A 55897-nucleotide genomic window follows, 5' to 3' on the forward strand; every position below is an offset into this window, starting at 1 on the left:
GCACGCGTGGAGCTGACGAATACTAATCGGTCGAGGACTTATCCACACATGCCTGGCAAACATGCAGATCCAGTTTTGAAGGAATAAGAAAAAGCTGTATTCCCGATTACTTTTGCGAGTAATGGAGAATGCAGCTTTTTTGTATACCTAGGCAAAATCAACTCAGCAATTATCGAAAGAGAAACCTTGTGGGAGTGCAGAGTTTTTTTGCTGGATCTGTTTCATAATAACAGTGGGGTAGCTAGACATATGGTGCTCCAAAAAAAGCTCTACGAGGTAGCGTTCAGCAAGGCCGTGGGATAAGGCCAGCTCCCCCCACCATTCCGTTTCATATCGGCAAAGCATGCTGAGCAAATACAAAAGCAAGAAGTGGCTGGCCCACTCGGGAAGAGGCAGAGAATCAGGCGAGCCATTCCAAAAGAATAGGCGGCGCTTCTGCCAGCGAAACAAAGGATGCTGCTCCAATTGGGACAGGGCAGATGCAGGGAGAAGGAGGCGTTTGGAATTGGCTTCTGCCCTGCACAATGGCAAACCAGAGCCCTCTGGAGCGACTCTGTTGATGTATTGAAGGAAGGTTTCTGGTGAATACGCCAAAGGCCCGTCCATGGCTTCAGGAAAAGCAATCTGGACCCACGGTTGGCAGTCAGATGGAGCTTGTTCGACTGCGTGAATTTTGCTCCAGGGAACTTGCAGCCAGTGCTGCGGCTTTTCAGTCAAAGCCGCATAAACATTGCTGAATGCGGGGATGGAAGCAAACAAATCATGTATCGAATAGCGATCCTGCATAGGGGAAAGATGAAAGAGCTTGGCCAATAGAGCAAAAAAGCCCTCTTTTTGTGGACGGACCTCATCTTCTAGCAGCAGGTAGTTGTTCCTCTTCAGCTTTCGCGTAGTGACCCCGTGCTGGAGCACTCGGCTGTTTTGCGGATAGGATGGATCGCGGGTGAGCAGCAACCCTTTCAGCAGGTGGGAGCAACCATAAAAGAGCAGCAACGGCTGGATGGACAAGTCAGCTTCTGCTGCTGTCGTATAAAACTGTCTCGCTTGCTTCCATAAAAAAAGAAAGCGGGAACTTTGATGAAAGGCCAGGCGTTCAGCATGCTCCAATCCCAAGCTGTCATAGCAGGCAGTCAAATATTTACGGGCGGTAGGCTCCGTTTCGAAAAACCGGAACATTTTCCATGCAGAATTCATTGTAACCACCTTTCAGTAACTTTCGTGATCTGGTTGTTTTTTCTAGTGATTTTTTTGATTTATCTGTCTAATAAACTCCATAACCGAACATTTAACTCATTCCTTGACAGTAAATTATGCCGTTTGTTAAACTGTCTTAAAATATTTGCCGAGAGGGGCTTTCTACTGTGCGGGAAGATAAATTTGTCAAAGAAGGACTAACATTTGATGATGTGCTGCTCATCCCAGCAAAATCCGAAGTTTTGCCAAGGGATGTGGACGTTCGCGTAAAACTGAGCGAGACTGTCCGCTTGAACATCCCCCTGATTAGTGCCGGAATGGATACGGTAACTGAATCAGCCATGGCGATTGCTATGGCCCGTCAGGGTGGTATTGGGATCATCCATAAAAACATGTCGATCGAGCAGCAGGCGAGTGAAGTAGATCGCGTGAAGCGCTCGGAAAGCGGGGTCATTACCAACCCATTTTCTTTGACCCAGAATCACACCGTCGCAGAGGCGGATGCGCTGATGGGGAAATACCGCATTTCCGGTGTTCCGATCGTCGACGAAGAAAATCATCTCATTGGGATTTTAACCAACCGCGATTTGCGTTTTGTCCATGACTACTCGACACCAATCAAGGAAGTCATGACAAAAGAGAATCTGGTTACAGCTCCGGTTGGAACCACCCTGCAGCAAGCCGAAGCGATTCTCCAAAAGCACAAAATCGAAAAACTGCCGCTGGTCGATGAAAATAACATTTTGCGTGGTCTTATTACCATTAAGGATATTGAAAAAGCGATTCAATACCCGCAAGCAGCCAAGGACCCGCAAGGACGCTTGCTGTGTGGGGCGGCAGTAGGGGTTTCCGCAGATACGTTTGATCGTGCGGCGGCGCTCGTACAGGCAGGCGTAGACGTGCTTGTCGTCGATACAGCGCATGGGCATTCCAAAGGTGTTATCGAGACAGTAAAAGCGCTTCGCAAGGAATATCCAAACCTGACAATCGTGGCAGGAAACGTTGCAACAGGAGAAGCCACTCGCGACCTGATCGAAGCAGGGGCATCCGTTGTCAAAGTCGGGATCGGTCCAGGCTCCATTTGTACAACGCGTGTCGTAGCCGGTATCGGCGTGCCGCAAATCACTGCCATTTACGATTGCGCCCGAGTAGCGCGTGAGTACAATATTCCAATTATTGCCGACGGCGGCATTAAATACTCCGGTGATTTGCCAAAAGCAATCGGAGCAGGTGCTTCGGCGATCATGATCGGCAGCCTGTTTGCCGGAACAGAGGAAAGCCCGGGCGAGTTCGAGATTTTCCAAGGACGCCGCTTCAAGGTATACCGCGGAATGGGTTCGATTGGCGCGATGAAAGCGGGAAGCAAGGACCGTTACTTCCAGGAGAACGAGCAAAAGCTTGTTCCAGAAGGCATCGAGGGCCGTGTTCCTTACAAAGGTCCTTTGGCGGACGTGACTTATCAGTTGATCGGCGGTCTGCGCGCAGGTATGGGCTACTGCGGAGCCAAAACAATTGAAGACTTGATTCAAAACTCGCAGTTTATCCGTATCACAGGTGCCGGCTTGCGCGAAAGCCATCCGCACGATGTGCAAATCACGAAGGAATCGCCAAACTACTCGATTTCATAGGTTAAACAATCTGGGGGCTGTCTCAAAAGTCGTCATGTCGGCTTTGAGACGCCCCCTTTTGTATGTCAAAAACGATGATCTACCATCCAATCCATTACTTGCTAATGAGTCTATTTGGGCTTCAATGCGGTCGTAATGGTATGTTACACTTACACTTGGTGCCCAATTACCGTATAGACTTATGACAGAATTGGAGAGTGAGAAGAAACGATGAAGCGAACTACTTGGAAGACACGACTGACAGGTCTGATCCTTTCTGTCGCTATGTTTGCAACCGCAATGGGAGGAGCAGCGACGAAGGCCGATGCAGCACCTGCAGCAGATCTACAACTGGCCGCAAAATCTGCCATTCTAGTAGAGGCATCTACGGGAAAAGTTTTATATAGCATGAATCCAGACGTCCCACTGCCTCCTGCCAGCATGAGCAAGATGATGGCGGAATACCTTGTACTGGAAGCGGTCAAGCAGAAGAAAATCAGCTGGGACGAAAAGGTGCCTGTCAGTGAATATGCTTTCTATGTGGCAAGAATCTCTGATACGTCCGGAGTGTACCTGAATCTGGGGGAATCTTTTACAGTCAGAGAGCTGTACAATGCAATGGCTGTCGTTTCTGCCAACGATGCTACTGTTTTGCTTGCGGAAAAGATAGCGGGCAGTGAAGCGAACTTCGTGCAGATGATGAACAAAAAGGCTGCCGAGTTTGGGATGAAAAATACATCTTTCGTTACATCCAGCGGCTTGCCGGCGAATGAGCTGGGTCCATACTCCGTCCAGACCGATCAAGTGGAAAATCTGATGTCCGCGCGTGATTCTGCTATCCTCGCCAGAAACCTGATTCGTGATTTCCCGGAAGCGTTGGAAGTATCGAAGATCCCGCGTTTTACCTTCCGTCCCGGTTCTAAAAATGAATTGAAAATGGCGAACAACAACTGGATGTTGCCTGACCTCCCCAATTACTATCCGGGTGTAGACGGATTAAAAACAGGTTATACACAAGCAGCAGGTAATTGCTTTACTGGTACTGCAGTTCGTGATAACATGCGCTTGATTTCTGTTGTAATGGGAACAGACAGCAAAACAAAACGCTTCGTGGAAACAAAAAAGCTTTATGACTATGGATTCAGCAATTTCAAATTAACGAAGCAATTGGACAAAAATGTTTCTGTAAAAGGTTTTGAAACTGCACCTGTAACGAACGGAGTAGAACTCAACGTACCCGCAGTAACTGCCACCGAAGTAAACATGCTGACCAAAATCGGAGCAGAGACAAAATTCACGCCAACCGTTACGTATCAAGAGCTGACCGCACCAATCAAGCAAGGCCAGGTGGTCGGTAAGCTCGTCCTGAAAGAAGAAGGAGCGAAAGACACCGACTACCTGCAGCCGGAAGATGCAGCAAAAGCGGGCGCGGATTTGGTGGCAGGCCAGGAGGTCGAAGAGGCGAGCTGGATTCGTTTGTTCTTCCGCAGCATCATTCAATTTTTCAGCAATTTGTTCAGTAGTGGAACAGGAAATTAAATAACTATTGTATTCCCCCTCATCTATCGTTTACAATGACGGTAACGAAGAACCATAACAGAGCATAACAGTTACGGTTCTGACTTCATGATGTAGGGGGAATTTTCACATGGTACAAGTAGGAACGTCCCGCGTAAAAAAAGGTATGGCTGAGATGCAAAAAGGCGGCGTCATCATGGACGTTGTGAACGCCGAGCAGGCAAAAATTGCTGAAGCTGCCGGTGCTGTAGCTGTCATGGCATTGGAACGCGTACCTTCTGACATTCGTGCGGCTGGCGGAGTAGCTCGTATGGCTGATCTTGGCATTGTGGAGGAAGTGCTGAACGCTGTTTCGATCCCTGTTATGGCAAAAGCTCGTATCGGACATTTTGTAGAAGCGCGCGTACTGGAATCGATGGGTGTCGATTACATTGACGAGAGTGAAGTTTTGACCCCGGCCGATGATCTGTACCACATCAATAAAAAAGAATTCACTGTGCCGTTTGTATGTGGTGCGCGTGATCTGGGTGAAGCGCTTCGCCGTATCGGTGAAGGGGCGTCCATGATTCGGACAAAAGGTGAGCCAGGAACCGGAAACATCGTAGAAGCCGTTCGCCACATGCGCACGATGATGGCGCAAATCCGCAAAGTGCAAGCAATGTCTTACGATGAGCTGATGGCCGAAGCGAAAAATCTGGGTGCCCCATACGAACTGCTGGAACAAGTACACAAAACCGGCAAGCTGCCTGTAGTGAACTTCGCCGCTGGTGGCGTAGCGACTCCGGCAGATGCGGCTTTGATGATGCAGCTCGGGGCTGACGGCGTGTTTGTCGGCTCGGGTATTTTCAAATCGGAAAATCCGGAGAAATTCGCTCGCGCTATCGTTGAAGCGACTACGCACTACACAGACTACGAACTGATCGCTCGCGTATCCAAAGGTTTGGGAAGTCCAATGACCGGAATCGAGATTTCCAAAATTCGCGAGGCGGATCGCATGCAAGAGCGCGGCTGGTAAGGTGAGCAGAATGAAAATCGGTGTACTCGCTTTGCAAGGAGCTGTAGCAGAACACCTGCGCATGCTGGAAGAGGCTGGGGCGACAGCTGTTCCCGTCAAAAAGGTGGAAGAGCTGGACGAACTCGACGGACTGGTTCTTCCCGGCGGAGAAAGCACGACGATCAGCAAGCTGATGCACAAGTACGGATTCATGGACGCGCTCCGCGAGTTCGGAAAAGCAGGCAAGCCGATCTTCGGTACTTGCGCAGGCGCGATTCTTTTGGCCAAACAGATTGAGGGGCAAGATGACTGCCATCTCGGGTTGATGGATATTAAGGTGGAGCGAAATGCCTTTGGCCGCCAAAAGGAAAGCTTCGAGGTGACAATGCCTGTAGCTGGCGTCGGTGCAGATTACCCGGCAGTGTTCATCCGGGCACCATATATTATGGAAGTCGGAGAAAACGCAGAAGTGCTGGCCAAGTACGAAGAAAAGATCGTCGTAGCGCGAGAAGGGCATTACCTGGCGGCTGCCTTTCACCCGGAATTGACGGAAGATACAAGAATGCACAAATACTTCCTCGACATGGTGAAGGAATACCGAAACTGATTGAAGTGACGCTTGCATGAAAAGATCGGCATTGGCCAAATGCTGGTCTTTTCTTTTTGTTACAAGATGATGGCGGAGCGCCCTTTACATACGTATAGAACTTGTAGTACAGTTAACAATAGAAATATGTATGAATGAGAATGCGATGATGAGAACAAGTACTTCACATCAGCCTGGTGTAGAGAGTCGGTGGGTGGTGCGAACCGATCCGGTCTGTGAAGGAATCCATCTCGGAGTGGCAAAGGAATGAACTTTGTCCGGAACCGTCCCGTTACGACGGATGGAGTGGATAGATGCGCCAGGATGGGCATGTATCAACGAGGGTGGCAACGCGGGTACACAACACTCGTCCCTTATGAGGGGACGGGTGTTTTTTGCATTTTGATTATGGATTCGGAGGGATTCGAACATGTTGGACGTCAAAATACTGCGTCAGGATTTGGAAGGGGTAAAACGCCGTTTGGCGCATCGCAATGAAGATATTTCGGCTCTGGATCAGTTTGCAGAGGTCGATGAAAAGCGCCGTCAAGTGATTCAGGAAGCAGAGGCGCTGAAAAATAAACGGAATACCGTTTCCGAGCAGGTAGCGGTCATGAAGCGCAACAAAGAGAATGCCGACCACCTGATCGCGGAAATGAAGGAAGTAAACGAACACATCAAGAAGCTGGACGAAGAGCTGCGCAAGCTGGATGAGCAGCTGGAGCTCATTTTGCTGAGCCTGCCTAACCTGCCGCATGAGAGCACACCGATTGGTACATCGGAAGACGACAACGTAGTGGCATGGACGTGGGGCGAGCCGCGCAACTTTGGCTTTGAGGCAAAGCCGCACTGGGAGCTCGCCAGCCAGACAGGGATTCTCGATTTTGAGACGGCAGCAAAAGTAACAGGAAGCCGCTTTGTCTTTTACAAAGGACTGGGAGCCCGCCTGGAGCGCGCATTGATGAACTTCATGATGGACCTGCATGCCACTGAGCACGGTTACGAAGAGGTTATCCCGCCGTATATCGTAAACCGTGCAAGCATGACCGGAACCGGACAGTTGCCGAAGTTCGAGGAAGATGCTTTCAAGCTGGAGGGACCAGACTACTTCCTGATCCCGACGGCAGAGGTCCCAGTCACCAACATGCACCGGGATGAAATTCTGGATGGAGACGATCTGCCGCGGTACTATGCTGCTTTCAGCGCTTGTTTCCGTTCGGAAGCGGGATCGGCGGGCCGCGATACACGCGGGCTGATTCGCCAGCACCAATTCAACAAAGTAGAGCTGGTGAAATTCGTCAAACCGGAAGATTCGTATGACGAGCTGGAGAAGCTGGTGAAAAACGCCGAGAAGGTGCTGCAACTGCTTGGACTTCCGTACCGCGTCATGAGCATGTGTACAGGCGATCTCGGATTTACGGCAGCGAAGAAATACGACTTGGAGGTATGGATTCCAAGCTCGAACACGTACCGCGAAATCTCGTCCTGCTCGAACTTCGAAGACTTCCAGGCTCGTCGCGCCAATATTCGTTTCCGCCGCGACACCAAATCGAAGCCGGAGTTCGTGCATACACTGAACGGCTCGGGCCTCGCCATTGGCCGCACCGTAGCGGCGATTTTGGAAAACTACCAGGAGGAAGACGGAAGCATTACCATTCCGGAAGTGCTGCGTCCATACATGGGCGGAGTAGCCAAAATCGAGTCGAAATAAGCAGTGGGATAAGCACAGCAGCCTTTGATCTTTCTTTATTGGATCAGAGGCTGCTTTCTTTTTGGAGCGGGGAAAAGGCGAGAGAGCATGGGGGACAAGACAGCTCGGAAAATGTGTACTAGTACAGTTATAATTTTTAGAAAATTGTGTTGCACTGTACTAATCTCTGTTATATAATAAAAACAACTTAAAAGAATATTGTTTTAATACAGAAGTGGAGGGAATGGGAAATGAACTGCTATCGGTGTGAAGGAAACGGCGAACAGAATTGCCCACGATGTGGAGGCGTTGGTCATGATGACAACGGAGCGGCTTGCCATCATTGTTTGGGGGATGGACATGTGATCTGCAGTCATTGCAGTGGCAGCGGATACCAGGATTAAGCCATTTTTTTTGAACCTTCTGTACTATAATAATTTCTAAAAAATGATTCTGTACCATAATAATTTGAGTGCTATCAAGGGAAGGTGAACAGGTTTGACTACGATTCCAACCAATCCATATCCGCTGGAAATCCAGATTACCGGCGAGATGCGCTCCGGCTACGAGGATATTCTCACACCGGAGGCGATCCAGTTCGTCATCAAGCTGGAGCAAAAGTTCGGCGACAGAAGGCAGCAATTGCTTGCCGCACGTCAGGAACGCCAATTGAAAATAGATGCCGGGCAACTGCCCGACTTTTTGCCGGAAACAGCGGAGATTCGCAACGGAGATTGGACGGTAGCTCCGCTTCCACATGATCTGCTGGATCGCCGGGTGGAGATTACCGGGCCAGCGGGCGACCGCAAAATGGTTATCAACGCACTCAATTCGGGCGCACGCGTCTTCATGGCAGATTTTGAGGACGCAAACTCGCCTACCTGGGAGAATACGATTCAGGGCCAGATCAACATGAAGGACGCTGTCCGCCGCAACATCTCATACACCAGCCCGCAAGGCAAGCAATACACCCTCAATGAGAAAACAGCGGTATTGATCGTGCGGCCGCGTGGCTGGCATCTCGATGAAAAACATATCCTTCTCGATCAAAAGCCGATTTCCGGCAGCCTGCTCGACTTTGGGCTCTACTTTTACCACAACGTCGATGCCTTGATCGCGAACAAGACAGCTCCGTACTTCTACCTGCCGAAGCTGGAAAGCCACCTGGAAGCGCGTCTCTGGAACGATGTATTTGTGTTTGCCCAGGAGGAACTGAATATTCCGCGCGGGACGATTCGGGCGACGGTTCTGATCGAAACGATTCTTGCAGCCTTTGAGATGGATGAGATTTTGTATGAGCTGCGGGAGCATAGTGCGGGATTGAACTGCGGGCGTTGGGATTACATTTTCAGCTACATTAAAAAGCTGCGGAATCAGCCGGACTTCATTACCCCTGACCGGGCGCAAGTCACGATGACGGTTCCGTTTATGAGGGCCTACACCACTTTGGCGGTGAAAACGTGCCATAAACGCCAGGCTCCATGCATTGGCGGGATGGCTGCCCAGATTCCGGTGAAAAACGACCCGGTCAAAAACGAAGAAGCGCTCGCCAAAGTACGCGCTGACAAGGAGCGGGAAGCTTACGACGGGCACGATGGTACATGGGTAGCCCATCCCGCACTGGTGCCAGTGGCGATGGAGGTATTCAACCGTCTGATGCGCGAGCCGAACCAGATCTGGTACAAACGCGAGGATGTGCAGGTATCGGCAAGCGATCTGCTGGCTGTACCTGAGGGCGTCATCACGGAAGAAGGCGTACGTACAAACATAAGTGTAGGCTTGCAGTACATGGAAGCGTGGCTGCGCGGGCATGGCGCAGTGCCGATCTACAATCTGATGGAGGATGCGGCGACCGCGGAAATTTCCCGGACTCAGGTGTGGCACTGGATTCGCCATCCAAAAGGCGTGCTCCAGGATGGCCGAAAAATTACCGAGGCTCTGGTCAAGCAATGGCTTAGTGAGGAATTGCAGGCATTGAAACAAGCGATTGGCCAGGAACGTTATGAAAACAGCAAATTTCAGGCTGCCGGAGAGCTGTTCCTGAAGCTGGTGACAGAGAACGAATTCGAGGATTTTCTGACAGTACCGGGCTATCGCTATCTGTAATAGCCAAAATAAAAAAGAGTGGGGGAAAAGAACATGAGCAAACAAACCAAGCAGGAAGCCATTCAACAAATTGAGCAAAGCTGGAACACCGAGCGTTTTAAGGGAATTACCCGGCCGTATTCCGCTGAGGACGTATACCGTTTGCGCGGGTCTGTGCAAATCGAACATACGCTGGCGCGACTGGGTGCCGAGCGACTGTGGAATCTGTTGCATACCGAGCATCACATCAAAGCGTTGGGGGCTTTGACCGGGAATCAGGCCATCCAGCAAGTAAAAGCGGGGCTGAAGGCGATTTACTTGAGCGGCTGGCAAGTGGCGGCTGACGCGAACCTTTCCGGTCAAATGTATCCCGATCAAAGCCTCTACCCGGCCAACAGCGTTCCTCACGTCGTAAAAAGAATCAACCAGGCTCTGCAGCGTGCAGACCAGATCGACCAGGCCGAGGGCGGAACAGATACGTACTGGTTTGCTCCGATTGTCGCTGACGCGGAAGCGGGCTTTGGCGGGCCTCTGAACGTGTTTGAGCTGATGAAAAGCATGATTGAAGCGGGAGCGGCAGGTGTGCATTTTGAAGACCAGCTCGCTTCCGAGAAAAAATGCGGTCACATGGGCGGAAAAGTGCTGATCCCGACGCAGGCTGCTGTCCGCAACCTGATTTCGGCTCGCTTTGCTGCTGACGTCATGGGTGTTCCGACGATCATTGTCGCGCGTACAGACGCAAACGGCGCCTTCCTGATTACGAGCGACATCGATCCGGCTGACCAGCCGTTCCTCACTGGAGAACGGACGCCAGAAGGCTTTTTCCGCCTGCGCGGTGGTCTGGATGCAGCAATAGCCCGTGGACTCGCTTACGCTCCGTATGCCGACCTGATCTGGTGCGAGACTTCCGAGCCAAACCTGGAGGAAGCACGTCGCTTTGCAGAAGCAATCCATGCCAAATATCCAGGCAAACTGCTGGCGTACAACTGCTCCCCATCCTTCAACTGGAAGAAGAAACTCGACGAGGAAACAATCGCTCGCTTCCAAGAAGAGCTGGGAGAGATGGGCTACAAGTTCCAATTCGTCACGCTCGCAGGCTTCCATGCACTGAACCACAGCATGTTCGAGCTGGCGCGCGGCTACCGCGATCGCGGAATGGCTGCTTACTCCGAATTGCAGCAGGCTGAATTCGCGAGCGAGGTCCATGGCTATACAGCGACTCGCCATCAGCGTGAGGTTGGTACCGGCTATTTCGATGAAGTGGCACAAGTGATCGCTGGCGGAACTTCCTCGACCACAGCATTGACCGGATCGACAGAAGAAGAGCAGTTTGCTCATAACTAACTTTGCTCATAACCAATATAAAAAGTACGGAAAAACGAAGCTGAATGGGTGGGCGGAGGTTGTGATTTCCGGACGGCAAAAGAAGCCTGTTTGAAGCAGGAGTATTTTTGAGATGCAAAAAAGCCTTGGGATGATGCCAAGGCTTTTTTTGCGGGTGATGCTTGTTTTTCGGTTAGCAAAATTCCTGTGTGTCTTGTTGTTCAGGGGGATATTTGTCTGTTCCAAGGTGTTGTACTGGATTCACGGGATAAAATCGTCGCGATCCCTCGTATCGAATCCTTGATCGAGCGAACTGCATGGGCTGTGGTTGGGCGAGATTTTTTGCTTTTTCCTTTTCAACCTCCACTCGATTACGCCCCCAATCAGCAAGAGGCCCACGCAAATGATTGCGACGAGCAACCAGACGGGCATGGTTATCACCTCGATTTGCAGATGATGGCGGGTGAAGATGACCGCTGCATTTGCCAAAATGTGAGTCCCTGCATATAATAGTAAGGTAGGTGAGATTCCAGAAGAAGGATTTTGCCACTAACCATATATGTCCCCGTAGCTCAGCAGGATAGAGCAGCAGTTTCCTAAACTGCGTGTCGGAGGTTCGAGTCCTCTCGGGGACGCCATTGATGGAAGCCACTCCGTTGTTTGGGGTGGCTTTGTCTTTTTGCTGCCTCTCAAATACTCTTACTATGACAAAATGAATCTCCAATTGTTCCGGTAAGCTGAGCCTTCTGGCTGGTGAACTTCAACTTCATTCCCAACCTCCACAACGTAAAACCAACGGTATGTCTCTAGGATCATCAAAGATATACATGACGTTGACCCGAAGATCGTCCTTATTTCCTGACTACAGAAATTCACATTTCCCCCAATACCAAACCGTTTTACTCTCCCGCCTAGACGGTTGCATTTGAACCGCCAAAAATCATCAAAAAAGAGTTAACGGAAATAACAAATTGGTTGCTTTTCCTGGGTGAGCACATCAAGGGCAGGAAGATGCCAAAGAGGCCTTGGCAGGTTTGCAAAAAGATTTCTCCTATACTGTCCATAAGCGGTGACAGGTGTTAATCAAAATAACCTTTTTGGAAATGAAATACCTGTTTTTGGAAACGAAACGCCGCCGAATAACGTACTATCATTAGTGAAAAAACTTCGCGTCCTCTGGAATTGTATTGTTCATTGTTACCGCCGGAAAACAATTGACCCAGGTTCGCAGGAAAGAAAATAACCCCCCAGCGAATATATTCTCTTCGGTATTAAGGCCCAGGCTAATCTTTAGAGAAAGACACATGCTAAGGAGTGGGATAGTGATATCGTTAGCAGAAGGCAAGATTATTCGTGAAATTTCCTGTCTAACGGGGCATTCTTGCAATACACTTCGCTGATATCTCGGTGGTGAATTCACTCCTGAAAAGGGAACACGTAAATCTCTTGGTCCATAGCCAGTCTTCCATAACAACTGTAATCACTAGGTGAGGTTCTTTGTTACATGTATGTGAGAGACAGTTTAAGTGATCCGAACAGAAATGACAGACGAAATGCGGCAGCAAACTTATCGTATTTCCTGTTGACAAAAAAAGGAAATCTAAATATATTAATAAGTAAAAAGAGGTTATATTTACATAAAATGTATCAAATATTACGAAAAGGAGCATAGGATATGAATAAAAAAAGTGTATTTACTTTAGTCTTGCTAGGAGCTTTTACTTTATCCAACGTAGCGTATGCCGAATTAAGGAGGGGCGATGCGTTTTTTGATACTACTCCAACAGCAAATTATGTCAAGGATATTGATACCTATATCAATGCTTCTGTTGCAGATGAGAATCTACTAGGTGCAGTTACCGAAGCTATATCAGACTACGAAGGTATTTCTGGGGCTAATATTAATTATGATACTAATGCTTCTGCTTCTAGTTATGATTTGAGGGTTGCTGCGGGTCAACTAGGATTGGATTATGCAGGAGAAACTCGCGTATATTATTTGGACGACGATGATACTTACCAAAGACACTACGGGACAGAGGCATGGGATAGAGTGAAAATATATTTAAACCGTGAGTATATGGATTACTATAACTACAGTTCTGCAAACCGTAGAAAAACTACCATTCATGAATTTGGTCATGGACTTGGACTAGTTCATCAAACTTCGAATTCAATTATGCAGCAGGGAAAGTTGAGCCTCACAGATCCAACACAATTAGATAGAGATAATTTATCTTGGAAATACTAGGTGGAAGTGGGTGGAGTTATGAAAAAATCAATTACTGTTTCGATTGCTGCAATAGCTTTGTTAATAGGAGGGGCATTTTCTTATCAACAATTAAATGTTCCCCAAAAAGATTATCGAGTGGCTATAAGTCAAGCTGATTTTATTCAGTTTGAAAATATTGAAGAGGTTGAAAAATATTCAGGTTATATCGTGCAGGCCGAATTTACTGGAAAGAGATCATTAAAAGAATGGAATCTCGGGGAAGGCGAGGTAAAAACGGCTTCAAAGTCCGAAGTAAAAATCCAAAAGGTTTACAAGGGGAGTCTCGAAGAGGGAGATAAAATCTCTGTATATGAGCCAGCTTATTTTGATGGGGATGTTTTTGATACCATCGAAGGATATAATCTCATGAATGAAGAAGGCACTTACGTATTGTTTTTGAGGGATACAGGTGACAAAGAAGGGTATGCCATTATTGGAATGTATCAAGGTAAATATGATATTAGCGCAGGGATGCAGAACACAAAAGCGAAACAAGCACAACCTGATGATACTTACCGTAGTTTAGAGGAAAGAGAATATTTCGGTGAGAATGTTGAGCAGTTTAAGAAATTAAAAAAAGAAGTTCTGGAAAAGTATAATTAGCCGTTCATATGTAGTTGCCTCCGAACTGTTCGGGGGCTATTTTTAGTAAATAAAAAAAGGTTTTTTGTACCTCATTCAAAGTAACCTGTTTTTTGAAATGAGACAACACCGAACAACGTACTATTATTAAACAAAAATCACCGCGCAACTGATCTTAGATGTCAACTTTCTAAAGCTGCTCGCAAGTAACGAAATCAATGGCTTCGACATTGCAATCGGAATGAAAAAGGAAGAAGTTATCAAGCGGTACGGCGCGGTGGTCAAGCAAGACTTTTTGGATGGCGGGCAGTCGCCTGGGGACGGCTACACTGGAAACGAGTCAGCAGGGATGGGGTACGCCTGTAGATGAAGGGGAAAGCATGGCCAACGGAAAGTATCTGCTTCTGTACAAAGCGGGAGACAACTCGGTCTTTATCAGTGCGGAAAACAAGACTTCGCCGCCCGAAAAGATCAGGATCATCAACAAAAAAATGCTGGATGAGTTCCCGCAAAAATTTTAATGACTACCCGCTCGCATTCCATTGTAAAAAAGCCAGCGACGAAGGCAGAAACACCGCCTTTGCTCACTGGCTTTTTTGCGTGGGTCACGAGACGGTGCTACGCCTACGCCTTACTCAACCGCTCTTTTTCCAAACAAAATGGAATCGAGGCCGAACTTGGAGCTGCCGCTGATGCTGAGTGCGATCAGCATGGCCAACAGGGCAAGGTCGAACTCATAGCCAGCGCCGTTTTCCCCGCCCATGAAGCCGGCTGCCAGCTTTACTTTGACAATAGCGCCAATCATGATGACAGCCAGCGCTGCGGAAAAGACACGAGTGCCAAGTCCGACGATCAGGGCGACCCCGCCGACAACCTCCAGGAAAGCCACCAGGTAGGCGAGAAAAGCAGGGAGTCCCATTGTGCCAAAGAACCCGGCCACGTTCTCCAGTCCCATCTGAAACTTGTCGATGCCGTGGATGACAAATGTAAGGCCAATGACGACACGCAAAACAAGAGCGCTCCATTCAAAACGGTTTTCCATGTATTGAGACCTCCGTGTGAATTTATATCAGTAACAAAGTTACTTTTAGTTAGTAAGTATACAATAATTACTTTCCGTGTCAATACGTTACGGGAATTTGCATTAATTGGAAAGTGCGAATAATTAGGCATTCAATAATCATTCATTTTGATGGATTGGAGAAAGAGCGGTATACTGGAAGGAGAATGAGGTGATACGAATGAAACAGTCTTCCCTCTGTCCGAAGTTTGAAAAAGGCATGCAACTGCTGGGGAAACGGTGGACAGGGTTAATCTTGTACCAACTGCTTTCCGGACCACAGCGTTTCTGTGCTTTGGAAGGGGCCTTGCCGATAAGCGGAAGGCTACTTTCTGAACGGCTGAAGGATCTGGAGAAGGAAGGGCTTGTGCATAGGCAAGTGTTTACGGACTCGGCTCCTGTCCGGGTGGAGTATTCGTTGACGGAGATGGGGAAGGCTCTTGAGCCGGTCATCAAAGGGATTGAATCATGGGCTCAGAGCTGGATTGAGCTGGACTCGGCAAGTACAGAGGACAGCGCAAAATAAAACAGTGAAGCAAAGCTTCGCTGGCGCTGCTGTTGGCAAAGCTAAAAACCCCTGGCGTTCAGGGGCTTTCTTTTTTATTTGTAGACAACGGGAAGGCAATGATGAAGCATTTTAGGCTCGGAGAAAAGTTTTCGCGGTTCTCTAACTGTCTTCCTGCGGCACGTTCTGTTTTGATTTCCATTTGACAAATTCGATATGCCGCTTGATCTCAAGAAGTTCGTCTTCTGTTAACCCGTCAATGTCCAAAAAGGGAACAGGTGTTTCCCGGACAGAGGCCTGCCGCCAAAACGGCGTTGGGTTGTCTGTTCGGCCATGAAGGTAATCAGTCGATACGTCAAACAGGTCGGCGACTTTGGAAATCAGCTGGGAATCTACGCCTTTCTTTTCGCCGGATTCAATTCGGGACAAAACTGTGTTGTGAATGCCGAGCTTTTCAGCTAACTGGATTTGTGACCACCGCTTTTGTTCGCGCAGCCATTTTATCCTTTGACCGACTATGGACATCGTGAAACCACCTTTTTCGTTTTGGCAATACCATTCTAACAATTTTCCATAACGGAAAAAAACAGGATTGCTAAAACGACAAAAGAATGTATTGACTTTGCAGAAATTGAAACGCTATCATGTAACTATAAATATTTGCCATTTCTGCAAGGGAAGAGGGAACTAAATATGGAACGTCTAAACCTCCCATTTATCGCAAAACGTAGAAGTGAGTGCAAGCTCACGCTGCAGGAAATGGCGGAGTCACTCGGTTTTCGAAACGCTTCGACATATTTGAAATACGAGAAGGGAGAGTATGACTTCAAGGCAAACCATCTGCCTGTTTTGGCCAAGAAGCTGAAGTGTGGTCTGCATGAGCTTTTTATGAGTTGAATTTTGTTGTTTTAGCAAAGTTATCGAATAAGGAGTGGGCGCAATTGGAAGCATGGGAGGCGAACAAGAGACAGCTGGAATTATGGAAAAAAACATTATCCTACGAAATCGAGATGATGGCGCCATACAGTGAATCGGCATGCGCAGGATTTTTGGATCGGCTTATGCAGTTTGAAACGGAGCTGGAGCAAAAGGAGCTGTTCCCGTCAGAACGGGTGCTCGTTGGCTCCAATGCCCGGCATTTTTAGGGAAACGGCGTCATTTTCCGGGTTCACAAGGCAGGCAAGACAAGACCAGACATCTTATGCGAACGAGGGGACTCTATGCCATTACGAAAAAGCCCGGTAAGGCGGTTGCCAATACCGGGCATATTTATCGGGGAAAAAGCAGAAGCTACATCTTTTTGATCTCGTCCTTCAACAGCTCGGACTGTGTCCCGAAGACAACCTGGACGCTGCCCTGGCCGAGCTTCATGACGCCTGCCGCCCCGAGGTCTCTCAGTCCTTTTTCATTGACGACCTTGTCGTCCTTCAGCACGAGGCGCAGGCGGGTAATGCAGGCATCGACGCTGACGATGTTTTCTTTGCCGCCGATGAGGGCGAGCACTTTTTGCGCCTTCTCCTGTGTCGAATTGCCGCTGGCAGATGCTTTTTCGACTGCCTCGTCGTCTTCACGGCCTGGCGTTTTGATGTCGAATTTGACGATCAGGATGCGGAACAGGAAGTAGTAGACGAGGGCAAAGACCAAACCGATCGGGATAATCAACCATGCGTTTGTGGAGAGCGGGAAGTTCAGCCCGTAGTCGATCAGACCTGCGGAGAAGCCAAATCCGTGCTTGATTCCAAGCGCAGTCACGATATACCCGGAAACCCCGGTCAAAATCGCATGAAGTACATACAGCATCGGAGCCGCGAACATGAACGCGAATTCGAGCGGCTCGGTAATCCCCGTCAGGAAAGAAGCGAGCGCGGTACCGAGAAATACAGAAGCGATTGCTTTCCGTTTTTCCGGCTTGGCTGTATGGATAATGGCCAAGGCTGCTGCCGGCAGGGCGAACATCATGATCGGGAAGAAGCCGGTCATGAACATGCCCGCCGTTTTGTCGCCAGCGAAGAAGCGGTGCAGGTCGCCGTGTACGACTTTTCCGGCCTGATCGGTAAAGTCACCGATCTGGAACCAGGCAATCGCGTTGAGTACGTGGTGCAGACCGAATGGAATGAGCAAACGGTTAAAGAAGCCGAACAGACCAGCTCCAAGAGCGCCAAGGCTTACAATCCAGTTCCCCATATTGTTGAGCGCGTCCTGGATCGGGCCCCAGATGATTCCGAAAAAAAGACCGATTATGACCATGCCAAGCGAAGTGATGATCGGGACGAACCGTTTTCCGCCGAAAAAACCGAGCCATTCCGGCAGCTTGATGTTATGGTAGCGGTTGTAGCAGTAGGAAGCGACGCCGCCCGCCAAAATACCGCCAAGGACACCCATGTTCAGCTCGACCTCGTCGCCGATGAATGGCATGGCAGCGGGGACTTTGGAGAGCACCGTGGTCAACACCAGGTAAGCGATTACGGCAGCCAAAGCGGCAACGGCATCTCCGGCAAGACCGATTGCGACACCGACGGCGAAGATCAGCGGCAGGTTGTCAAAGATGGCCGATCCGCCTGCTAACAAAAAAGGCGCAATGTACTGATTCAAAAATCCTCCAACAGAGGCGCCGAGATGAAATTCGGTCTCGTAGTTGATGGCGCCAAAACGGAGCAACAGCGCCGCTGCCGGCAATGTGGCGACTGGAAGCATGAGTGCTTTCCCAATCCGTTGCAAAAAGGCAAGCATGAGTAAAACCTCCCTGGAATGAGATGTATATCAAAAAGCTGCTCTCCGGATGAGTACAAGGGATAAGGGCATAACGAACAGGCCGGAGAGAAACTGTTTTGATCGGAAAAGAGTGATGAAAACGCTTTCAATCAAGAAGAGATAAATGTTCACCAATGTTCGTAGCCGCCTTTTTTCGCCGCCAATTAGCGATGAAAAGACTGTTCAAACAGTTGCTGAAGGGACAAAGCGGCTTTTTCCTCGTCTTCCCCCTCCACTGATATGAGCAGCTTGTCGCCCTGGGTCACGCCCAAGGTCATGATCCCCAAAATGCTGCGGCCGTCCACCTGCTTATCTCCTTTGGTCAAGGTGATTTTCGATTGGGACTGTGCCGAGTGATTTGCCAAAAGAGCGGCCGGGCGAGCGTGCAGCCCGCCTTCAACCGTGACCGTTACTTCAAATTGAATCATGTTGTACCTCCCCCAACAGGTGCTTCTTTTATTTCAGGACGACAGTCATCAGCGGCTGCTGGCCTGCCGCGACATTTCCGTGTGCTACCACGTTGTTTTCCGCGACGGCATCGCCGTTGGTAATAATGATCGGGGTGACGAGCGGGCAGCCCGCTTCCTGCAAGACGGCGATGTCAAACTGAATCAGCTTGTCGCCAGCTTTTACCTGGTCGCCTACCGCGACGAACGGGGTAAAGCCTTTGCCCTGCAATTTCACGGTATCGATCCCGATGTGCATGAGCAGTTCCAGACCGCTGTCTGTCGACAAGCCAATCGCATGATGGGTAGGGAAAAGATGCGTGACCTTGGCGTCAACAGGAGCGTACAAGACGCCCTCCGAAGGCAGAATCGCAGCGCCATCGCCTACAACTTTCCCGGCAAAGACGGGATCAGGTACTTCCGACAAAGGGACAACACTTCCGGTCAAAGGGGCCAGAAACGTGATTTCTTGCTGCTGTTTTTTACGGGAAAAGAGACTGCGTAGCATAAGTTCCTCCTTTTGCGTCTGAACGAAAATAGGCATGAGACGGTCTGACCCATACGACGACATACTTACTATGTCCGTATGATCTCACCGCTCATGCCTAGTCGAACTAGTAACACGCAGGATTATCATCATTTTGAGTTTGTGCAATTACGGCTGTTGCTGCAGCAGGCGATAAACATGCAAAGCCATGTAGCCGACCTCGTCTTCCGGGACAGTGACCTCCAGCCGGTTCGAGATATAGGCAGCCAGCTCGGACGCCAGCTCGTAGGCTTCCGGGATCGTCGTTTTGACCCGGTCGAGAAGCGGGTTGTGAATGGTTTTTTGCTGGCGGATGCGCTCCACAGCAAAACGCAGATGGGTGATGAGCCGGACGTAATCGACGGTGTTGCGCTCGATGGTTCTGTCTGTCCGCTGCTCGATCATGCTGACCAGTTCGCTGATGACATTCGTAAACTGTACCGCCTTTTTCACAGGCAGGTAACTGATCGCCGAGTGAATGTGCAAGGCGAGAAAACCGATTTCGCTATCGGGAATATCCAGGGCGAACGCCTTTTTAATCATGTCCGCTGCCCGTTTTGCCAGGGTGTACTCTTTTGTGTAGAGCGTCTGGATTTCAAGCAGGAACGGGTTCACGATCTCCATGCCGTTTCGCAAGCGGTAAATGGCGAACTGGATATGGTCAGGCAGAGCGACGTGGACGTGTTCGTTGAGCTCTGGTGTAATTTCACTCGCGATCAGGGCGATAATTTCTTCCGCGATTCCTACCACGGCAGGATCGACCTGACTGAGTATGGTCTGGTACTGCTGTTGATGGCTTTCGTTTTCCAGCCTGAAGCGCTTCTCCACACGCGGGTCATGGACGGGGATGGTGTTCCCGGGCTTTGCGCCAAATCCGATTCCTTTTCCGAACAGCACAATTTCCAGCTTGGTGCCGGGTTCTTCCACCAGCACGACGTTATGGTTCAACACACGCGTAATCGCATATGTTTTTTCCTGTTGACGGGACACGCCATTCCACCACCTTTAGACAAAAAAGAGCCGAAAAAACCTTTTTAATCATAAAAAGATCTTCTCGGCTCATGCCTGCATTACCAGTAACACGCCTTGTGAAAACGCTTCAATTAATGCTTATAATAGCTTACATGCACAAATGTTGTCAATCACCCTGTTTTGCATCAGGTGCATATAGAAAAAACCGAGGATATGTATCCGATTCCGGGCAAGGCAGAAGGAATTTCGCTTGCTTGTCCAGAAGTACGTGAGCCGGCAAATGAAGAATCGAAACAAAGCGGGCGGACGCGTCGGGAAGCTATCCGCCTGTACGCTTTGTTCAAGGCAGTTTACTACTTGGTGAACTTGTCAGCAATTGTAGAGGCACAGAAGGAGTTTGGTTTGATTTCCGCCCGGAAGTGGTTGGTTTCTGCCAGACTCAAGAGCGACTGGATAAACTTGCGGGTAGGGCCATTTTTGCCGATGTCAAAGTGCAGACGGATGGGAATATCAATCTGATGATCGCGCAAATATTGCCGAACCTCCGTAGCCAGCCCTACCGCGTACATGGCCTCTTGAAAAATCCGCTGCTGCAAGGATGAATAGCGTCGCTCCTGAAACTTGTGATAAAAGAAGGTCCCACCATGTCCGGGGCGAATCACCGTAATGACCAGGGCGAAAAAGGTTCCGCGACTTTTCAGCTGGGAGTCGGCTCCCACGATAATCTCAAACGGACCATGCATGGAAGTGATCGTTTGTTCAATGAGGGAAAACACGTCTTCTTTCGCCAACTGTCCTCTAGTCGGACTGTGAAAACAATCGAACAAAGTGCTTGCAGAGGTTAAGCCCACTCGCATCCCTCCAGATAGCGGCTATCTGTGAATCGTAAACAAATTCCGTACACCATTAATGTATGTAATCTCCCGGAGAGTATGTGAACAGGTATGGACAAAAACTTCGCGAAGCAACCTGTTGACCCTAATCTGAAAACGTCGATAAAGGAGTTTTAACCATCGTGATGGAAGCAAGCAAACACGAAGAATACATGAGAGCCGCCATGGCAGAAGCGCAAAAGGCGGCCGCAATCGGCGAGGTGCCGATTGGCGCTGTGATCGTCCGCGACGGGGAAATTGTCGGACGCGGCTACAACTTGCGGGAAACGCAAAAAGATCCTACGCTGCACGCGGAAATGATCGCGATCCGTGAAGCCAGTGAACGGCTGGGCGGCTGGCGGCTGATCGGCTGCACGCTGTACGTCACACTGGAGCCTTGCCCGATGTGTGCCGGAGCGATCGTGCAGAGCCGTATCGAGCAGGTAGTGTACGGAGCCTCCGATCCAAAGGCAGGGTGTGCCGGGACATTGATGAACCTGCTGGCCGAACCGCGCTTCAATCACCAGGTTCCGGTTATGGAGGGCGTTCTCGCAGAGGAATGTGCCCAGATGCTCAAAGACTTTTTCCGCGGGTTGCGTAAAAAAAGACAGTCGGAGAATGGTTGATCCGACTGTCGCGAACGCCGTCCGGCTCGCTTGCAGGCAGCATGCCGGGAATCCAGGCGCTTGATTATTTGTTTACGTTTTGCAGCAGGTGCAGCTCTTCCTCGGTCAGCTCGCGGTATTCGCCGGGAGCGAGTGCCGGGTCGAGGTGAAGCGGGCCCATGCGGATGCGTTTTAAGTAGGTGACATGCAGACCGAAGGCGGCAAACATTCGTTTTACCTGGTGGAACTTTCCTTCCATGATCGTCACGCGAACCTCGGAAGTTTCTCCCGAAGACAAAATCTCCAGCTTCGCCGGCAGTGTGGTGAAATCCTCCAATTCAATCCCTTTGGCAAATTCCTGTACATGCCGCTCTGTGACCGGGCCGTCGATGCGGGCAAAATACTCCTTGTCCACTTTCTTTTTCGGGGACAGCAGGCTGTGCGAAAGCTGGCCGTCGTTGGTCAGAAGCAGCAGCCCCTCAGTGTCGATGTCCAGTCGGCCTACCGGATGCACCTTGACTGCCCATTCATATGGAAGCAGGTCGACTACGGTTTGATGCACGTTGTCTTCGGTTGCGGAAACTACCCCAGGGGGTTTGTTTAGCAGGATGTACACCCAGCGCTTGAAGTTGAGCGGCTCCCCGTCCACGGTGATGTCCTGCTGTTCGGCAATGACGTGCATGCCCGGATCGGTCGCGACCACGCCGTCCACGACGACCAGTCCTTGCTTCACCAGTGCCTTCACTTCCTTGCGTGTGCCGAACGCCATATTCGCCAGCACCTTGTCCAAACGTTCTCGTTTCATGTATGTTCCTCACTTTTCTTCTGGTCAAAAATCCCCTTACCGGGTGTTGTTAATAGTTTGGCCTAATGCGGCGAGCAAATCAAGGGGCAGCCCGGAAGTTGGCTCTTGCACTTTTGGGTCGGATTTGCTATAGTAAATAATGTTTCTGACAAACGAAAATATGGAGAGATACCCAAGTGGTCATAAGGGGACGCACTCGAAATGCGTTAGGCGTCGTGAGGCGTGCGTGGGTTCGAATCCCACTCTCTCCGCTTACAAAGTGGCTCAACGGAAGAATCCGTTGGGTCATTTTTTTGTTTCCTCACCGCCTGCAAAAATACGGCCCAAACCATCCGGTCTCATGCGTCCGCACATACGTCCACGTAAACTGTTTGTCTACCACGTACACATCTTCTTCCTTCGCCAAATCCTCGACGGAAAGCCGTGACGGATTTTCCATGATCCACACTTTGTTGGAGAGCTGATAAAGCACGTAGTACGCCTCTTTCGCTACCTGGCGAAAAGCCTGGTCCGCTTCTTCCCCTTGAAGACAGTCGCGCTTGCCGTAGCTGAACCCAAAACGGCAGCATCCCAATCCATGCGTGAGCGCCGCCTAAAACAGCCCATCAGCCGTAACCTCTTAAACCTACTGCATCCCTTTGCCAAAAAAGACAACTCCTCCCCTGTTGACAACAAAAACCTCTGCGCATATTATAATACCCATAGGGGTATATGTATAAAAATAAATCCCATAAACCCAAATCTGTCTTTCAACCCACACTCCACTCAAAGCACAAGGGGGAAACACATATGCCTGCACAAGCACAACCGCATTTTTCTGCCGATAAGGTTTTGGATTGCAAAGGGCTCGCTTGCCCGATGCCGATTGTCCGCACGAAAAAGGCGATGGAGCAAATCGCTCCCGGCGAGGTCATTGAGGTGCAAGCCACTGACAAAGGCTCGCTGGCTGACATGAAGGGCTGGGCAAACAATACGGGGCACTACTATTTAGGCTCGCTTCAGGAGGGGAATGTTTTGAGGCATTTTCTCAGAAAGGCCAGTCCGCAGGAGACGAAGGCTGAGACGAGATATCCGCATACGATCACGAACAAAGAACTGCAAGCCAGGCTGCAATCCGCGGAACCGTTTCTGCTGATAGATGTGCGAGAACCTGCTGAATACGCGTTTCAACGGATTGCTGCGGCCAAATCAATACCCTTGGGGGTATTGGAGCAGCATCTCGATGAGCTGCCGACAGATCGCGACATATTTGTCATCTGTCGTTCTGGAAACCGCAGCGATCTGGCGTGCCAGTTGCTGGCGGGCAAAGGCTTTTCCCGAGTAAAAAACGTCGTTCCGGGTATGGCTGGTTGGACTGGCCCGGCAGAAAACGAGTGAGGGGGATATTGGCATGAGTAACCTGCAACATCAACAAGCCAAAGTGAAAAAAATGACGGCACATGAATTGACCGAGTTGCTTTTTGCCCAGGAGGAGCTTTTTATTCTCGATGTGCGCAACAGCGAAGACTATGAAAACTGGCATATCGAAGGGCACCGGGTCAAGAGCTTCAATGTCCCGTATTTTGAACTGATCGATGGGGTGGAAGAGATCGTCGGCAAGCTTCCGGGAAAGCAAAAAATACTCGTGGTCTGCGCCAAGGAAGGCTCGTCTGTTTTCGTGGCAGAGCAACTGGCGGAAGCCGGACTGGACAACGTGTATTACCTGCAAGGCGGGATGAAGGAGTGGAGCGAGCATCTGGAGCCTGTTAAGGTAGGCGATTTGCGAGATGGCGGGGAGATTTATCAATTTGTTCGTATCGGAAAAGGCTGCCTGTCCTACATGATCGTCTCCGGTCAGGAAGCAGCTGTTGTCGATTCGGTGCGGCTGACAGACGTTTATGAAGCGTTTGCCAAAGAGCGCAGCCTGACCATAACTCATACGATTGACACGCATTTGCACGCCGACCATATATCAGGCGGCAGGAAGCTGGCTAAAAGCACAGGCGCTACGTACTGGCTCCCGGAAAAGGACGCGGAAGAAGTGACGTTTGCCTATGAAAAGCTGGAGGAAGGCAAAGTCATTCAGGTTGGCACGACCAGCATTTCGATTTTGCCGATCTACTCTCCAGGCCATACAATCGGCAGCACGTCCTTGCTTGTAGATGACACGTACTTTCTCACAGGCGACATTTTGTTTGTAGCATCAATCGGACGGCCGGATTTGGCTGGCAAGGCCGAGGATTGGGTAGGAGACTTGCACGACACCTTGTATAATCGGTATCAAGATCTGTCCAAAGAGCTGCTGGTACTACCCGCTCATTTTGGCAGCCATGCGGAGCTGGGGCCGGACGGAGTCGTATCAGCGCGCTTGGGCGATTTGTACCGCGACAATCCAGGGTTGAACATTGCAAGTGAAGCTGAGTTCCGGCGTGTTGTTACCGGGCAGTTGCCGCCACAGCCTAACGCCTATCAGGAAATCCGGCAAGTCAACATGGGCAGATTGCAGCCCGATGAAGAAGAGCAGCGTGAAATGGAAACAGGGCCAAATCGTTGCGCCGTTCACGATAAATAAGGGGGAAGGTAGACATGGCTGACATCGTTGTAGATACAAAAGGTCTGGCTTGCCCAATGCCGATTGTAAGGGCGAAAAAGGCGCTGGATACGCTGAAGCCGGGGCAAACCATGGAGGTTCTTTCCACGGACAAAGGATCACTCCAGGATTTTACCGCATGGGTGAAGCAGACCGGTAACGAGCTGGTGACTCATGAAGTGGAGAACGGGGTATTCAAGTTTTTGGTGAAAAAGCTGTAAGCGAAATGACTAAGCAGGCACGCGCAGGAAGTGTTTGCTTAGTCCTTGTTTTCATAGACAATACGAACGCCAAGGTGAGGGTAGACTTCCTCGCGAAAATGGCCGTTGGGGCAAATTTTTTCACAAAGTAGGTTGTTGCGCCGGGAGCGCAGCGGTTCTTGGCAAGTGGGGCAGCGATGCTGGAGAATGGTTTTAAAAAAACGAACCATTTATATCACCCTAATCATAGTTATTTACTTGGTTTTATTTTACCTGACGAATAGACATTTGAAAAGTGGCTAGGGCATTCTTGCGCAGTTTTTTGCGTGGAATGCGGGGAGGACTTATGGACGTCTTGCTGTTATTACTCATGGTAGCTCTTGGCTTTGTCGGTTCCTTTTTCTCCGGAATGCTGGGGATTGGCGGCGCGATTATCAACTATCCATTGCTTTTGTTTGTCCCGGCAGGGCTTGGACTCGCTTCTTTCTCCGCGCAGGAGGTATCGTCTATTTCGATGTTCCAGGTGTTTTTCGCGTCTCTGTCCGGGGTTATTGCCTTTCGCAAGCGCAACGGCAAAGGCTCGCCGCTGGTACACACAGGACTTGTCAGAGACATGGGAATCAGCATTTTGGTCGGAAGCCTCCTGGGTGGCCTGACTTCCAAGTACATGTCAGGCGACAGCATCAACCTGGTGTACGGGATTTTGGCTGTTGTCGCCGTTATTTTGATGCTGAAAAAGAACAAAGGGATGCAGGAGCAGGCGGATGAGATCAAATACAATCGTGCCATAGCGATTCCGGCAGCCTTCGTCGTGGGAATGGTCTCGGGAATTGTGGGAGCGGGTGGCGCCTTCATTCTCATTCCGATCATGCTGACGGTGCTCAAGATTCCTGCACGCGTCACCATCGCTTCGTCACTGGCTATTGTATTCATTTCTGCCATCGGTGGTGTTGCAGGCAAACTGTACGCCGGGCACATTCCGTTGCTTCCGGTGTTGTTTACGGTCATGGGCAGCATCCTCGGAGCGCCGCTTGGCAGTATGGTCAGCGCCAAAATAGACGTCAAGTATTTGCGCTACGCCCTGATCGTGCTGATCGCTGCGACGGCTATCAAGGTTTGGAACGATATTTTGTAACGGGAAAAAAGAGGTTTTTCCTTTGAAGGAAGCTTCTTTTTGCCTGTTTTTATACCTATAGGAGTAATAGTATAAGGAGGACCTGCTATGATGGGACACGAGAGCCAGAAAGAAAAAACGACGATTGTGCTGTTCAGCGGCGATTTGGACAAAGCAATCGCAGCGTTTATCATTGCAAACGGGGCAGCCGCCTACGACCACGACGTGACGATTTTCTTTACCTTCTGGGGCTTGAACACGATGCGCAAGGACGAGGTCGTCAAGGTCAAAAAGGGCTTTTTGGAGAAAATGTTTGGCTGGATGATGCCGAGAGGGGCGAAGAAGCTGGGACTGTCTAAAATGAATATGCTCGGGATGGGCCCGGAAATGATTAAACACGTCATGAAAAAGCACAACGCCCTGACATTGCCGCAACTCATTGAGCTGGCACAGGATCAAGGGGTCAAGCTGGTCGCCTGCACGATGACGATGGATCTGTTGGGCTTGAAGCAGGAGGAGCTGATTGACGGGATGGAGTACGCGGGTGTGGCAGCCTACCTGGGCGATGCGACACAGGCAAAAGTCAATCTGTTTATTTAAACGGTCATACGAAGGGACAAAGCATGCGCGCTCGCTTGACAAAGCCTGCTTTTCGCATAAGATACCTGTATATGTATCCGCGATCCTAAAAACAGGAGGAGGACTTCACTTGGAGTACAACTACGGTGACGATATTAAAAAACGTTTGCGCAAAATTGAAGGACAAATCCGTGGCGTGTTGAAAATGATGGACGAGCAGAAAAGCTGCAAGGAAGTAGTCGCTCAGTTGTCCGCAGTTCGCAACGCGTCTGACAGGGCTATCGCGCAGATCGTAGCGGAGAACTTACAGCGCTGTCTGCTGGATGAGCAGGCGAACGGTGGCGACACGAGCAAGATGGTAAAAGAAGCAGTTGAGCTTTTGGTGAAAAGTCGCTAATTCATTGGGAAGGATGTTCACATGGACTTCACGACGATTTTGCTTATTATCGCGTATGCGTTGACAACCTGGTATTTAATCGCTCGCTTCATGCCCGTCAAAGGACTGGAAAACCTGTCAGCAGAGCAGTTCAAGGAGCGGGTGAACCAAAAAAGCAGGGTAATGCTGATCGATGTGCGCGAGCCGCATGAATTCAAAAACGGGCACATTCCTTCGGCTGTAAATATTCCTCTCTCCGAACTGAACAAGAGAGTGAAGGAGATTTCTCCGAAGAACGACATTTTGCTCTATTGCCGAAGTGGTCTGCGCAGCAAGCAGGCGGCAAAAATCTTGAAGAAGCACGGTTTTTCGCAAATGGCGCACCTCCAGGGCGGGATGATTACCTGGCAAGGGCCGACGAAGCAAAAGGGATAGGAAAAATCAGGGCATCTGCCGCATCCGGGCAAAAAGCGAGCTGCCAGCAACATGCAGCCGCATTTCCGGGTAAGGCAGATGCTTTTGCATACAGCGCGGGAAAAACAGTATTGACAGATGGTTTTGTTGTAACTAAAATGATTACAACGAAACAAGCAAGCTCAAGGTGCAAATTTTTTTGCGCCAGATGTAACTCTTTTTGTTACAACATATTCACACTCATTACTACTCAATCTATTTCACATGGAGGGAACCAACAATGAAAATTGCAATTGTAGGCGCAAGCGGTAAAGCAGGGAAGCTGATTATGAAAGAAGCATTGGAGCGCGGGCATGAAGTAACGGCAATCGTCCGCGACGCGTCCAAAATCGACGAGCCAAAAGCAGCCGTAGTAGAAAAAGATATTTTCGCGCTGACAGCAGCCGACGTGAAGGACTTTGACGCAGTGGTGAACGCGTTCGGCGCTCCTTTTGGCCAAGAACATCTGCATGTCGAGGCAGGCAACGTTTTGATCGACGCGATGAAGGGCGCTCCGGCGACTCGTTTGCTCGTAGTGGGCGGCGCAGGCAGCTTGTTCGTCGACGAAGCGAAAACGACACGCGTGATGGAAACGCCTGATTTTCCAGAGATGTATCTGGCGACTGCGCAAAAGCAGGGAGAGAACCTGCGCATCCTGCAAGCGACGGAAGGGATTCAATGGACCTTCATCAGTCCTTCCGCCTTCTTCGATCCTGCGGGCGAGCGAACAGGCACATATCAGCTCGGCAAAGACCACCTCTTGGTCAACAGCAACGGACAAAGCTATGTGAGCTACGCGGACTACGCGATTGCGGTACTCGATGAAATCGAAAATCCACAGCATCTGAACCAGCGTTTCACCGTTTGCTCCAAATAATCAAAAACAAGCAGGCAGCACAGCAAAAAGACCAGCGATCCTAAACGGATGCTGGTCTTTTTGCTAAATTTGAGCCACGGACCGACTCGGCTTATCTCACAATCGAGCCAAGGAGCGGGTAGTGGAACGGTCGGCCTTGCAACGAATAGATGATCCCTTTGATCGGGTAGTAAATCGCCATCAAGCCAAACACGATCAAAAACGGAATCCCGATCAGCACGAAGGAGAGAATCCAGGAAATGCTGATGAGAATACTCATGAACAAATGGAACAGCAAGGCCTGGAGAGCCATATTTTTCGCGTCGCGTTCTTGCATGAGCAGCCAGACGATGATCGGCACCAGAAACGGTGCGAAAAATGCGCTGGCGTGGGTGATTGCTTTTACTCCTCGATAATCCATTGAATAGTCCTCCTCGTCTTGAGTGACGAATGATCTTGTTGAAATAATTGTAACGCATATGGCTGTCAGATCGTAACCATCAAAAGCGTGATTTGCAATTCCGACCAGAGACGGAGGTTTTTTGATTCCCAAACGTTTACTGTGATAGTATTAAGAAAATCTTTCGTTTTTGGAAAGATAATTCTAAATGTTTTTGGAATATCATGTGGGTAAGGAAGCAACGAAGGGAGCGTCTATCATGATGATGGATTGTCATCATCCGGTTAGCATCAAGGACCGACTGATGTTTTTCTATAATTTTTTACAGTCACCCGGACAAGTAGGTAGCATCACCCCCAGTTCCCGAGCGTTGGCAAAGCAGATGATGGCGCCGATTGATTGGAGCGAGGCTCATACCATTGTGGAACTGGGCGCGGGTACAGGGATTTTTACCGCCTGGATCGAGCGGATGAAGCGTCCGGAGGCTACCCTCGTCTCGTTTGAAAAAGAAAGCAAGATGCGCGGAAGGCTGGAGCAGCAATTTCCCAACGTGCTGTTTCATGAAGATGCGGTCGATCTGACCCGTGTTCTGGGCGAAGCAGGTTTGGGCAAGGCTGACTGTATCGTGTCGGGGCTGCCGTTTGCCAACTTCCCGCAGGAGCTGCGCGATCAGATCATGGAAGAGGTTTATGCTGCTCTGAAGCCGGGCGGTGTATTTGTCACCTTTCAATACTCGCTCCAGATGAAAAAGCAGCTATCCACTGTCTTTGAAAACATGACAGTAAAACTTGTTCCGCTTAATCTGCCGCCGGCATTTGTCTACATCTGCCGCAAAGGGCACGGGTAGCAGGCTGGATAGGAGGATAAAGCGATGATTGTGGATATGCTGACCGAGTCAGTGGGTCAGTTCGGGTATCTTGCCCTTTTCTTCATGTTATGGCTAGGGATTGTCGGCATGCCGATTCCGGATGAAGTGATTGTGCTGTCGGCGGGCGTATTGACCTCGCTCGGAGTCTTGCATGTGGTGCCTGCTTTTGTAGCGACCTATATGGGGGTTGTCTCCGGCTTGTCGCTCGGATACGTGCTGGGAAGATGGCTCGGCGCTCCGGCGCTGAACTGGATCGGCAAGAAAAAGGGCATGAACAAGTACGTGGACCGGGCGCAAGCGCTGCTGGACCGTTACGGCAGCTACGCCTTGTGCATCAGTTACTTTTTGCCTGTCGTCCGGCATGTGGTGCCGTATTTGGTGGGGATCGGAAAAATGACGTTTCGGCGCTACGCCCTGTTTTCCTATACGACCGGGCTTGTCTGGACACTGATTTTGTTTTTCGCCGGCAACCTGATGGGCAACAACGTCGAGCGTCTCAACGCCTTTGTGGGCATGTTCAACCAAACGATGGTCGTCGGGGCGGCAGGACTGCTCGTTCTGGCTGGCATCAGCTATTACGGATATACGGTGTGGCAAAGACAAAGGAGCCACGCTACAGGTGTGGCTTCGCCGACGGTAAAACGTGAAGGAAACGAATGACAACCTGTGAAAAACCCATCCTGCGCAGATTTTTTCGCGAAGGATGGTTTTTTTGTATGCTTCGTTAAGGGAGGAACTTTTTTGCCGCTGGCGAAGCCATTCTGGAAGGGTGATGTCAGGCAGGATGCTGTACGAAGAAAATACAGGAAAAATATATCTCATTTGTCCGATCCCCTTATATTGAAAAGTCATTCCAAGCTAGGATAATATGCAAGAGACAGCTCTGTCTATTTGCTTGAAGAAAAGGAGCCAACTCTGGTAAATTCCATGTTTATTTCTTGGCTTAACGCGGTAAAAGGGATAAGGATACGAAAAAACATATGAAGTGACAAACATATAAATCTGTGAGCGAGATCAACCAGAAGAAAGGAGGAGGCTTGTGTTATTGAAGTTGAAAGACCGATTATTTGCAACATTTTTATTGCTGAGCCTGTTCCCCATTCTGCTCATTTGCTTTCTTTTCTACCAGGAAGCGCAGAAGACAGTGTTTGAGCAATACGAAAAGAACATCGGGGGGCATCTTGTTACGATTGAAAGACGCCTGAACACCATTTTTCAGACGCTCCAATACGACATGAGTCAGCTGGCAAACGATCCGGTCTTGCGAACCTCAATATCCAAGTCTCAGGAGAACCCTCTTACGGCAAGCGATTGGGAAGCGCATAAAAGCAAGGTACGGTTTGCCTTCGAAAAGTTTACCTACTTTCACAATCTGGTTCGAAATGTGCATTTCGTGCGGGACGATCAGCAAGTCATTTCCCTGCGGCAAGAGGATAGCTGGGAGGAGCTGCAACAGCTGCCGAAGCTGCAGCAAGAGCCGTGGGGGAGCGGAGATAGCCAGATTTCCCTGTTCAGTCGCACCGATGAAAAGGCGAATCCGAATTCGTTGTTTTTTTCACAGCGAGTCGAGGGCAAAAGCGGCGAGTTGTCAGGTTCGCTGTTCGTAGAGATTAAGCTGGACGAACTGGCTAGCTGGGTGAACAACAGTCCAATCGCCAAGTACAATAACCTGTTGGTGTTGATGCAGTCCGGGAAAATACTGGTTCACCCGGACAAGTTGATGGTCGGGAAGCACGTTTCCGCAGCGTCCGAATTCAGAAATCTGAGCAAACACTTAACCGTTGCCGAAGAGAAAAAAGTGTTTGCTGTCAACATACATAACGAGAATGTTTATGCGTATCATCAGTTCTCGCCAACGAGCGGGATGACCTATGTGGAATGGCTGCCCGATCAAGACATCGCCAATCGGCTGGGACGGATGAAATTCGTTTTGTGGTGTACGATCTGTCTTGTGGTCATCTTTTCGGGTTATGTGGCCCACCGCATAGCCCGCTGGATCAGCAAGCCGATCAGCACGCTGGTGGACGCGACCGATGCTTTGGTAAAAGGCGATTTTTCCATACGCGTACCGATTGAAGGCATGCGCGAGATCACATTCCTGGAAAAGAAGTTCAACATCATGGCATCCCAGATACAATCGCTGATCGATCGGGAGCGGGAATATTCCCAAAAAGGGCTGGATCAGATTGTCCGCAGCTTTTATCTGGCGGTAGAAATGAAAGACCCTTATACCGCCGGTCACACAGAGCGAGTGACCCAATATGCACTCATTATTTACGATCAAATGCCGGACAAGGAGCAGCTTGGCTTTACCCGTGATGATTTGCGCTATGCGGGACTGATGCACGACATTGGCAAGGTGGCGATTCCCGATCAGGTGCTGTTGAAAACCGGCAAGCTCACCTACGAAGAGTACGAATTCATGAAGCGGCATCCGTCAATCGGGGCCGACATCGTGGAGCAGATTGAAAGTCTGGCTCATGTCAGTCCGGGCGTCAGGCACCATCATGAGCGCTGGGACGGAAACGGTTATCCGCACCAGTTAAAAGGGGAAGATATTCCGCTGATCGGGCGAATTCTGGCAGTCGCCGATACGTTTGATGCGATGACCTCGACGCGCTCCTACCGCAATGCCATGTCAGGCAAAGAGGCGTATGAGGAAATCTTGCGCTGCAAAGGGACCCAGTTTGATCCGTCAATCGTTGCGATTTTTCAAAAAGCTTACCTGAGCGGCGCCATTCAGGTGCTGCAGCCAACGGAAAACAGTGACAGTATTGTCAACGAAAAAGCCGCTACCTAGTATTGGATGGCTTTTCACCTTGATATCGGCTCGTATCTTTGGTATTCTTATCGTACCGTGCTAGACGGGGAGGTTGCGGTGCCCTGTAACCTGCAATCCGCAATAGCAGGGTTGAATTCCTATCCGAGGTTTTCTTATGTGAGGCTGCCTTATGGCGGCGGTGTTGAGGAGCGGGTCCTGTGCAACGCGAACCCATGAACCTGGTCAGGTCCGGAAGGAAGCAGCCATAAGTGGATCATCGCGTGTGCCGCAGGGTAGCCTGCTCTGAGCTGCTGCCATAAGTAACGCTTGGATAAGAATTATCGAAGATAGGTGCACGGTACCTACATGAATGTTCAATAGCATGTTTCCTTCGGGAGGCATGCTATTTTTTATTTGCGAATCGGAGTATTTTGTTGGATTTTGACGATAACTAGCGAAACATTTCTCGGGTCGGGTTTGCCTCTGAGGGCAGGTGTTCAGCTTTTTTTCACGAAGTTTCATAATAGTTGAGAAATGCCATGGGTTTCTTTGCTCATGAAGTACATCATAGGCCAGGAGGGACAAGCTGTGAGTGCACCTTTTTCGTTACATCTCGTTGGCTCGTCCGGACGTTTGCAGCGGTTTATACATCAACTGCCTACCGCCGTTTTATTGGTGAATCAATCGGGTAGTATCGTGGAAGTAAACGAACAACTGCTGCGTGTTACCGGATATTCACGTGACCAGCTTATCAAGCAACCCGTAGCGACCATCCTCCCTTATCAGGGCTCCATGGAACAGATGTACGAGGAGCTTTTGCAAAGAGAAGAGGAAACGGGAACGAATGTGGAAGTAGAATGGCGTGACAAACAGGGGAAAAGCAGAAAGACGCCTGTGATGATACTGGTTCAGCAAGCAGAGAACCCCTTGTACCTGGTTCATTTTTACCAATTGGCTAAAGAAACCGATCAAGTCTTGTCTCAGCGGCTCATGACCAAGCTGACCCACGATACGAGCATGGGCCTGTTTATTCTCGATGAGCATTTGCGCATTATCGAGGCCAGCCAACCAGCTTGCAGGCTTTTGGGAATGGAGCGGCTTCATGTCATCAACAAGCACGTGGATGAAGTATTCAACGGGATTCCGGAGCCGCACCGGTTGATTAAAAAGGAGCTTCTGGATGGTGTGAAGCTGCAAAACGTAGCGATGTCGTGGTCGAATGACAATCAGCGCTATGAGCTGATCGTCGACGCCAATACGCTGCAGGACGAGTCAGGCAAAACGGTGGGAGCTTTTATCCTCTTTAAAGACATTACCAACCTGCGTTCTATTGAGCAAAAAATCGAGCGAAACGAGCGGTTGGCGATGATCGGGCAGATTGCCGCCGGCACGGCCCATGAAATTCGCAATCCGTTGACCTCCATCAAAGGATTTTTGCAAATGTTTCTCAAGTCTTTTACCGACAGCGGCATGGATCGGGAGAAGACCTATACGGAAATCATGCTGACGGAAATCAATCGGATCAATTCGCTGGTCAGCGAGTTTTTGCTGTTGAGCAAGCCGCGTGATGTTCAATATGCGATGGTTGACCTCAATACGGTTTTTGAAGAAATCATGCCAATCGTCGAGTCGCAGGCGCTTCTGTACGGAATCGAAGTTCAGTTCCCCTCTCGCGGCAAGCTGCCGATGGTCGTGGGAGATACCGAGCTGCTCAAGCAAGTATTCATAAATATATGCAAAAACGGAATCGAAGCGATGGGCGAGCAGGGAACTTTGCAAATTTCCCATCATCTCGACGAGGACGGAGACAAGATGAGCATCGACATCCACGATACAGGGCCGGGGATTCCGCTCTACATTATCGACAAGATTTTCGATCCGTTTTTTACGACAAAAGAAGAAGGGACAGGGCTTGGCCTGTCTGTCTGTCAAAAAATCATCCACGACATCGGCGGTCAGATTCGTGTGTCGTCCAAAGGGTACGGGACGACCTTCCACATCATGCTGCCGTATCTGTAAAAGTCCGGTCTCGGCTATCGCGTCCCGCACACTCGTGAACGGGGCGTTTTCTTTGTATGAACGGTACCAATCGTGTATAATGAATAGGATATGGAAGTGGACTGTGCAGATGGGGAGTGTCACACGAACATGGCTTATACCGCGCTATACCGCGTATACCGGCCGCAGACGTTTCAGGATGTAGTCGGACAAGAACATGTGACGATAACCTTGCGTAACGCTTTACGCGAAAATAGGCTTTCTCATGCTTATTTGTTCAACGGTCCCCGAGGTACGGGAAAGACAAGTGCGGCCAAAATCATGGCCAAGGCAGTGAACTGCGAGCAGCCGACAGATGGCGAGCCGTGCAATCAGTGCGAAACATGCAAAGCGATTTCCAATGGTTCGGTAACGGATGTGCTGGAGATCGACGCCGCTTCCAACCGCGGTGTCGAGGAAATCCGGGACATTCGCGATAAGGTGAAGTTTGCTCCGAGCGACGTCAAGTACAAGGTGTACATCATCGACGAGGTGCATATGCTGACGACAGAGGCGTTCAACGCCCTGTTGAAAACGCTGGAGGAACCGCCGTCCCACGTCATCTTTATTCTGGCGACGACAGAGCCGCACAAGCTGCCGGCGACCATTATCTCCCGCTGCCAGCGCTTCGATTTTCATCGGATTCCGCTAAAAGTGATGGTCAATTTGCTGCAGCGGATTTGTCAGTCGCAAGGAGTGCAGGTCGAAGAACAGGCCTTGCAGCTCGTCGCGAAGATGGCGGAGGGCGGGGCGCGTGATGCGCTGAGCTTGCTGGACCAGGCGATCAGCTACAGCAAGGATCTGGTGCGTGCCAGCGATATTATGCAGATCACGGGTACGGTGGCTCAATCGTATTTTTCCGTGCTTGCGAGATATATTGCTCAAAATGATGTCGCGCAGGTGATGGAGCAATTCGATCGGGTCATGGTGCAAGGAAAAGACCCGGAGCAGTTCCTGCACGACTTTCTCTACTATTACCGCGACATGCTGTTGCTGAAAACAGCGCCGCAACTGGAGGAGATTGTGGAGCGAACCATGATCGACGACCAGTTTCAGGAGGTTGCCAAGCTGTATTCGCTGCCGACTCTGTATGCGGCGATCGAGACGTGCAACCAGGCGCTGTCCCAGTTGAAATGGTCGACGTATGCGCGCGTTCTCGTGGAGCTGACACTGGTGAAACTGTGCCAGCCAACCGCTCAGGCGACAGCGGCAAGCGGAGCGGCGGCAACAGCCACCAGCGAGGAACTGACAGCCTTGGCAACACGGCTTGGCGTTTTGGAGCAACGGCTGAATCAGGTGCTGCAAGGCCAAGTCAGCTTGCCCGGCCAGCACAAAGCCGAAGAGCCGCGCAAAAGCGAGCCGAGACGCGTGATGGCAGCCGCAGGCGGCGGTTCGCGAACACCGCTCAATCGCGTGAGGGAAGTAGCCAAGGCGCTGGATGAGAACTTGACCAGACAGGTTCGGGGGCAGTGGAGCCAGATTTTAGCCGATCTGAAAAAAATCAAGATCCAGTATCAGGCGTGGCTGGTCAACGGTCAGCCTGTGGCCGCCGGGAATGGTGCCGTTGTCGTCACTTTTTCCAGCGCGATCCATTGTGATAAAACCATGGAGCCGGAGCTGAAAGGCGTCGTGGAGCGGGTCATGTCTACTGTGCTGGGAAGGCCGCTGCAACTGTTGTCCGTCATGGAGGAAGAATGGCAAGGCATCGACCAGCAGGCAGCGCAAAAAGACAGTCCGGCTGCGGAAGAGGAAGACCCGTTTCTGGCAGAAGCGATCAAGCTTGTCGGTGAAGGACTCATAGAAGTAAAAGACTAGCTATTCCATACAATTATAGGGAGGATACCTGAATGAAAAACATGCAGCAAATGCAACAAATGATGAAGCAAGTGAAGAAAATGCAGGAAGAAATGCAAAAAACGCAGGAAGCGCTGAAAGAAAAAATCGTCGAAGGCTCTGCTGGCGGCGGCGCTGTGATCGTAAAAGCCGATGGACACAAGCAAATCAGAGACATCGTCATCAAGCCGGAAGTCGTTGACCCGGAAGATGTGGAAATGCTGCAAGACCTGGTGCTGACAGCCGTGAATGACGCGCTGCGCAAAGCGGAAGAGTTGATGAGCAAGGAAATGGGCAAATTCACCGGAGGCATGAACATCCCGGGCCTGTTCTAAAATTGGGCAGGAAAAGAGGTAGTTGTGATGTTCTATCCAGAACCGGTCTCCAAACTGATCGAAGGCTTTATGAAACTGCCCGGCATTGGTCCCAAGACCGCTGGGCGGCTGGCTTTTTTTGTGCTCAACATGAAAGAAGACGACGTGCTTGATCTGGCCAAGGCGTTGGTCAACGCCAAACGCCAGCTTCACTATTGTTCGGTCTGCAACAACATTACCGACCTTGATCCGTGCCACATTTGCCGGGACAAACGCCGGGACGGCTCGATCATTTGCGTCGTCCAGGAGCCGCGCGATGTCGTGGCGATGGAAAAGACGAAAGAGTTCGAAGGCTACTACCACGTACTGCACGGCGCGATCTCGCCGATGGACGGTATCGGGCCGGAGGACATCCGCATTCCGGATCTGCTCAAACGCTTAAGCGATGAACAGGTGAAGGAAGTGATCCTCGCCACCAATCCGAACATCGAAGGAGAAGCCACAGCGATGTACATATCGCGGCTCATCAAGCCGTTCGGAATCCGCGTGACGCGAATTGCCCACGGATTGCCTGTGGGCGGAGACCTGGAATACGCAGACGAAGTTACCTTGAGCAAAGCGTTGGAAGGCAGGCGCGAACTATAAGGGTGAAAAAGAAGACGGGGGAATTTCCTGTCTTTTTTTCATTTCGACGACAAGGGAGAAATCGTGAGGAAACGGCGGACTTTTTTTCGTGGACGAGACATAGAGTGAAATAGGAGCGTGAGGAAATGCTGACAGGACCAGGACCGTCGCTGGCGAGTTGGGCTGGGCGACAAAAGTCCACGCCGTGGGCAATCATGCTGTTTGTCGGGTATTGGCTGATGCTTGCGACCGAATTTTCCATGATTCGCTTTCATCCCGGAGAGGACGGCAAATGGATTGCTTCTACGGCAGACCAGCCAGAGGCATGGGTAGGGGTGCTTGTGCTTGGGCTCTCCGTGTTAAGCCTCATCGCAGCCGTCGGTTTTATTTACGGCCTCGCGCGGGAAAGCAGGCAGACCTTGTGGCTTTGGGGAAATCACGAGCTGACAGGCAACGACGTGGTGCACATCGTGGCGTGGATGCATGTATTTCAGACGGCTGTGTTGTTCTTGTACGGCTTCGTGCTGGAAGAACCGCTATTTGCTGTCGGAACAGTTGCGGGTTTCTTGGAATCGGCTTCCTTTCAATTGTTTTTGCTCATCTTGATTCCGCTGTGGTTTCGCAGGCGACTAGGGGAAATCGGGGTATGCCGACCCGTTCGGATCAAGCAAATGCTCGTCTTGCTGCTGGTGCTGTTCCTGCTGATTTTGTATTTGCTGGACGTGCTGGTGACGAATCCGCTCTCCGACTGGCTTGGGCTGTCGCTGTCGTCGGAGCGAGAGCAGCTGATCGAAAGGGAGATTGTTTCAGCGAAGGAAACAGATTTGCTCGCGGCTGTGGCGTCGCTTGCGATCATAGGGATCATGGTGCCGATCGCCGAAGAGATTTTGTTTCGCGGTGTGATTCAGACCTATCTCGTTCGGCGCGTAGGAGCCGTCGCAGGGATTGTCCTCAGCAGCTTCTGGTTTGCTCTTTTGCATATTGACGTGGCGTTGTTTGCACCGCTGTTTGTCATCGGACTTTTGCTTGGCTTTGTCCGGCACCGCTACCAGTCAATCTGGGGAGCTGTGCTGCTGCACGCGGTGAACAACATGACGGGGGTTTTGTATTACTTTAACTAAATAAAGGAGGGTCTGCAAATTTGAGCAGGTGGGGCAAAAAAGAGCGGGTTGTCATTGACTGGGATGCCGAAAGTCTGGATGTAGCCGTGAATCAGGCCCGTGAGGATTGGCAGCACGCCCGCCATCTCGTCGAGGTCAGCGAGCCGGATGGCGGTTTGGAGGATGTCATTTACTATCTGCACGTAACGGAAAAGCGGTACATGTATTTGCTGGCGCAGGCAAAACGAGAGCGGCACCGCAAACACGCGTAGGAGGTGGCGTTCATGGCTACGGGGTGGGTCATTGCTCTGATTATTGTCGGGATTCTGCTTTTGACAGCGGCAAGCAAATCTGTCGCAACTCCGATCAGATGGATGGGCGTTGGCGTCATGCAAGTGGTCATTGGCGCGATTCTGCTGTTTTTCACCAATCTGGTTGGCGAGCTGGCCAGCTTCCACATTCCGATCAACCCGATCACCGCTTTGATCGCCGGATTTCTCCGCCTGCCAGGACTCGCCGCATTGATCGTCATCAAGCTGTGGATCATGGGCTGACATTTTTTAGCCATCTGTTTTCAAAAAGGCAACGCCGCGGTTCTCGTATTTCACCCGGCTTTCGCTGGGCTGGCGAAATGACGCGATCAGGGCAATGATGCGCGGCAGCGCCACGATGACGACACCGCCAAGCAAGGTAAGTCCATAGCCGGCCGAAAGCCAGACGTACGCTCCGGCTGCAATGAGGACGCTGCCGCACAGCACCGTGCACTCGCTGGCGCGATAAACGGACAGCGGCACGGGCAGCACATACCCGGCTCCCCACCAGGGAGAGACGAGCATGTCGGCGGTTGTCCAAGGCTTTTGCGAGCGCAGATGGGCGTACAGCCGAAAAATGACCAGATGGCAGATCGGCACAACGGGCAGGATCGCCAGCGTGACGACGAGAGAGACGACAGGCACCTGCAGCAGCATGGAGCTGCCGATCAGGGACAGGCCAATCAGCAAGAGCTGAAGCAAGTACCCGATCAGCCCCCAGCGAAAGCGGTAAAGCAGCTTGTAGCTGTAAATCGTATGTTGTTGGGCATGTCCCTTCAAAAAAAGTCACTTCCTTTGCAGTCTGGTTGCCGAAGCTGGCATGTATGTACGACAGCAATCGCGCTGTTTTCGTTCTTTTTCCCATTATCGCACAGTCGCAAATCTTGAGAAAGCCAATATGTGCTGCTGACAGGCCGTTGGTCCATTGTAAGGACTGGCGGCTTTTTGCTGTTTTCGGCACAGAAAACGGTACGCTTTTGGCAGGCAAACGAAGCTGCTGGTGTTATTGTCAGGAAGTTTCTGGGAACGATAAAAAGGAATCTTCCGTGATTGGGCACGAAAAATAGGGCGAAACATGCTGCCAGGCCGGAGGGAAGGAGGAAGACATTTGCGCCATCAGCGTATGACGTTATGGGTCGCTGCCGAGCAAATCCTACACAAGTGGGGCGAGTCGCTAAAAGAATGTGGAATGGATCTGCTCGTCGCACAAAAAGGGGAATCGGCAGAAGGAGTGGACGGGTTTTTGCTGACGGGTCCGGGCGATTACAGCAGTCTGCATGAACTCGGAGAAAACAGCTTGTGCCAGGAAAACGGCCCCGCATTGTTGCTTGTATTTGGAGACGAAGCGCCGTATGGCTGGGCAGACGAGCTCGCAGCAGCGTGCGAAGCCAGCCAAAAGCCGTGCGAGGTGGTGCGGATGAGCCTGTGGTCAGGAAACGAACGGGTGCTGCTTGGGGGCGAGCCGGTTGGGCAGCAAATGCGCCGCCTTTGTCGGCTGCTCGCTGACCACGGCAAAGTTTCCATGGTGTGCGGACGGCGCGAAGTCGATGAAGCGATTCGTCAGCTCCCTCGCTATCTGGCGTGGAAGGAACGATTTTATTGGGAGATGGGCGAGGTGTGTGACGACAACGGCGTATCGCTTTCGCAAGTGTCAAGGGCATTGGGGCTGGACACGCGCATTGGTCAGGGCTGGCTCGATTCGGGGCGCCAGGATCATTCGCTTGTCTGTGCGTGGATCGTGCGGGAGTGCCAGCATGTCCTGCAAAAAGCGAAAATAGAGCGAGTCGCGCTGATCGGCCCGGAAGGCTTGTGGAGCAGCATGCCCCAAGGCTGGCTTGCTGGCAGAAAGGTCGCTGTGTACACAGGAACAGACAAGCTATTTCCGAACGAGGTTCGTCCGGGGTGGGTACGTTGCAATTCCTGGGAGGCGGCTGTGCAAGATGCCGATTTGCTCGTGATCGGGGACGGGCAGGGGGTCGTTGCCGAGCTTTCCTTGCAAGAGCTGATCCGTGCGATGCGGCAATCGCTGGTCATTGATGCCGTCTCCAGTTTTCCTGTACAAGAAGCCAGGCTCCTTTGCCAAGGGTACCGAGCTGTCGGGGAAAAGACGAACGTTTGGGAATGGCGCGGATTATAATGGGGTATAATGGTTGGTAGATTGAGGAAAAGGGTAGGCGTTTTTACAATGGAAAAAGTTGCTCAGCGATGTATCGTCTGTGAACAGGAGCAGAATGACGGAATCGCCATTTGTGAGCAGTTTATTTGTCGAACATGCGAACAGGAAATGGTCCATACTGACGTCCAGGACGAAAAGTATCCGTTTTTCATCCACCAGATGAGACGTATTTGGCTGCGAAAAGATGCGTGAAGGAAAAAGGCATCGGCATTCCCGGTGTCTTTTTCATTTACCAAAAAGCTTGGCGAAATTCCGTTTTCCCTTGTCAAATCATGTTAAAATAATGGGTAATTCATGACAAAGGACGTGAGTTGCGCGTGCTTGCGAGAAATGCTGAATTTCGGGAGCGGCAAAAGCGTGCGCCCCTGTATGAACAGCTGGAACGGCACGCGAGGAATCGCCCGCATCCGTTTCATGTGCCTGGACACAAGATGGGCCACAGCTTTGACAGCCATGCCAGGCAGCGGTTTTCTTCCATTCTGGAGCTTGATCTGACAGAAATCAGCGGAACCGACGACCTGCACCAGCCACAGGGCGTGATTGCAGAAGCACAGGCGTTGGCTGCGGAGGCTTTTGCGGCCGAAGAGACGAGATTTTTGATTGGCGGCAGTACCGTCGGCAACATCGCCCTCATCATGACGGTATGCCGCCCTGGAGATAAAATTTTGGTACAACGCAACTGCCATAAATCCGTGTTTCACGGAATCATCATGGCGCGGGCGACACCTGTATTTTTGGTGCCTGCCGTCGATTTGGCAACAGGTGTAGCGGCAGGAGTCAGACGAGAAGATGTGGAGCGGGCGCTGCAAGCGCATCCCGATGCCAAGGCCGTTTTTTTAACGAATCCAACCTACTACGGGATGGGCATCGACCTGGAAAAAATGGCGGCAACGGTGCATCGTCATGACATTCCGCTTTTGATAGACGAAGCGCACGGGGCACACTTTGGCTTCCATCCGGCATTTCCCCGCTCGGCGATGCAGTCGGGTGCGGACGCGGCCGTACAATCTACGCATAAAATGGCTTCTGCCATGACGATGTCCTCCATGCTGCACTTGCAGGGCGGACGAATAGACCGGGAACGGCTGTATCGGCTGCTGGCCATGCTCCAGTCGTCCAGCCCGTCTTACGTGTTGATGGCTTCGCTCGATCTGGCGAGACGCCATCTGGCGCTGGAGGCACAGGAAGAGTGGGAGCGATTGCTGCCGCTTTTGGACAAGCTGCGGGAGCGGACGGCCAGGCTGGAATGGCTGGAGTGGCCGCAGCCATGCGCTAGTCGGGTGTACACGACATTTGATCCGTTGAAGCTGTTTTTGCATTTGCGAACCGGACAGATGAGCGGGTTTGCTTTGCAAGAGATTATGGAAAAGAATGGGATTTTTCCGGAGCTGGCCGACGAGTCGCACGTGCTGTTGGCTGCGTCTGCGGGAACCTCTCAACGGGATCTGGATGCGCTCGTCCGCTTGCTGGAATCGATCTCACCCAAGGCAGAGCCGGAAGAGGAGCGGATTTTGCTGCATGGCGTTGTTTCCTCGCACTATTTGCGGCAGCAGGCTGTGCCGATGCACGAGGCTGTCGACCGTCCACGGGAGGCAATCCCGCTGGAACAGGCGCTGGGACGCGTGGTAGCGGAGATGGTCATCCCTTACCCTCCGGGCATTCCGGTATTGGTGCCGGGAGAGCGCATTGATGAGGAAGGCTTGGCGATGCTTGTACAGTTGCGGAGGGGACATACCCGTTTTCACGGAGTGCAGGATGATCGGCTGCAAACAATACAAGTATTGCGTTAATCAAGGCTGGCTAGCATACGGCCTGTGACAGCAGGTGCGGAAGGAGTATGGAAGTGACAACAGGACAAAAAGGCCGATTTATTACAATAGAAGGCGGCGAGGGAGCGGGCAAATCGACTGTCATCGCCAAGCTGTACGAGGAACTGCGCTCGCGCGGAGTGGACGTGCTGTTGACACGCGAGCCGGGCGGTATTGATATTGCCGAGAAAATCCGGGAAATTATCCTGAATCCGGCGCATACCGCGATGGACGAGCGGACGGAAGCGCTGCTGTACGCCGCAGCGAGACGCCAGCATTTGGCGGAAAAAGTGCTGCCGGCCCTCGCAGCAGGCAAGCTTGTGCTGTGCGACCGATTCATCGACAGCAGCCTTGCTTATCAGGGCCATGCCCGGGGGCTTGGTATCGATGCGGTGTACGAGATCAACCGCTTTGCCGTGGGCGATTGCATGCCGGAGCTGACGCTGTTTTTTGACGTGAAGCCCGAGACGGGGCTTGCGCGGATCAACAAAGCGCGCGGCAGGGAAGTCAACCGACTCGATCTGGAGGACATCCGCTTCCACCATCGGGTCAGGGAAGGGTATCAACTGGTAATGGCAAGAGAGCCGGAGCGCTTTGTCGTCATTGATGCCGAACAGCCGATGGAACAGGTGTATGAGTCGGCGCTGCGGGCATTGCTCGGCAGATTGTAAGGTTCGCAGTACCGCATGTACTGGGACATACGGTATAATATGATTAAGCGAAATATCGTACCAGGCCTACGTGTTTTTCATACAATGAAGCAAACCGTGCGGGATTGATTCTTGTGGAAAGGGTGATAGCCGATGAAAATGGTAGTTGCGGTCGTCCAGGACAAAGATAGTGGTCGTTTGTCTCAACAACTGGTGAAAAAAGGGTTTCGTGCGACGAAGCTCGCCAGTACCGGCAGTTTTTTGCGAGCTGGCAACACAACGTTTTTGATCGGTACGTCTGACGAAAACGTGCCGGAAGTAATCGACATCATTGCGCACAACTGCAAATCCCGCAAACAAATGGTTACGCCCGTTTCCCCTCTCAGCAATGCGGTGGATTCGTTCATGCCGTACCCGCTGGAAGTGCAGGTGGGCGGAGCCGCTGTGTTTGTACTCGACGTCGAAGAGTTCCACTCGTTCTGACTTTGGCGCGACTTGGCGAAACGGCAATCTGCAATTTTGCGGAATCTTTCTTCCTATCTACAGGTTCCTGCTCTCTTTTTTCGCTGCTTTCGATTATACTTGATCTAACGGGGGAAAAACCCTCTACTGATCGGTTATGTGGGGTGGCGTGATGAAAATCGGCGACGGGCTACGACCTAAGCTGGACATGATAAAAACTGCGGATTCGCGAAGAAATCCGCAGCTCGAAAAGCTCAATTTTGGCACGATGATGCAAGGAGAAGACGAGCGCATGTCCCAGGAGCTGCTCAATCGGCTGCTTGGCGACATTGACAGGATGGGGCAGATTCTCGCCAGATCCCGCTCGATTCGCGACTTCTACGCCTATAAAAATCTCGTCAAGCAGTTCATGGAGGAAGCCGTCAAGTACGGTGTCGCCCTGGATGACCGGCGAGGAATAAATCGGCGAGGCCGCAGCAGGCTGTACAAAATCGTCAAACAGGTCGATGCCGAGCTGCTGCGTCTGACAGACGAGCTGCTGAGCGATCAGGCAGCGACGATTGATTTGTTGGCCCGGATAGGCGAAATCCGCGGCATGCTGATTAATTTGTATTTTTAGTGGGTGGAAACCATTATGACATGGACCCGGTTTTCCCAGCAGCCACGCGCTTCGGAGCTGCTGTACCATAGCCTGCTCAACAACAGATTGGCGCACGCTTATTTGTTCGCCGGTCCGAAGGGAGCAGGCAAAAAGCAGATGGCCCTGCATCTGGCGAAGTCCCTTTTTTGTCCGGAAAGGGAAGCGGACGCCTGCGGGGCCTGTGTTACATGCAGGCGGATTGAGGGGGGAAACCACCCCGATGTGCTGTTTATTACACCGGATGGGGCCTCCATCAAAATCGACCAGATCCGTACGCTGCAAAAAGAAATGGCCATGCGAGCGGTAGAGTCCAAGCACAAGGTGTATATCGTTGAACACGTCGACAAAATGACGACCCAGGCTTCCAACAGTCTGCTGAAGTTTCTGGAGGAACCGCCCGCTGGCGTGCTTGCCTTGCTTTTGACGGAACACAGCCACTCGATCCTCCCGACGATTTTGTCCCGGTGCCAAATCGTTCAATTCTCGCCACTTTCTGCCGGAGCGATTGCGGAACAGCTGCAGGCAGATGGCGTCATGGCTGGAATGGCGCAGGTTGCCTCGCACATTACGACAAATGTGGAAGAGGCCAGGGCACTCAGCCAGTCAGATTCGTTTGCACAGCTAAGAAATCTAGTGATACAATTGAGCCATGAGTGCAAACAGCGTAATTCGTCTGCGCTCTTCACCATCCATGATATGTTGCAAAAGAGCGACAAGATCAAAGAGGAACTGCCCCTCTTTTTAGATTTGCTCATCCTTTGGCTGCGCGATATCCTGTATGTGCAAGTAGGCAGGCATGCCCATCTCATTAACAGCGACCAACAGGATGTGCTGCAAGGACAAGCACTGGTATGGACAAAAGCTGAGCTCTTGCACGGGATAGATTTGGTCATGGATACGAAAAATCGGATAGAGCGAAACGCCAACGCGCAGTTGGCTCTTGAGCGGTTGGTTCTTCAATTCCAGGAGGGATAACCTTTGTATGAGGTTGTTGGGGTCCGTTTTAAAAAAGCGGGCAAAATATATTACTTCGACCCTGACCGACTGCCGATAGAGAAAGATAGTAACGTCATCGTCGAAACGGCAAGAGGGGTCGAATATGGCAAGGTCGTCATCGGCAAAAAGGAAGTTGCTGAGTCCGATGTAGTGTTACCGCTCAAAAAGGTCATTCGTATGGCTGACGACAAGGACGCAAAGCAGGTTGATGAAAACAGGCAAGCTGCCAAGAATGCCTTTGCCGTGTGCCAGACGAAGATCAAGGAGCACAAGCTCGATATGAAACTGGTCGATGTGGAATACACATTTGACCGCAACAAGATCATTTTTTATTTTACCGCGGACGGCAGGGTTGACTTCCGCGAGCTGGTAAAAGACCTCGCTTCTGTTTTCCGCACCCGCATTGAGCTGCGTCAGATTGGCGTGCGTGACGAAGCGAAAATGCTGGGCGGCATTGGCCCCTGCGGCAGATTGCTTTGCTGTTCGACTTTCCTTGGCGATTTCGAGCCTGTTTCCATTAAAATGGCCAAGGACCAAAACCTTTCGTTGAATCCAGCAAAAATCTCCGGTCTGTGCGGCCGGTTGATGTGCTGTTTAAAATACGAGAATGACAACTACGAAAGCACGCGTGATGAATTGCCGGATGTCGGCAAAATGGTCACTACCCCGATGGGAAATGGACGAGTCGTTTCCGTTAACGTACTGGATCAGTCCGTTCAGGTGGAGCTTTCGATCGACAAGCGCATCACAGAGTTTGGCTTAGATGAGATTGCGATAGGGCTCCCCACCTATGAATAAAGTGTGGGGGTAGGGGAGAGGTGAGCTAGTGGACAAACGGGAAATCTTCGTCAAGATGGCGAGCATTGAAGAACGAATTGGGGACCTGTACAAAGAGATCGGTGAGTTGAAAGACGTCATCGTCGTTTTGATGGAGGAAAACGCCCAATTACTCGTTGAAAACCAGCATCTTCGCAACCGACTGGAAAAGAAAAAGACTGGCTCCCCGGCAAAGCAGAAGGGGACAACCCCTGTCGCCAGGGAGAAAGCAAAAAAAGCCGTGGTCGGGGAAGGATACGACAACCTTGCCCGTCTGTATGCAGAAGGGTTCCACATCTGCAACGTGCATTTCGGCAGTTTGCGCAAAGAAGGGGATTGCCTGTTCTGTCTCTCGTTCCTCAGCGGCGGCCCTCAAAAATAAACGGTGACGAGCGATCACCACATGGAGAAAGCGACCTGTGCCACGTGTCAGGTCGCTTTTTCCAAGACAAGGAGAAAAAAGGAGTAGGGAACAAAGGATGGAACCAGTCATCAACGTGCCGCTCTATGATGCGGAGCGCATTGACGATTTATTGACACACGAAATGAAAATTATTCAGAGCCACGAGGTGTTCTGCTTTTCGATGGACGCTGTGCTGCTGGCGCGATTTGCATCCGTTCCCAAGCGCGGCAGAGTGCTCGACATGTGCACGGGCAACGGAGCGATCCCGCTTATCATGACTACGCGCACGCCGGAAGCCCGTTTTGACGGCATCGAGATTCAACAGCGACTGTTCGACATGGCCAGCCGGAACGTGATACTCAACGGTTTGACGGAGCGGATCGAGATGCACCACGGAGATGTCAAGGACGCTGTATCCATGTTCGGGTACGGAAAATTCGATCTGATTACGTGCAATCCGCCCTATATGCCTGCGACAAGCGGGGAGAAAAATATAAGCGAGCACTTTGCAATCGCCCGTCACGAGATATTGCTCTCGCTCGAAGACGTCATTCGGGTGGGCAGCCAGTTGTTGAAAAATGGCGGCAAGCTCGCTCTCGTCCACCGCTCTACCCGTCTGATCGATATTATTTCCCTGATGCGCCAGTACGGTATCGAGCCGAAGCGGATGCGTCTGGTTTATCCGCGCAAGGAGGCCGAACCGAACATGGTGCTGATCGAAGGGACCAGGGGCGGCAAGCCGGAGCTGAGGATTCAGCCGCCGCTGATTGTCTATGAAAATGGTGAGGAATACTGTGAAGAACTGCAGGAAATTTACTTCGGCAGACGAGATTCCCTCGCATAAGAGTCATTTTGTCTACATTCTCGCCTGCGCGGACGGCTCCTTGTACACCGGCTATACAACGGAGCTGCGCCGCCGCCTGGCGATGCACAACGAAGGCAAGGGCGCGAAATACACCAGAGGGCGCGGGCCGCTTGCGCTTGTCTTTTGGGAAGAAGGGCCCGACCGTTCATGGGGCTTGAAGCGCGAGGAAGGAATCAAACGGCTGAATCGCAAGCAAAAAGAAGAATTGATTGGAGGGACGCCGCGATGAATATACAGCGCAGCTTTGCGCAGGAGGAAACAGGTGTCCTGTATCTGGTCGCAACGCCGATTGGCAATCTCGATGATATGACCGTCCGCTGCCTGGAAACACTTCGGGCGGTTGATGTGATTGCCTGCGAGGATACGCGGCAAACAAGGAAGCTGTTGAACCATTTTCAAATCGAAAAGCGCACCGTGAGCTATCACGAACATAATAAGGAGGCGAGCGGACAGGGGCTGTTGCAGTGGCTGGCCGAAGGAAAACGGATCGCGCTGGTAAGCGACGCCGGGCTTCCTGCAATATCCGATCCGGGAGCTGATCTCGTGCGCGACGCGGTCGCCGCCGGGTACCCTGTCGTTCCGGTGCCGGGGGCAAACGCCGGACTGACGGCGTTGATCGCCTCGGGGCTGCCGACAGACCGCTTTGTCTTTTGCGGATTTATCCATCGGGAAAACAAGGAACGGCGTGAAGAACTGGAACGGCTCAAGCGCTATCCGGAGACGCTGATTTTTTATGAAGCGCCACACCGCATTGAGAAGACGATTGCCGCGATGCGGGAAATGTGGGGGAATCGGCGGGCTGTGCTGGCGCGCGAACTGACCAAGCGCTACGAGGAATTCGTTCGCGGCACATTTGAAGAGCTGCTGGAATGGCTGGGAAGCGGCGAAGTGCGCGGCGAGTTTTGCCTGATTGTCGAAGGCTATACAGGCACAACTGCTGGTGAAGCAGACGAGGAAACCGTCTGGTGGCAGCAGCTGAGTGTTGTCCAGCATGTCGATCATTACTGCGAGCAAGGCCTGAGCAAAAAGGAAGCGATCAGGCAGACCGCAGACGATCGGGGTGTGCCCAAGCGCGATGTCTACAACGAGTATCATCGCGACCAGGAAATTGAGTAGGAAGCTGACCGTACCAGGTCGGCTTTTTCTTTTTGTCTTGTCCGCTCATCCGCGATCCCTGTCGACAAGACAAATAGCCTTCGCAAGGGCTTGTCCCTTTGCGAAGGCGCAGCTTATGTAATGCAAGGATGTATGGAAATACGTGTTTAGCGTTTTGCGACAGGCATTTCAGTCAGGCAATCCTGGCAAACGATTTTACCTTTAAAGTGAGATACTTTGTCAGCGTTTCCACAGAAAATACAAGCAGGCTCGTATTTTTTCAGGATGATGCGCTCACCATCTACATAAATTTCCAGTGCGTCTTTTTCCGCGATACCCAGTGTGCGGCGCAATTCGATCGGAATAACGACACGACCCAGTTCATCTACTTTGCGAACAATCCCCGTTGATTTCATCATAGTAAATTCTCCTCCCAAGTCTTAATATGTCGATGCTATTGTAAGCAATCATCGTTAATCGTCAATATTCGACATTTTCTGTTGGGTTTATCATACCAGCGATTCCCAAAGGTGTCAACATGGTTTTGACAATTCTTTGAAAAGAAAAGATTTTTATGAAAATAGAAAAGTTGATATACCAGCGTTTCATAGAAAGCCGGGAACAGTTTGGAGATTCGTATAGCTAAAATTAACTGGTAGTATATTGTGTCGAATCGGTCAGTTTATGTCGAATAAAGCCGCGTCTATTCGACAAAAACACCTTGTCCTTGCTTTTTTTCCTATTCCTGTCATGCTCCAAATAAATCGTCAGCCGTTCGGCTCTCCTGGATGTTTACAAAACAAGTCGGTCGTGTACAATAGAGGGTAAATGAGGGAATTCATAGCAAACGACCATGATGGGAAGAGTAAGCCGATCCTCCTTATCGCAGAGAGCCGGGGCAGCTGAAAACCGGTATAAGCGAGCAGGCTGAACATGGCCCCGGAGTCTTGCAGATGAACAGCCACGGGACGAACCGTGCCCAGTAGTTTGTGACGTCGGCCCACGTTACGGGCAGAGTCTGTTTTGGACTCACCAAGTCCGTTGTCCGCGAGGGGAACGGAGCATTTGGGTGGTACCGCGAGTTCGAGCTCGCCCCAATTTTCGGGGTGGGCTTTTCTATTTTTCCAAAAGTTATCAGGAGGGCTAGGTTGTATGAAACCAACTTATTACATCACCACGCCGATTTACTATCCAAGCAACAAGCTGCACATCGGCAATGCCTACACGACCATTGCTTGTGATGCTCTGGCGCGCTACAAACGTTTGCGCGGCTATGACGTCTACTACCTGACAGGTACGGACGAGCATGGACAAAAGCTGCAGGAGCGCGCAGCCGAAGACGGCAAACAGCCGCTGGAGTTCATTGATCCGGTTGTCGACTGGATTCGCGACCTGTGGCAAAAGCTGGACATCTCCTACGACGATTTCATCCGCACCACGCAGCCGCGTCATAAGGAAGTCGTGCAAAAAGTGTTCCAGCGTCTGCTCGATCAGGGCGACATTTACCTGGGCGAGTACGAGGGATACTACTGTGTGCCGGACGAGGCTTTCTGGACCGAGACACAATGCAAGACCGACAAAGGCTACTTTTGCCCGGATTGCGGCCGCGAAGTGAAAAAGGTGAGGGAGAAAAACTACTTCTTCCGCATGTCCAAATACCAGGACAAACTGCTCGCGCATATCGAGGCCAACCCTGACTTCATTCAGCCGGAGAGCCGCCGCAACGAGATGATTAACAACTTCCTGAAGCCGGGTCTGCAAGATTTGTCCGTATCCCGCAGCACGTTTGACTGGGGGATCAAGGTACCGAGCGATCCTGAGCATGTGATTTACGTCTGGATCGACGCGTTGACCAACTACATTTCCGCGCTTGGCTACTTGTCTGACGACGACAGCAAATACCGTCGCTACTGGCCTGCGAATGTGCATATGGTCGGAAAAGACATTTTGCGCTTCCATACAATCTACTGGCCGATTTTGCTGATGGCGCTCGATGTGCCGCTGCCAAAACAAGTTTTCGGTCACGGCTGGCTGCTGATGCCGGACGGAAAAATGTCCAAATCCAAAGGCAACGTCATTGATCCGAAGCTGCTGATCGATCGCTACGGCTCCGATGGCGTGCGCTACTTCCTGCTGCGCGAGATCAACTTCGGCCAGGATGGCGTTTTTACACCGGAATCGTTCATCCAGCGTCTGAACTACGATCTGGCAAACGACATCGGAAACCTGCTGAGCCGCACCACCACCATGATCGAAAAATATTTCGATGGCATCGTGCCAGCCGCACAAGATGCCGGCGAGCCGGATGACAGCCTGATCGGCCTGGCGATGAAAACAAAGGCGCTGGTCGAGGAACATATGGAAGAAATGCGTTTTTCCAACGCGCTTGCCCATATTTGGGAGCTGATTGGACGCACCAACAAATACATCGACGAAACAATGCCGTGGAATCTGGCAAAATCGGAAGAAACCAAGGGACGTCTGGCGACGGTCATGTACAATCTCGCGGAGAGCATCCGCATCACCTCTGTCTTGATTCAGCCGTTCATGACCAAAGCTCCGGCGAAAATCTGGGATCAGCTCGGCATTCTGGGCAACGAACAGGCAACAAGCTGGGAGTCTGCCGGCGTATGGGGCGGACTGCCTGTCGGAAGCAAGGTCAGCCGCAAAGAGCTGCTGTTCCCGCGCCTGGACGTGCAGGCTGAGCTTGCTTTCATCGACGAATCGACAGCAGAAGCGCGCCGCCAAGCGGAGGAAAACAAGAAAAAGCAAGATGCATTGAAAGGGGAAGCACCTGTGAACGAAACGACTGTCAACCAAGCTGAAGTAACAGAAAAACCAGCAGATGTAAAAGACGAGATCGGCATCGACGATTTTGGCAAAGTAGAGCTGCGTGTCGCACAAGTAGTAGAATGTGTGAAGCATCCAAACGCCGACAAGCTGTTGATTTTGCAGCTCGATCTCGGCTATGAAAAACGCCAGGTTGTATCCGGCATCGCCAAATACTACACTCCTGAAGAAATGGTCGGCAAAAAAGTCATCCTCGTTGCCAATCTGAAGCCGGTCAAGCTGCGCGGCGAGCTGTCGCAGGGCATGATTTTGGCAGCTTCGGCAGGCGATCAGCTGACGCTGGCGACTGTCGATCCGAGCATGCCAAACGGAGCGATTGTGAAGTAACGAGGGACAGGAAAGGAAGGACCTATTTTGTTATTCGAAACGCACGCGCATCTGAACGCGAAGGAGTTCGACGAGGATCGCGAAGAAGTCATTGCCCGCGCCAGGGAAAACGGCGTCAGCACGATTGTCAACATCGGGTTTAACGCAGAAACCATCCCGAGCTGCATGGAGCTTGCGAAAACCTATGATTTTATTTACGCAGTCGTAGGCTGGCACCCTCAGGACGCGAAAGACATGACAGACGAGCATCTGGAATGGATCGAGGAGTTGAGTCGTGATCCGAAAGTAGTGGGACTGGGAGAAATGGGACTCGACTACTACTGGGATACGTCGCCAAAAGATGTGCAGGCAGAGGTGTTCCGCAAACAGATACGTCTGGCGCGAAAACTCGACCTGCCGATCATCATCCACAACCGGGACGCTCACCAGGATGTTTTGACGATCCTCAAGGAAGAAAAAGCGGCGGAAGTCGGGGGTATTATGCACTGCTTCTCGGGTAGCTGGGAGACAGCGAAGCAGGCGCTGGACATGAATTTTTACATCTCGTTCGGCGGCCCGCTGACTTTCAAAAACGCGAAGCAGCCAAAAGAGGTAGCGGCCAAAGTACCGCTCGACAGGCTGTTGATCGAAACAGACTGCCCGTACCTCACCCCGCACCCGTTCCGCGGCAAGCGAAATGAAAGTGGCTACGTGCGCTACGTCTGCGAGGAAATGGCGAACATTCGCGGCCTGTCCTACGAAGAAATGGCCCAAATCACTGCGGAAAACGCAAGGCGTCTGTTCCGCCTCCAACCGTAAAAAAAGCAAGCAAAAACGGGAGATCACGACTTGTCACGTGATTTCCCGTTTTTTTGCTCCTCCATGTTGTGGTTCTACTCGTTTTTTGTGGCGCATACCTTGAACAATGTGTCGAACGATTATTGTCCATCCGACATGGCGCCTCGACAGGAATATGCTACCATTCGCCATCCGGTTTTTGCTAGTCTGGTAGCGTCATCGCTTCGGCTGAGGAAGGGCAAATTTGACAAAGCCAGAAAAGTAACATACAATCAAAGCCGACCTTGCTAAGTACTGGCCACTTCCAGAATATTGCTGCAATTACATCGACCCTTACCTGGCTAGACAAGAGAAGCCTCGTGCTTTTCTAGGAAAAAGGAGTGTGGGAAATGGAGTTACGCGCGATATGGGAAAGGTATAAGAATCGGGGGCTTGTTGTTTTCGGCATCCTCGCTCTTGTGCTCGTTCCCATGATTGGCTATTTCTCTGCCCAGGCTACCCAGCCAAAACAGGTCACTTTTTCGTTGGACGGAGAAAGCCAGACGGTAGCTACCAAAGCGAGTACCGTTGAGCAGTTCCTGACCGAGCGAAACATTACGGTAACGGAAAAGGATTCCCTTCAACCAACACTTGAGACGAAGCTATCAGACGGAGCAACGATTACTTTACATACAGCCTGGTCCATTCCGGTCCAGGTTGACGGGCAGACCAAAACGATACAGACACTTAGCCGTGATGTTGCTGGCGCGTTGAAGGACAGCGGCATTGCGCTGGGTGAAAAGGACCGGGTAGAGCCGGCCTTGACCGCCTCGCTGACCAAGGACTCGAAAATCACGATCAAGCGCGTCGTCGAGAAGATGGTAAAAGTCGAGGAGCGAGTTACTTTTCAGGAAATACGCAAAAACGATCCATCGTTAGAAAAAGGCAAGTCCCGTATTTTGCAGAACGGGCAAGAGGGTAAGGCAATTGCACACTACAAGCTGGTCATGGAAGACGGGAAGGAGGTCTCCCGTGAACTGGTGACAAGAGACGTGCTTGTACCGAAGAAAGACCAGATCGTCGCGGTGGGAACAGCGGTTCCTGCGCTGCAAAACAACGATTCGTCACAACGGGTCCTGGTCGCTTCAGCAACAGGCATGGTCTCGCGTGGTGGAAAAGTATTCAGGCCGAAAAAAGTGCTGAAAGGAGTTACCCTGACCGCCTATTCTCCTGCGGGGGGAGGCAAAAACCCTGGTTCGCCAGGCTACGGCCGCACGGCGACGGGCGTGAAAGCCAAGGCAGGTCATACCATCGCTGTAGATCCAAAAGTGATTCCGTATGGCTGGTGGGTGTACATCGAGGGCGTCGGGTATCGCCGGGCAGAAGACACGGGCGGAGCGATGCGCGGCGGAAAAATTGACGTGTTTGTCAACACGGAGCGAGAGGCTGTTCAATTTGGCCGCAAGCGCAACAAAACCGTTTATATAATCGGGCCGCAGAAACCGTAGGACAGGGGCAAACAGCTCCTGTCTTTTGTCTTTGGCGTTTTGGGAATAGTCGTGATAAGCTGTTTGATAGTTAGACGTTTGCAAGGCAGAAACGTTTCGCAAATCAAGGGCTTTTTGCCTGATTTTTTTGGAACACTATGACCAAACGCGACATTGTACGAAAGTGGGAGTACCATGATGAAGATAAAAGAAGTAATCGTGGTGGAGGGGCGAGACGATACCGCTGCCATCAAGCGAGCGGTTAACGCGGACACGATTGAAACAGGCGGCTCCGCCATCCACCCAAGAACGATTGAAAAAATCCGGCTGGCCCAGCAAAAGCGCGGCGTCATTATTTTTACCGACCCGGATTACCAGGGAGAGCGCATCCGCAAAATTATCAGCCGATCGGTGCCGGGCTGCAAGCACGCCTTTATCACGCAAGAGGACGGGTGGAAAAAGGGCGATATCGGAGTAGAGAACGCAACACCTGAAGTGATTGTTCGCGCCCTCTCGGAAGTGCGTACGGAGATGGCTGAAACGGCCGGAGAGATTACGGCTGACGATCTTTTAAAACACGGATTGACGTCCGGCAGCGATGCCAAGGAGCGGAGAATCAAGCTGGGCGAAGCACTCGGCATCGGATACGCCAACGCCAAGCAAATGCTGCAACGGCTCAATGCGTTTCAGATCAGTCGTGCGGAATTCGAGGCGGCGATTGAAGCCATCAACAAAGAGAGGGAGTAAGCGATGACGCAAGCAACGGGAAAGGATATTGCCACACCTACGCGAACGAAAGAAATTTTGGAGAAGTACGGCTTCTCGTTTAAAAAAAGTCTGGGACAAAATTTCCTGGTAGACACCAACATTTTGCACAACATTGTCGCCGAAGCTGATCTGACGAAGGAAAAAGGCGCAATCGAGATCGGGCCCGGCATCGGCGCTTTGACCGAACAATTGGGACGAGCTGCCGGCAAGGTCATGGCGATTGAGATTGACCAGCGGCTTCTGCCGATTTTGCAGGACACGCTGTCGCCCTATGACAATATCGAAGTCGTGCATGGAGACGTGCTGGAGCTTGATCTGAAAGCGCTGATTCAGGAGAAGCTTTCCGGGGTAGAGAAGCTGAGCGTCGTCGCCAACCTGCCTTACTATGTGACGACGCCGATTTTGATGAAGCTCCTGGAAGAAAGATTGCCGCTTGAGAACATCGTCGTGATGATTCAAAAGGAAGTGGCTGAGAGAATCGCGGCCAAGCCGGGGACGAAAGACTACGGCTCGCTCTCGGTAGCGGCGCAGTTTTATGCAGAACCGGAAGTCGCGATGATCGTTCCGGCCAGTGTGTTCATTCCTCGTCCCAACGTCGATTCTGCGGTGATCCGGCTCAAGATCAGGGATCGTCCGCCCGTCGATGTGGACGACCAGGATGTGTTTTTCCGCGTGGTGCGCAGCTCGTTCGCCCAGCGCCGGAAGACGTTGTTGAACAACCTGATGAACGGTCTGTTTCTTAAAACTCAAAAGGATGAAGTAATACAGATGCTCGCCGACATCGGCATCGAACCGACCCGACGCGGTGAAACGCTCAGCATCGAAGAGTTCGCCCGCCTGGCCAACGAAGGCTTGCGGCGCGGCCTGATCGGGCAATAAGACAAAATCCTCCCCTGTTTTTGTGCGGAAAAAAGCCAAAAACAGGGGTTTTTGTCGACTCGGGCGTGAAAAACGGGCTTTGCAGCGGTCGAGCTATCGCGGGAAAGCTTTGTGGAAGCAAGGTTTTGCGA

63 protein-coding genes, 2 tRNA genes, 1 other RNA gene, 1 pseudogene and 2 other annotated features are annotated in these 55897 nt (G+C 51.3%); of the genes and pseudogenes, 53 read left to right on the forward strand and 14 right to left on the reverse strand.

What is annotated here, in order from left to right; all coding sequences use genetic code 11:
- Positions 1-162: 162 nt before the first annotated feature.
- Positions 163-1194, reverse strand: coding sequence for a YaaC family protein (locus EDM57_RS12930; RefSeq protein WP_122905165.1), 1032 nt, complete (start codon positions 1192-1194; stop codon positions 163-165).
- A 167-nt stretch (positions 1195-1361) separates the two neighbouring features.
- Between EDM57_RS12930 and guaB the strand changes: the two genes are divergently transcribed.
- The 7 genes from guaB to aceA all read left to right on the forward strand — a co-directional run bounded on the left by guaB (position 1362) and on the right by aceA (position 11018).
- Complete coding sequence (gene guaB / locus EDM57_RS12935; RefSeq protein WP_122905166.1) at positions 1362-2822, forward strand: IMP dehydrogenase; 1461 nt, start codon at positions 1362-1364, stop codon at positions 2820-2822.
- 210 nt (positions 2823-3032) lie between these two features.
- On the forward strand, positions 3033-4340 hold the full coding sequence (locus EDM57_RS12940; protein ID WP_122905167.1) for a D-alanyl-D-alanine carboxypeptidase family protein: 1308 nt from the start codon (positions 3033-3035) through the stop codon (positions 4338-4340).
- A gap of 109 nt (positions 4341-4449) precedes the next feature.
- The gene (gene pdxS, locus EDM57_RS12945; protein ID WP_122905168.1) at positions 4450-5334 is read left to right on the forward strand and encodes a pyridoxal 5'-phosphate synthase lyase subunit PdxS; all 885 of its coding nucleotides are present in this window, start codon (positions 4450-4452) and stop codon (positions 5332-5334) included.
- Positions 5335-5344: 10 nt separating this feature from the next.
- On the forward strand, positions 5345-5920 hold the full coding sequence (gene pdxT, locus EDM57_RS12950; protein ID WP_122905169.1) for a pyridoxal 5'-phosphate synthase glutaminase subunit PdxT: 576 nt from the start codon (positions 5345-5347) through the stop codon (positions 5918-5920).
- Between the two features lie 136 nt (positions 5921-6056).
- Positions 6057-6277 (forward strand) — a binding site (T-box leader).
- A gap of 52 nt (positions 6278-6329) precedes the next feature.
- A complete protein-coding gene (gene serS / locus EDM57_RS12955) occupies positions 6330-7610 on the forward strand; it encodes a serine--tRNA ligase (protein ID WP_122905170.1) in 1281 nt (426 codons plus the stop codon).
- Between the two features lie 477 nt (positions 7611-8087).
- A complete protein-coding gene (gene aceB / locus EDM57_RS12960) occupies positions 8088-9695 on the forward strand; it encodes a malate synthase A (protein WP_122905171.1) in 1608 nt (535 codons plus the stop codon).
- Positions 9696-9728: 33 nt separating this feature from the next.
- A complete protein-coding gene (gene aceA / locus EDM57_RS12965; protein WP_122905172.1) occupies positions 9729-11018 on the forward strand; it encodes an isocitrate lyase in 1290 nt (429 codons plus the stop codon).
- A 240-nt stretch (positions 11019-11258) separates the two neighbouring features.
- On the opposite strand, the gene EDM57_RS12970 is transcribed toward aceA, so the two are convergent.
- Positions 11259-11486, reverse strand: a complete 228-nt coding sequence (locus EDM57_RS12970) for a hypothetical protein (protein WP_122905173.1) — start codon at positions 11484-11486, stop codon at positions 11259-11261.
- Positions 11487-11558: 72 nt separating this feature from the next.
- Here EDM57_RS12970 and EDM57_RS12975 point away from each other — a divergent pair.
- The 5 genes and pseudogenes from EDM57_RS12975 (at position 11559) to EDM57_RS12990 (ending at position 14372) form a co-directional block, all read left to right on the forward strand.
- A tRNA-Arg gene (locus tag EDM57_RS12975) sits at positions 11559-11635 on the forward strand.
- Between the two features lie 313 nt (positions 11636-11948).
- Positions 11949-12063, forward strand: a pseudogene (locus EDM57_RS24075) (helix-turn-helix transcriptional regulator); the annotation flags it as partial.
- Between the two features lie 609 nt (positions 12064-12672).
- Complete coding sequence (locus EDM57_RS12980; RefSeq protein ID WP_122905174.1) at positions 12673-13248, forward strand: zinc metalloprotease; 576 nt, start codon at positions 12673-12675, stop codon at positions 13246-13248.
- 18 nt (positions 13249-13266) lie between these two features.
- A complete protein-coding gene (locus EDM57_RS12985; protein WP_122905263.1) occupies positions 13267-13872 on the forward strand; it encodes a hypothetical protein in 606 nt (201 codons plus the stop codon).
- A gap of 278 nt (positions 13873-14150) precedes the next feature.
- Positions 14151-14372: a hypothetical protein gene (locus EDM57_RS12990; protein WP_122905175.1), complete on the forward strand. Its 222-nt coding sequence runs from the start codon at positions 14151-14153 to the stop codon at positions 14370-14372.
- 110 nt (positions 14373-14482) lie between these two features.
- Here EDM57_RS12990 and EDM57_RS12995 read toward each other — a convergent pair whose 3' ends face one another.
- Positions 14483-14893, reverse strand: a complete 411-nt coding sequence (locus EDM57_RS12995) for a DoxX family protein (protein WP_122905176.1) — start codon at positions 14891-14893, stop codon at positions 14483-14485.
- Between the two features lie 199 nt (positions 14894-15092).
- Here EDM57_RS12995 and EDM57_RS13000 point away from each other — a divergent pair, with 199 nt between their 5' ends.
- Complete coding sequence (locus tag EDM57_RS13000) at positions 15093-15437, forward strand: winged helix-turn-helix transcriptional regulator (RefSeq protein ID WP_122905177.1); 345 nt, start codon at positions 15093-15095, stop codon at positions 15435-15437.
- Between the two features lie 141 nt (positions 15438-15578).
- Here EDM57_RS13000 and EDM57_RS13005 read toward each other — a convergent pair whose 3' ends face one another.
- Positions 15579-15941 (reverse strand): helix-turn-helix domain-containing protein, encoded by a 363-nt coding sequence (locus EDM57_RS13005; RefSeq protein ID WP_122905178.1) that lies wholly within the window; start codon positions 15939-15941, stop codon positions 15579-15581.
- A gap of 168 nt (positions 15942-16109) precedes the next feature.
- Here EDM57_RS13005 and EDM57_RS13010 point away from each other — a divergent pair, with 168 nt between their 5' ends.
- Together EDM57_RS13010 and EDM57_RS13015 are read left to right on the forward strand one after the other, a co-directional pair.
- Positions 16110-16313, forward strand: a complete 204-nt coding sequence (locus EDM57_RS13010) for a helix-turn-helix domain-containing protein (protein ID WP_122905179.1) — start codon at positions 16110-16112, stop codon at positions 16311-16313.
- Between the two features lie 44 nt (positions 16314-16357).
- Positions 16358-16561 (forward strand): hypothetical protein, encoded by a 204-nt coding sequence (locus EDM57_RS13015; protein WP_122905180.1) that lies wholly within the window; start codon positions 16358-16360, stop codon positions 16559-16561.
- Between the two features lie 145 nt (positions 16562-16706).
- Here the strand turns inward: EDM57_RS13015 and nagE are convergent, their stop codons facing one another.
- The 5 genes from nagE to EDM57_RS13040 form a co-directional block, all read right to left on the reverse strand.
- The gene (nagE, locus tag EDM57_RS13020; protein WP_122905181.1) at positions 16707-18146 is read right to left on the reverse strand and encodes an N-acetylglucosamine-specific PTS transporter subunit IIBC; all 1440 of its coding nucleotides are present in this window, start codon (positions 18144-18146) and stop codon (positions 16707-16709) included.
- Positions 18147-18331: 185 nt separating this feature from the next.
- A complete protein-coding gene (locus tag EDM57_RS13025) occupies positions 18332-18595 on the reverse strand; it encodes an HPr family phosphocarrier protein (protein ID WP_122905182.1) in 264 nt (87 codons plus the stop codon).
- Between the two features lie 28 nt (positions 18596-18623).
- Positions 18624-19121, reverse strand: a complete 498-nt coding sequence (locus tag EDM57_RS13030; RefSeq protein ID WP_122905183.1) for a PTS sugar transporter subunit IIA — start codon at positions 19119-19121, stop codon at positions 18624-18626.
- Positions 19122-19268: 147 nt separating this feature from the next.
- Complete coding sequence (glcT, locus tag EDM57_RS13035) at positions 19269-20129, reverse strand: glucose PTS transporter transcription antiterminator GlcT (protein ID WP_122905184.1); 861 nt, start codon at positions 20127-20129, stop codon at positions 19269-19271.
- Between the two features lie 335 nt (positions 20130-20464).
- Positions 20465-20962 (reverse strand): ribonuclease H-like YkuK family protein, encoded by a 498-nt coding sequence (locus EDM57_RS13040; protein WP_122905185.1) that lies wholly within the window; start codon positions 20960-20962, stop codon positions 20465-20467.
- A gap of 167 nt (positions 20963-21129) precedes the next feature.
- On the opposite strand from EDM57_RS13040, the gene tadA reads away from it, so the two are divergent.
- Positions 21130-21609 carry a tRNA adenosine(34) deaminase TadA gene (gene tadA, locus EDM57_RS13045; protein WP_122905264.1) on the forward strand — a complete coding sequence of 160 codons (480 nt, stop codon included), beginning with the start codon at positions 21130-21132 and terminating at the stop codon, positions 21607-21609.
- A 64-nt stretch (positions 21610-21673) separates the two neighbouring features.
- Here tadA and EDM57_RS13050 read toward each other — a convergent pair whose 3' ends face one another.
- Entirely contained in the window at positions 21674-22393 is a 720-nt protein-coding gene (locus tag EDM57_RS13050; RefSeq protein WP_122905186.1) for a pseudouridine synthase, read from the reverse strand.
- A 162-nt stretch (positions 22394-22555) separates the two neighbouring features.
- Between EDM57_RS13050 and EDM57_RS13055 the strand changes: the two genes are divergently transcribed.
- Positions 22556-22644 (forward strand) — tRNA-Ser (locus EDM57_RS13055).
- A 50-nt stretch (positions 22645-22694) separates the two neighbouring features.
- Here the strand turns inward: EDM57_RS13055 and EDM57_RS13060 are convergent.
- Complete coding sequence (locus tag EDM57_RS13060; protein WP_122905187.1) at positions 22695-22967, reverse strand: DUF4275 family protein; 273 nt, start codon at positions 22965-22967, stop codon at positions 22695-22697.
- A 215-nt stretch (positions 22968-23182) separates the two neighbouring features.
- Here EDM57_RS13060 and EDM57_RS13065 point away from each other — a divergent pair, with 215 nt between their 5' ends.
- The 8 genes from EDM57_RS13065 to EDM57_RS13100 all read left to right on the forward strand — a co-directional run bounded on the left by EDM57_RS13065 (position 23183) and on the right by EDM57_RS13100 (position 28561).
- Positions 23183-23770 carry a sulfurtransferase TusA family protein gene (locus EDM57_RS13065; RefSeq protein WP_122905188.1) on the forward strand — a complete coding sequence of 196 codons (588 nt, stop codon included), beginning with the start codon at positions 23183-23185 and terminating at the stop codon, positions 23768-23770.
- A 13-nt stretch (positions 23771-23783) separates the two neighbouring features.
- Positions 23784-24944, forward strand: coding sequence for an MBL fold metallo-hydrolase (locus EDM57_RS13070; RefSeq protein ID WP_122905189.1), 1161 nt, complete (start codon positions 23784-23786; stop codon positions 24942-24944).
- A gap of 14 nt (positions 24945-24958) precedes the next feature.
- Positions 24959-25183 (forward strand): sulfurtransferase TusA family protein, encoded by a 225-nt coding sequence (locus EDM57_RS13075; RefSeq protein ID WP_122905190.1) that lies wholly within the window; start codon positions 24959-24961, stop codon positions 25181-25183.
- A gap of 325 nt (positions 25184-25508) precedes the next feature.
- Positions 25509-26297: a sulfite exporter TauE/SafE family protein gene (locus EDM57_RS13080; protein ID WP_122905191.1), complete on the forward strand. Its 789-nt coding sequence runs from the start codon at positions 25509-25511 to the stop codon at positions 26295-26297.
- Between the two features lie 87 nt (positions 26298-26384).
- The gene (locus tag EDM57_RS13085; RefSeq protein WP_122905192.1) at positions 26385-26876 is read left to right on the forward strand and encodes a DsrE/DsrF/DrsH-like family protein; all 492 of its coding nucleotides are present in this window, start codon (positions 26385-26387) and stop codon (positions 26874-26876) included.
- Between the two features lie 109 nt (positions 26877-26985).
- Positions 26986-27252 carry a metal-sensitive transcriptional regulator gene (locus EDM57_RS13090; protein ID WP_122905193.1) on the forward strand — a complete coding sequence of 89 codons (267 nt, stop codon included), beginning with the start codon at positions 26986-26988 and terminating at the stop codon, positions 27250-27252.
- Between the two features lie 21 nt (positions 27253-27273).
- A complete protein-coding gene (locus tag EDM57_RS13095; RefSeq protein ID WP_122905194.1) occupies positions 27274-27666 on the forward strand; it encodes a rhodanese-like domain-containing protein in 393 nt (130 codons plus the stop codon).
- Between the two features lie 259 nt (positions 27667-27925).
- Positions 27926-28561 carry an NAD(P)-dependent oxidoreductase gene (locus tag EDM57_RS13100; protein ID WP_122905195.1) on the forward strand — a complete coding sequence of 212 codons (636 nt, stop codon included), beginning with the start codon at positions 27926-27928 and terminating at the stop codon, positions 28559-28561.
- Positions 28562-28652: 91 nt separating this feature from the next.
- Here EDM57_RS13100 and EDM57_RS13105 read toward each other — a convergent pair whose 3' ends face one another.
- Positions 28653-28961: a DUF4870 domain-containing protein gene (locus EDM57_RS13105; RefSeq protein ID WP_122905196.1), complete on the reverse strand. Its 309-nt coding sequence runs from the start codon at positions 28959-28961 to the stop codon at positions 28653-28655.
- A gap of 238 nt (positions 28962-29199) precedes the next feature.
- Between EDM57_RS13105 and EDM57_RS13110 the strand changes: the two genes are divergently transcribed.
- From EDM57_RS13110 to EDM57_RS13160, 11 genes are all read left to right on the forward strand, one after another.
- Positions 29200-29787 carry a class I SAM-dependent methyltransferase gene (locus EDM57_RS13110; protein WP_122905197.1) on the forward strand — a complete coding sequence of 196 codons (588 nt, stop codon included), beginning with the start codon at positions 29200-29202 and terminating at the stop codon, positions 29785-29787.
- 24 nt (positions 29788-29811) lie between these two features.
- A complete protein-coding gene (locus EDM57_RS13115) occupies positions 29812-30468 on the forward strand; it encodes a DedA family protein (RefSeq protein ID WP_122905198.1) in 657 nt (218 codons plus the stop codon).
- A 379-nt stretch (positions 30469-30847) separates the two neighbouring features.
- Positions 30848-32608 carry an HD domain-containing phosphohydrolase gene (locus tag EDM57_RS13120; RefSeq protein WP_122905199.1) on the forward strand — a complete coding sequence of 587 codons (1761 nt, stop codon included), beginning with the start codon at positions 30848-30850 and terminating at the stop codon, positions 32606-32608.
- A gap of 55 nt (positions 32609-32663) precedes the next feature.
- An RNA gene (ffs, locus tag EDM57_RS13125) (signal recognition particle sRNA large type) lies at positions 32664-32928 on the forward strand.
- Between the two features lie 229 nt (positions 32929-33157).
- The gene (locus EDM57_RS13130) at positions 33158-34588 is read left to right on the forward strand and encodes a PAS domain-containing sensor histidine kinase (protein ID WP_122905200.1); all 1431 of its coding nucleotides are present in this window, start codon (positions 33158-33160) and stop codon (positions 34586-34588) included.
- A gap of 129 nt (positions 34589-34717) precedes the next feature.
- Positions 34718-36421 carry a DNA polymerase III subunit gamma/tau gene (gene dnaX / locus EDM57_RS13135; RefSeq protein ID WP_122905201.1) on the forward strand — a complete coding sequence of 568 codons (1704 nt, stop codon included), beginning with the start codon at positions 34718-34720 and terminating at the stop codon, positions 36419-36421.
- Positions 36422-36462: 41 nt separating this feature from the next.
- Positions 36463-36774, forward strand: a complete 312-nt coding sequence (locus tag EDM57_RS13140) for a YbaB/EbfC family nucleoid-associated protein (protein ID WP_122905265.1) — start codon at positions 36463-36465, stop codon at positions 36772-36774.
- Between the two features lie 27 nt (positions 36775-36801).
- Positions 36802-37398: a recombination mediator RecR gene (gene recR, locus EDM57_RS13145; RefSeq protein ID WP_122905202.1), complete on the forward strand. Its 597-nt coding sequence runs from the start codon at positions 36802-36804 to the stop codon at positions 37396-37398.
- Positions 37399-37523: 125 nt separating this feature from the next.
- Entirely contained in the window at positions 37524-38498 is a 975-nt protein-coding gene (locus tag EDM57_RS13150) for a CPBP family intramembrane glutamic endopeptidase (RefSeq protein ID WP_122905203.1), read from the forward strand.
- Positions 38499-38518: 20 nt separating this feature from the next.
- The gene (locus EDM57_RS13155) at positions 38519-38749 is read left to right on the forward strand and encodes a DUF2508 family protein (protein ID WP_005830519.1); all 231 of its coding nucleotides are present in this window, start codon (positions 38519-38521) and stop codon (positions 38747-38749) included.
- A gap of 12 nt (positions 38750-38761) precedes the next feature.
- Complete coding sequence (locus tag EDM57_RS13160; RefSeq protein ID WP_122905204.1) at positions 38762-39031, forward strand: pro-sigmaK processing inhibitor BofA family protein; 270 nt, start codon at positions 38762-38764, stop codon at positions 39029-39031.
- Positions 39032-39037: 6 nt separating this feature from the next.
- Here the strand turns inward: EDM57_RS13160 and EDM57_RS13165 are convergent, their stop codons facing one another.
- Complete coding sequence (locus tag EDM57_RS13165; RefSeq protein ID WP_122905205.1) at positions 39038-39568, reverse strand: hypothetical protein; 531 nt, start codon at positions 39566-39568, stop codon at positions 39038-39040.
- Between the two features lie 328 nt (positions 39569-39896).
- On the opposite strand from EDM57_RS13165, the gene EDM57_RS13170 reads away from it, so the two are divergent.
- The 12 genes from EDM57_RS13170 (at position 39897) to rsmI (ending at position 48720) form a co-directional block, all read left to right on the forward strand.
- Complete coding sequence (locus EDM57_RS13170) at positions 39897-40925, forward strand: hypothetical protein (RefSeq protein WP_246005804.1); 1029 nt, start codon at positions 39897-39899, stop codon at positions 40923-40925.
- A 48-nt stretch (positions 40926-40973) separates the two neighbouring features.
- Positions 40974-41156: a sigma factor G inhibitor Gin gene (locus tag EDM57_RS13175; protein ID WP_122905267.1), complete on the forward strand. Its 183-nt coding sequence runs from the start codon at positions 40974-40976 to the stop codon at positions 41154-41156.
- A 125-nt stretch (positions 41157-41281) separates the two neighbouring features.
- Positions 41282-42754: an aminotransferase class I/II-fold pyridoxal phosphate-dependent enzyme gene (locus tag EDM57_RS13180; protein WP_122905206.1), complete on the forward strand. Its 1473-nt coding sequence runs from the start codon at positions 41282-41284 to the stop codon at positions 42752-42754.
- A 47-nt stretch (positions 42755-42801) separates the two neighbouring features.
- Positions 42802-43443, forward strand: a complete 642-nt coding sequence (gene tmk / locus EDM57_RS13185; RefSeq protein WP_122905207.1) for a dTMP kinase — start codon at positions 42802-42804, stop codon at positions 43441-43443.
- 132 nt (positions 43444-43575) lie between these two features.
- Positions 43576-43905: a cyclic-di-AMP receptor gene (locus EDM57_RS13190; RefSeq protein ID WP_122905208.1), complete on the forward strand. Its 330-nt coding sequence runs from the start codon at positions 43576-43578 to the stop codon at positions 43903-43905.
- Positions 43906-44056: 151 nt separating this feature from the next.
- Entirely contained in the window at positions 44057-44503 is a 447-nt protein-coding gene (locus EDM57_RS13195; protein WP_122905209.1) for a YaaR family protein, read from the forward strand.
- Positions 44504-44518: 15 nt separating this feature from the next.
- Complete coding sequence (gene holB / locus EDM57_RS13200) at positions 44519-45499, forward strand: DNA polymerase III subunit delta' (RefSeq protein ID WP_122905210.1); 981 nt, start codon at positions 44519-44521, stop codon at positions 45497-45499.
- A gap of 3 nt (positions 45500-45502) precedes the next feature.
- Positions 45503-46318 (forward strand): PSP1 domain-containing protein, encoded by an 816-nt coding sequence (locus EDM57_RS13205; protein WP_122905211.1) that lies wholly within the window; start codon positions 45503-45505, stop codon positions 46316-46318.
- 28 nt (positions 46319-46346) lie between these two features.
- Positions 46347-46718, forward strand: coding sequence for a DNA replication initiation control protein YabA (gene yabA / locus EDM57_RS13210; protein WP_122905212.1), 372 nt, complete (start codon positions 46347-46349; stop codon positions 46716-46718).
- Positions 46719-46815: 97 nt separating this feature from the next.
- Complete coding sequence (locus tag EDM57_RS13215; protein WP_122905213.1) at positions 46816-47583, forward strand: tRNA1(Val) (adenine(37)-N6)-methyltransferase; 768 nt, start codon at positions 46816-46818, stop codon at positions 47581-47583.
- On the forward strand, positions 47519-47833 hold the full coding sequence (locus EDM57_RS13220; protein ID WP_122905214.1) for a GIY-YIG nuclease family protein: 315 nt from the start codon (positions 47519-47521) through the stop codon (positions 47831-47833). The genes EDM57_RS13215 and EDM57_RS13220 overlap by 65 nt, the downstream gene beginning before the upstream one ends.
- The gene (gene rsmI, locus EDM57_RS13225) at positions 47830-48720 is read left to right on the forward strand and encodes a 16S rRNA (cytidine(1402)-2'-O)-methyltransferase (protein ID WP_122905215.1); all 891 of its coding nucleotides are present in this window, start codon (positions 47830-47832) and stop codon (positions 48718-48720) included. The genes EDM57_RS13220 and rsmI overlap by 4 nt, the downstream gene beginning before the upstream one ends.
- Before the next feature lie 146 nt (positions 48721-48866).
- Here rsmI and EDM57_RS13230 read toward each other — a convergent pair whose 3' ends face one another.
- Positions 48867-49118, reverse strand: coding sequence for an AbrB/MazE/SpoVT family DNA-binding domain-containing protein (locus tag EDM57_RS13230; RefSeq protein WP_122905216.1), 252 nt, complete (start codon positions 49116-49118; stop codon positions 48867-48869).
- 425 nt (positions 49119-49543) lie between these two features.
- Positions 49544-49799: a binding site (T-box leader), on the forward strand.
- A 52-nt stretch (positions 49800-49851) separates the two neighbouring features.
- Between EDM57_RS13230 and metG the strand changes: the two genes are divergently transcribed.
- From metG to rsmA, 5 genes are all read left to right on the forward strand, one after another.
- Positions 49852-51876 carry a methionine--tRNA ligase gene (metG, locus tag EDM57_RS13235; RefSeq protein WP_122905217.1) on the forward strand — a complete coding sequence of 675 codons (2025 nt, stop codon included), beginning with the start codon at positions 49852-49854 and terminating at the stop codon, positions 51874-51876.
- Positions 51877-51903: 27 nt separating this feature from the next.
- A complete protein-coding gene (locus EDM57_RS13240; RefSeq protein ID WP_122905218.1) occupies positions 51904-52674 on the forward strand; it encodes a TatD family hydrolase in 771 nt (256 codons plus the stop codon).
- A 368-nt stretch (positions 52675-53042) separates the two neighbouring features.
- Positions 53043-54140 carry a resuscitation-promoting factor gene (locus EDM57_RS13245; protein WP_122905219.1) on the forward strand — a complete coding sequence of 366 codons (1098 nt, stop codon included), beginning with the start codon at positions 53043-53045 and terminating at the stop codon, positions 54138-54140.
- A 177-nt stretch (positions 54141-54317) separates the two neighbouring features.
- The gene (rnmV, locus tag EDM57_RS13250) at positions 54318-54866 is read left to right on the forward strand and encodes a ribonuclease M5 (RefSeq protein ID WP_122905220.1); all 549 of its coding nucleotides are present in this window, start codon (positions 54318-54320) and stop codon (positions 54864-54866) included.
- A gap of 3 nt (positions 54867-54869) precedes the next feature.
- A complete protein-coding gene (rsmA, locus tag EDM57_RS13255) occupies positions 54870-55766 on the forward strand; it encodes a 16S rRNA (adenine(1518)-N(6)/adenine(1519)-N(6))-dimethyltransferase RsmA (RefSeq protein ID WP_122905221.1) in 897 nt (298 codons plus the stop codon).
- Positions 55767-55897 lie beyond the last annotated feature (131 nt).

It is taken from the genome of Brevibacillus gelatini, from assembly GCF_003710935.1.
Taxonomy (GTDB): domain Bacteria; phylum Bacillota; class Bacilli; order Brevibacillales; family Brevibacillaceae; genus Brevibacillus; species Brevibacillus gelatini.

Excerpts from the sequence above, each read along its gene's own strand:
- EDM57_RS13070 (WP_122905189.1), top strand. The coding sequence starts at position 23,784 with ATGAGTAACCTGCAACATCAACAAGCCAAAGTGAAAAAAATGACGGCA.
- EDM57_RS12990 (WP_122905175.1), top strand. The coding sequence starts at position 14,151 with ATGGCGGGCAGTCGCCTGGGGACGGCTACACTGGAAACGAGTCAGCAG.
- EDM57_RS12940 (WP_122905167.1), top strand. The coding sequence starts at position 3,033 with ATGAAGCGAACTACTTGGAAGACACGACTGACAGGTCTGATCCTTTCT.
- EDM57_RS12980 (WP_122905174.1), top strand. The coding sequence starts at position 12,673 with ATGAATAAAAAAAGTGTATTTACTTTAGTCTTGCTAGGAGCTTTTACT.
- EDM57_RS13160 (WP_122905204.1), top strand. The coding sequence starts at position 38,762 with ATGGCTACGGGGTGGGTCATTGCTCTGATTATTGTCGGGATTCTGCTT.
- EDM57_RS12995 (WP_122905176.1), bottom strand. The coding sequence starts at position 14,893 with ATGGAAAACCGTTTTGAATGGAGCGCTCTTGTTTTGCGTGTCGTCATT.
- nagE (WP_122905181.1), bottom strand. The coding sequence starts at position 18,146 with ATGCTTGCCTTTTTGCAACGGATTGGGAAAGCACTCATGCTTCCAGTC.
- tmk (WP_122905207.1), top strand. The coding sequence starts at position 42,802 with ATGGAAGTGACAACAGGACAAAAAGGCCGATTTATTACAATAGAAGGC.
- metG (WP_122905217.1), top strand. The coding sequence starts at position 49,852 with ATGAAACCAACTTATTACATCACCACGCCGATTTACTATCCAAGCAAC.
- EDM57_RS13005 (WP_122905178.1), bottom strand. The coding sequence starts at position 15,941 with ATGTCCATAGTCGGTCAAAGGATAAAATGGCTGCGCGAACAAAAGCGG.
- dnaX (WP_122905201.1), top strand. The coding sequence starts at position 34,718 with ATGGCTTATACCGCGCTATACCGCGTATACCGGCCGCAGACGTTTCAG.
- EDM57_RS13140 (WP_122905265.1), top strand. The coding sequence starts at position 36,463 with ATGCAGCAAATGCAACAAATGATGAAGCAAGTGAAGAAAATGCAGGAA.
- EDM57_RS13230 (WP_122905216.1), bottom strand. The coding sequence starts at position 49,118 with ATGATGAAATCAACGGGGATTGTTCGCAAAGTAGATGAACTGGGTCGT.
- EDM57_RS13195 (WP_122905209.1), top strand. The coding sequence starts at position 44,057 with ATGAAAATCGGCGACGGGCTACGACCTAAGCTGGACATGATAAAAACT.
- pdxT (WP_122905169.1), top strand. The coding sequence starts at position 5,345 with ATGAAAATCGGTGTACTCGCTTTGCAAGGAGCTGTAGCAGAACACCTG.
- EDM57_RS13220 (WP_122905214.1), top strand. The coding sequence starts at position 47,519 with ATGGTGAGGAATACTGTGAAGAACTGCAGGAAATTTACTTCGGCAGAC.
- EDM57_RS13215 (WP_122905213.1), top strand. The coding sequence starts at position 46,816 with ATGGAACCAGTCATCAACGTGCCGCTCTATGATGCGGAGCGCATTGAC.
- serS (WP_122905170.1), top strand. The coding sequence starts at position 6,330 with ATGTTGGACGTCAAAATACTGCGTCAGGATTTGGAAGGGGTAAAACGC.
- EDM57_RS13105 (WP_122905196.1), bottom strand. The coding sequence starts at position 28,961 with ATGGATTATCGAGGAGTAAAAGCAATCACCCACGCCAGCGCATTTTTC.
- aceA (WP_122905172.1), top strand. The coding sequence starts at position 9,729 with ATGAGCAAACAAACCAAGCAGGAAGCCATTCAACAAATTGAGCAAAGC.
- EDM57_RS13115 (WP_122905198.1), top strand. The coding sequence starts at position 29,812 with ATGATTGTGGATATGCTGACCGAGTCAGTGGGTCAGTTCGGGTATCTT.
- EDM57_RS12985 (WP_122905263.1), top strand. The coding sequence starts at position 13,267 with ATGAAAAAATCAATTACTGTTTCGATTGCTGCAATAGCTTTGTTAATA.
- tadA (WP_122905264.1), top strand. The coding sequence starts at position 21,130 with ATGGAAGCAAGCAAACACGAAGAATACATGAGAGCCGCCATGGCAGAA.
- recR (WP_122905202.1), top strand. The coding sequence starts at position 36,802 with ATGTTCTATCCAGAACCGGTCTCCAAACTGATCGAAGGCTTTATGAAA.
- EDM57_RS13190 (WP_122905208.1), top strand. The coding sequence starts at position 43,576 with ATGAAAATGGTAGTTGCGGTCGTCCAGGACAAAGATAGTGGTCGTTTG.
- EDM57_RS13000 (WP_122905177.1), top strand. The coding sequence starts at position 15,093 with ATGAAACAGTCTTCCCTCTGTCCGAAGTTTGAAAAAGGCATGCAACTG.
- rsmA (WP_122905221.1), top strand. The coding sequence starts at position 54,870 with ATGACGCAAGCAACGGGAAAGGATATTGCCACACCTACGCGAACGAAA.
- EDM57_RS13110 (WP_122905197.1), top strand. The coding sequence starts at position 29,200 with ATGATGATGGATTGTCATCATCCGGTTAGCATCAAGGACCGACTGATG.
- pdxS (WP_122905168.1), top strand. The coding sequence starts at position 4,450 with ATGGTACAAGTAGGAACGTCCCGCGTAAAAAAAGGTATGGCTGAGATG.
- rnmV (WP_122905220.1), top strand. The coding sequence starts at position 54,318 with ATGAAGATAAAAGAAGTAATCGTGGTGGAGGGGCGAGACGATACCGCT.
- EDM57_RS13025 (WP_122905182.1), bottom strand. The coding sequence starts at position 18,595 with ATGATTCAATTTGAAGTAACGGTCACGGTTGAAGGCGGGCTGCACGCT.
- EDM57_RS13065 (WP_122905188.1), top strand. The coding sequence starts at position 23,183 with ATGCCTGCACAAGCACAACCGCATTTTTCTGCCGATAAGGTTTTGGAT.
- EDM57_RS13085 (WP_122905192.1), top strand. The coding sequence starts at position 26,385 with ATGATGGGACACGAGAGCCAGAAAGAAAAAACGACGATTGTGCTGTTC.
- EDM57_RS13150 (WP_122905203.1), top strand. The coding sequence starts at position 37,524 with ATGCTGACAGGACCAGGACCGTCGCTGGCGAGTTGGGCTGGGCGACAA.
- EDM57_RS13030 (WP_122905183.1), bottom strand. The coding sequence starts at position 19,121 with ATGCTACGCAGTCTCTTTTCCCGTAAAAAACAGCAGCAAGAAATCACG.
- EDM57_RS13245 (WP_122905219.1), top strand. The coding sequence starts at position 53,043 with ATGGAGTTACGCGCGATATGGGAAAGGTATAAGAATCGGGGGCTTGTT.
- EDM57_RS13050 (WP_122905186.1), bottom strand. The coding sequence starts at position 22,393 with ATGAAACGAGAACGTTTGGACAAGGTGCTGGCGAATATGGCGTTCGGC.
- EDM57_RS13095 (WP_122905194.1), top strand. The coding sequence starts at position 27,274 with ATGGACTTCACGACGATTTTGCTTATTATCGCGTATGCGTTGACAACC.
- EDM57_RS13100 (WP_122905195.1), top strand. The coding sequence starts at position 27,926 with ATGAAAATTGCAATTGTAGGCGCAAGCGGTAAAGCAGGGAAGCTGATT.
- EDM57_RS13080 (WP_122905191.1), top strand. The coding sequence starts at position 25,509 with ATGGACGTCTTGCTGTTATTACTCATGGTAGCTCTTGGCTTTGTCGGT.
- holB (WP_122905210.1), top strand. The coding sequence starts at position 44,519 with ATGACATGGACCCGGTTTTCCCAGCAGCCACGCGCTTCGGAGCTGCTG.
- EDM57_RS13075 (WP_122905190.1), top strand. The coding sequence starts at position 24,959 with ATGGCTGACATCGTTGTAGATACAAAAGGTCTGGCTTGCCCAATGCCG.
- EDM57_RS13175 (WP_122905267.1), top strand. The coding sequence starts at position 40,974 with ATGGAAAAAGTTGCTCAGCGATGTATCGTCTGTGAACAGGAGCAGAAT.
- rsmI (WP_122905215.1), top strand. The coding sequence starts at position 47,830 with ATGAATATACAGCGCAGCTTTGCGCAGGAGGAAACAGGTGTCCTGTAT.
- EDM57_RS12930 (WP_122905165.1), bottom strand. The coding sequence starts at position 1,194 with ATGAATTCTGCATGGAAAATGTTCCGGTTTTTCGAAACGGAGCCTACC.
- EDM57_RS13010 (WP_122905179.1), top strand. The coding sequence starts at position 16,110 with ATGGAACGTCTAAACCTCCCATTTATCGCAAAACGTAGAAGTGAGTGC.